This is a genomic window from Paraburkholderia sp. BL25I1N1 (assembly GCF_003002025.1).
Classification (GTDB): domain Bacteria; phylum Pseudomonadota; class Gammaproteobacteria; order Burkholderiales; family Burkholderiaceae; genus Paraburkholderia.
On record NZ_PVZB01000012.1, the window covers coordinates 112,072 to 169,742 of the forward strand.

Consider the following 57,671-nt stretch of genomic DNA (forward strand, 5'->3'; position numbering starts at 1 on the left):
AGCTACTTCAGGAAGGAATGCAGACCCGAGGGCAACTGGAAACCGAATTCGGTGCGGCTCTTGGGCGACTTAAGAGCTGACGGACTTGCTACGACTACCGTTTCTCTTTAGCTCTGTATAAGTTTGATTGACTGAGGTTCCACATCATGAAGACAGTCCGCTTCCATCGCACTGGCGGTCCCGAAGTACTGATTTACGAAGAAGTTTCCGCACCGCAAGCAGGCCAGGGAGAAGTTCAGATCCGTGTCGATGCTGTCGGTGTGAACTTTGCCGATGTGCTCCGGCGCAGGGGCGACGATTACCCCGAGAAATCGCCTCTGCCGTTCACACTCGGGGGTGAAGTCGCTGGAGTCGTAAGCGCTGTGGGCGGTGGCGTCACGAATTTGAAGGAAGGCGATGCGGTTTACGCAACAACACGTGTCGGTGGTTACGCACAATACGTCGTTGCGCCGGCGGCCGCTGTGATTCCACTTCCGCACGGCATCACGGCAGCGCAAGCCACGACCCTGGTCGTTCAGGGGTTGACCGCACTTCTGGCGCTGCGGCACGCTGGACGGCTGGCTAAAGGAGAAAGCGTCCTCGTGGAAGCCGCTGCGGGCGGCGTTGGTGCATTCGCGGTGCAATTAGCGAAGCTTCTTGGCGCTGGTCAAGTGATCGCGGCGGCCAGCACTCCGGAGAAACGAAAATTTGCGGAGTCGCTCGGCGCGGACGAGTCAGTTGACTACACGCGATCCGACTGGGCGAACCAAGTCAGGGAGCTGACCGGTGGGAAGGGCGTCGATATCGTGCTGGAGATGTCCGGCGGCGAGACTGTTGGCCGAGCTCTCGACGCGCTTGCGGCATTCGGGCGGATGGTCGTCTACGGTCAGGCGAGCGGCGAGGTAGCGACTGTTGATCCGCAACGCCTGACTGTGTCAAACCAGTCAATTACCGGGTTCTACATCGGCCAATACTTCCAGCGTGGGGAGTTAATCACGCCCGCACTGCGCGAGATAGTCGACTATGTCGCGTCAGGCGAGCTCACGCTGCATGTTGGTGCTACGTTCCCTCTCTCGGCAGCTGTCGAGGCGCACAGGCTTCTCGAAGGACGTAAAACGACAGGAAAACTGGTGCTTGAACCTTGGGCATAAGGCTGCAAGATCGGGTTCGGGTACAAAGGTGGTTTGATCGGGAAGCGCTGGCGCACGAATACGCGTCCATGATTTTCCAATGGTGACTCGGAGACTCTTTTTGTCACGACGCGTTATGTCGAACAGAAGGCCGCCAACTAAGAATGGACATCGAAGTAGCTCGATCTGCATAAAGGGGAAAGCGTGCGATGTCCCATCTCTTGGGTAACGTCTCTGGCGGGTTTTCCGTCCTGCTGCTCGATTTTCTCGCATGGCGGTTGATGGGGCCGGCATTGGCCAGGCTCCGTTCATTGTTCAGGGCTATTCTATTTCTCGCCCTTACCTTTGTTCTTTTCTCATCGGGAATGAGCCCCCTTTCCCCGCCGGAGGTGACGGAGGGCAAATTGCATCATCTGTTTGCCCAGGGGCTAGAGCTTGTGTGGTGGCTTCAAGGTGCCCAGCTTGTCACTGTCCTGCTCGATTTCGCTATTTTGCCAGCGTGGTGGCGTCGAGAGCGTCTGTTTCGCGATCTTTTGCGAGCGCTTGTGTTTCTTGCCGCGGCCCTTGCGTCGATCGCTTATGTTCTGGAGTTGCCCATTCGCGGATTGCTTGCGACTTCGGGGGCTGTCGCCATCATATTGGGTCTAGCCATACAGAGCACCTTGAACGACGTTTTTTCCGGGCTGGTGCTGAATGCCACCGAGCCCTTCAAGCTAGGTGACTGGATCGCCATAGACGACGTGGAAGGTCAGGTCGCGGAGACGAACTGGCGGGCAACCAGCCTGTTGACAGGGCAAGGCAATCTGGTCGTCGTCCCAAACAGTGTTGCCGCAAAAGCGAAGATCGTGAACCACAACGAACCATCGCAGATACACGGCATCAATGTGACGTTGGAAATCTCTCCGGAGATTCGACCGGCCCGAGTACTGGAAGCGCTGGAGAGAGCTGCCTCGAGTGCTTCCGACATTCTGGCGATACCAAAACCCACGGTGAACGTTCGAAAGGCAAAAACGGATTCAATCGAATACGAGATCGTTTGTTACGTCGATGCACTTGGCAAAAAAGCCACAGCGAGAAATGCGCTTTTTGATCTGTCGCATCGGCATCTCGCTTCCGTCGGCATTGACCTTCGCCCCTTGTCGGTGCGCTATATGGGAGGCGTGATGTCAGACCATCGAGCCCGTCTTCTACGAGGTGTTGCGATGTTTCGCCAACTGGACGACGCTGAGTTTGAAGTTCTTGACCAGGCGCTGGTACGCAAGGAATTCGAGAGCGGCGACGTCATTTATGCATTGCACGAGCAAGATCAGGCATCTGCTCAGGCGCTTTACATTATCGCAAGCGGTGTAGTGCGTGTTACGTCGGTGCAGCAGAAAGCTGAGATCGAACTTCGGCGGCTGGCTCCGGGGGACGCTATCGGCCATTCGGCGATATTGTCCGGTGCCGGGTATCCCAGCGTGGCAACGGCATTGACGGCCGTGGTGGTCTATTGTCTGGACCGCAGCAATTTGACTCCGGTAATACAACGTCGCCCCGAACTGGGTAGGCAGATGTGTCGTTGGCTTGTCGACAACCACCGTACCGACGGCGCGTTTGTTGCTGTTCCGGCGAACCAGCCTTCTACGGAGGCAGGAATGTTCGGATGGTTAAAAGAGGGTATGCATCGTCTGCACGATCTGGTCGTTTGACGAATTACTTCGCTCCATCAGAGCGGCTTTGTCACTGGCTCAACGAGGTCCCCGACATTGCACTGCTGTTGTACGTTTGAGCGCGTACGATTTGCCGGCGGCTAGTCGCAGCGGCGATAGCGTGCTGCGCGAGCGTTGATGCTGCGATAAGTGTCAAGTCGAGCAAGTTGAACTCGAGCGATTCCGTTCTGTTGACCAGTAGTAACACTGGCGTGACTAGCGCGGGTCGGTATAAATGGCGTTCTAAAAATGTGTTCATGACGATTCCTCCAATTATTTTTATCAACCTTACCGGGCGTGCGTTGACTGATAAACCTCCGCATCTTCAATTCACTGGACTCAATTTCAGAACAATCGGGCTTGAGTGTCGAAGAAACGAACCTGGCGTTTTCGGTTTGGAAGGCTAACGAGAGGGCTGTAGATGCTGTGCGGGACCAAACAACGGTTGCGTAATTCGACTTGGATGATCACTTTTGTCAGCTGACTCGATCGGTCCGACGTGTGGGAAAAACCTAGCGCGTTGATTTGTTTGAATAAAGCTTCATTTTGTGAAGCGACTGGCGGATTTTGCTACGATGCCAATTGTCGGTTTGACCTTCGTGTGCGAAGTGTAGGCGCTCTCGCGATAGGCGGGGGTTATCCATAAAACGACCTTGGTTCCCGGCAATTCATCATTCAATTGAAGGACTTTTTCATGAAAACGCTTATTAGAAAGTGCTTGGTTTCGCTTGGACTCGTTAGCGGCTTGCTGGGCGTTGCGTACGCAAGTGCGGCACCCGAGGCGGATCTGCAGGGCAAGAATGTCGTTCTGGTACACGGCGCATTTGCAGATGGTTCGAGTTGGAGCAAGGTCATTCCAATTCTTGAGTCGAAGGGACTGCATGTGGTGGCAGTGCAGAATCCGTTGACTTCGCTTAAGGACGATGCCGGGGCGACTCGTCGGGTCATTGAGCAACAGACGGGGCCGGTCATTCTGGTAGGCCATTCATGGGCTGGTGCTGTCATTACCGAAGCGGGCGATGAGGACAAGGTAAAGGCACTTGTTTACGTAGCCGCGCTAGCGCCAGACCAAGGCCAGTCGCTGAATGACATGATTAAGCCATATCCGGCGCCGGCTTGGACCGCCGAGCTGCGAAAGGACTCAGCGGGTTTCCTGACGCTTTCCGATAAGGCCATCGCGCAAGACTTCGCAACCGACGTATCGCCTGCCGAAGCGAAACTGCTTGCAGCTACGCAGGGGCCCTGGTTTGCGGGTTGCCTCGACGACAAAGTGACCCATGCTGCCTGGCACGACAAAGCATCCTGGATGGTGGTCACCGATCAGGATCGTATGATCGATCCGCGTCTCCAGGCGGCGGTAGGTAAGCAGATCGGCGCCACGATCATCAAAGTCGACTCGAGCCATGTAGCCATGCTTTCGAAACCGGAGCAGGTGGCGGCAGCCATTATCGCTGCAGCCAGAAGCGTGAAGTAGCTGTTGCGGCAGACCGATCTCGTTCGCCGAGGGATAGGTCGCGATTGCTGGTGCGACTGAGTATCACGTATACGAGGTTGGAAATGCGCCGCTTCTACGCGCGAGTCCTTGAACTGGAGATTGTCAACAATGACTGAAAGATACGACGTACGGAGCGCACGCCCTGATAGCTCAACTTTGTCTGCGGAGGACGAACTCAATGACGTCTCGAATGACACGGCGAGTTCGGGGCGGATGGCATCTGCGGTAAAGGCGGATGCCCCTTTCTCTTCTCTTGATGATCGTCATCTCCAGGCGCACCCGCTACTGAGCGATAGCGAAATCGAGCGCATGCGAGCTTTCGGGATCGAGCAGCATTTCCAGGCGGGCGAGCGACTGCTGGAGTCCGGTATGCCGGTACCGGGGATGTTCGTCCTGCTCAGCGGCCGGATTAGCATTACAAGGCGCGATGGACTCGGTCGAGTGAACGAGGTGATGGAGCAACAGCCCGGACGGTTCGTGGCCGAGATCGGTCAGCTATCGGGACGACCGTCACTGGTCGATGGTCATGCAGTGGGCGATGTCACTGTGATCCTGATCCCCCCGGAGCGTCTGCGAGCCCTGCTCGTTGCAGAAGCGGAACTAGGAGAGCGCATCATGCGTTCGCTCATCCTCCGACGCGTCCGATTGATCGAACGCGGAACCGGGCCGATTCTGCTAGGAAAGTCAGACGATGCACGGTTGATACTGTTGCAGGGATTCTTGAGTCGAAATGGACATCCGCATACGGTGATTGACGCCGATACCGATCCGGATGCGATCCTCCTATTGGAGCGTATGGCGAGATCGGACGCCGATCTACCGCTAGTCATCTGTCCGGATGGCACGGTATTGCGCGCCCCCGACGAGAATCAGCTCGCATCGCAATTAGGCTGGCTGCCCGAGTTCGATCCCGCTCATACCTACGATGTCGCAATAGTCGGCGCAGGCCCTGCTGGGTTAGCAACCGCTGTGTATGCGGCATCCGAAGGGCTGTCTGTGGCCGTTTTCGACAGTAGGGCGCCGGGTGGCCAAGCAGGTGCGAGCTCACGCATTGAAAACTATCTTGGCTTTCCGACCGGTATATCGGGCCAGGCGCTTGCCGGCCGCGCGTTTGTGCAGGCCCAGAAGTTCGGCGCGCACATTGCCATTCCCACTCAGATCAAGGCACTGCACTGCGATCGGGTACCCATTGAAATTGAGTTGATGAATGGCCAGCATGTTGCTTCACACACGGTTGTTATCGCTACTGGGGCGGCATATCGCAAACCCGCAATCGCCGGTCTGGAAAGGTTCGAAGGGCACGGGACCTACTACTGGGCTTCACCGGTCGAAGCGAAGTTGTGCAAGGGGTGCGAGGTGGCGTTAGTGGGCGGCGGTAATTCGGCGGGCCAGGCGGTGGTTTATCTTGCGTCGCACGCGTCCCATGTTCATTTGCTGATACGCAGTGAGGGACTGGAAACAAGCATGTCGAGATATTTGATCGATCGTATTGCGGCATTGCCGAACGTAACGCTACACCGGCGGACTTCGATCGAGTCGATGGCTGGCGACGGCGATGCATTGTCCGCCTTGAACTGCACGACGCCGAACGGACCGCTGACGTTGGAGGTTAGGCATCTGTTTCTTTTTACAGGTGCCAACCCGAATACGAGTTGGCTTGACGGATGCAGCGTGAACACAGATCAGGGTGGCTTCGTTCTGACGGGTAGCGCAGTGGCTGGCAGCGTAGCCTACGGGACCAAATCCCTTGAAACCAGTGTGCCTGGCGTATTTGCAATTGGAGACGTCCGATCAGAATCGACCAAACGCGTGGCGGCAGCAGTGGGAGAGGGCGCGGCGGTGGTATCGCAGATTCATGGTGTGCTGGGCGCGCGCCAGGCTTTGGCACAGCGGGCGAATGCAACGCCAGCTTGATGCGCAGACAGACAGTACAGAGGTTTGATGTCTGTATTTCTTCCCCGTCATACCCGGAATCCGATTTACGGCATAATGGCTTCAAAAATGGAAGCTGAAAATTTTTTGATGATGTAAATTGGTCGTTCTGGCCAATGTCCGTAGGTAGCTGATCGAGCATTTGAAGGCAGACATTCGGCGCGCAACAGGGCATTAAGGGAAAAGTATGGATCGGTTTCAGGCAATGAAGATGTTTACGCGGGTAGTCGAAACCAACAGCTTTTCTAAAGCTGCCGACTCGATGGATTTGCCCCATGCATCCGCAACGATGATCATCCAGAAGCTTGAGGCACACCTGCGTGTGCGCCTTCTGCAGCGGACCACTCGGCGTTTGAGCTTGACGCCTGAGGGGGCGGAGTATTACGAGCGTTGTGTGCGCATACTTGCCGAGGTCGATGAAACCGAGGGCTCGTTGAGCGATACTCGAATAGGGCCACGGGGACGCCTGCGCGTGGACATGCCGGGGTCCATCGGCCGCCTGCTGATCATGCCGCACATCGATGATTTTCGGAGCAGCTTCCCCGAGATTGACTTGATGGTCAGTTTCTGCGACCGAAATTTGGACCTCATTCAGGAAGGGGTCGACTGCGCAATTCGGGTTGGCGCACTGCAGGACTCGACGCTAGTTGCGCGACGTCTGGCTTTGCTTCCGACAGTCACTGCCGCGAGTGCTAGCTATGTCGAGCAATATGGAATACCAGAGGATCTGGATGAGTTGGCGCAGCATGTTGCCGTTCACTACTTTTCCAGTGCCACCGGTCGGCTGCATCACATGAATTTCATCGTCGACGGAAAACCCGTTGAGGTGAAGGTCCCGGGCTCGATCGCAGTCAGCGATGCAGAAGCGTATGTGCTGTGTGGTATGAAAGGCGCAGGTTTGATACAACCCGCGCAATTCATTATTCAACCCGCGCTTCAATCGGCAGCGATGCTCAGGGTTTTGCCTCAGTTTGCATCGCCGCCGTTACAGGTGTCGGCGGTGTATCCGCACAACAGCCACCTGGCACCGAAGGTGCGAGTGTTCGTCGAATGGGTAGCCTCGATCTTTAATGCGCGTCTGTCCGTTGTGCCGACCGGCATGGATCAAGCCCCTGCATCAGCTCAAGAAAAGCTGCTAAAGCTCGTGCAGCCCAAACCTGTATCGTCCCGCAATTTCTCTTCAGAATATGTGCGGTAGCTCGATTCTTCGTATTGAGTGAAATCTGTTTCCCGCCATCGACTATTTGTTGGGGTGACAATTTGAACCAGAATGACATTCAACTCAACTAGCGGAGTGGGGTGCGATTGCACCTAGCCAAATAATGTCAAGCGGTGAAACAAGCCTCAACGTTGAAGACGTGGTGATAGAAGGCCACGCACAGACCATATCGGCGAGGACCTACAGACACGTTACCGACGACATCTTGCCGATCGTGTTGCTCTTTCACGGCGGTGGCTTTGTCGGTGGTTCGATCCATGATGTAAATCTCGCCGCGGTGTCGATTGCCTGCTCCACGCGCGCGTGGGTCATCTCGGTGGCGTATTCACTTTCTCCGACCTTTCCATTTCCCGCTGCCTTGGAAGATGGCTATCTCTCGCTCAGATGGGCGGTAGCGCATGCACATGAAAACGGCGCCGATCCTAAGCGTATAGGTGTTGCGGGACACGATGCCGGTGGCAATCTGGCTACATGTTTGGCTGCGATGGCGCGAGACAGGAGCGAATTTCGTTTGTCTGCTCAGGTCTTGCTCGCACCACTCCTCGATCCCAGCATGACGCGCGTGGGAGACCCGTCAAGTCTTGATGAGTCTGACCATGAGGCACATTTGCATGCCAGCAACTATGCTGCTTACTTCAGAAACATTTCGCAACGGCTGCATCCCTATGCCGCCCCGATAGAGTCACGCAGGCTGGCCGGCTTACCTCCCGCTTTGATAGCGATAGCCGGGAATGACGTGCTGCATGTCGAGGCCGAAAAATATTGTTGTGAACTCATCGCCGCGGGTGTGCCGACCGAGGCGGTACGCTACAAGGAAGTCTCACATAACGCGCTGGGATCTGATCGCCGGGCTATAGATCACATGGTGGAGTTTTTGCGGCGGCGGCTCGAGGCGCCTCTTCCTCCTGGTCTCGGATGAACCGGCCGAACCGGCCCGATGGACCATCCCGGCGCAAGGCGGCGTGCTTGGTTGGGGGCGACTAGATTTTCGCGGGTGGGCGCCGTAGAAAAAGCGCAATCAATACGCTTGCGAACCCTGCCGCAGCGGCGATTCTGAAGTTGTCGGCGAGCGCTAGCGTGGTCGCCTGAACCCGAATGGCGCGGTCGATCAAGGCATAGACTGAAAGCGGTGCGCTTAGCATGCTGACGGGTCCAGGCGAGAATAGGCCAGCTTGAGCGAGTACTCTCTCGACCGATTGAGGGTCGAACGTGTTCAGATGCCCGACGAGGTCGTTTGAGTACATTTGCTCGCGAATACGCTGCGCGAGCGCGATTGAAGTTGTGCCGAGCTGACCGCCGAAGAGACGTGTTGTTTGTACTAACGCACCGAACGTCAGTGCGTATTCAGGTGAAAGATGTTTTGCGAGGAAGTACACCGTCGACGTGACAATCATCGTCTGTCCGATTCCCTGAAGCAATTGTGAAGGAATGAAGTTGCCTTCCACCCAGTCGGGAGTGATGTCTGCTCCGAGCAGAAAGGCAACGGTGACAATGGCGAAGCCCGCAATGATGACGCGGCGCGCGTCGACGTAAAGTAGAAGGAATGCGACAAAAGGTGCTGCAAAAATCTGAGGAATTGCAATCCAGTGCAGCGTTTCGCCGATCTGAAGCGGTCTGAGATTGTGTGCAGCACCCAGAAATATTGACGGTATAACGCTTGTATTGAGTAACGCGAATCGAGTGAGGCAGGTGAGTGCCAGAAGCAGGAAGATGTTTGGCTTGACCAGATAGTCAAGCGCAATGCCCGGCGACTTTGCCAAAAACTCCCATACCAGAAATGCCGCGATAAGCAACGCGCCCGCATAGAGGATCGATGTGACGAACCCCGATTGAAACCAGAAGAGCCGCTCACCTTGATCCAGTCCGACGAGCAGGCAGACAAACCCGCTGGCGCCCAGCAACATGCCTGTATGGTCGCCGCGCAACGTTGATGGGGGATAAGGCTCGGTAGGAATGGAGAGTGCCACAAACGCGATGAACGGCAGGGTCAACGCCGCATTTTGCCAATAGAACCAATGCCAGGTGAAATGCTCGCTGTACCAGCCTTCCAGTGTGGCTGAGACGTTCAGTGACATTTCGATGTTCATGGCGTACGCGGCGATCCCGAACGGCAGCCATCTCGGAGGCAGGGTTCTCACGATGACGCCAATTGCAACGGGTACAAATACGCCGGACGATAGCCCCGATACCACCTGGATGAAGATCAGCGTCGAGAAGTTGGGCGAGAAGGGCAGCAGCATCTGCGATATGAAAAATATCACGGCTCCACAGATGAGTAGTCTCCGAACGCCCGTCACAAATGCTGCCCACACGGCAATCGGACCAATGAACATCTGGCCGGCGTTGAATGCGGTGTTTATCCACGCTCCTTGATCGAAGCTGATACCCAGCGCGCCGCGTAGGTCCGCCAATCCCAACGAAGTGAGTCTGGACGTGAACGTCGAAATAATCGTGCCAAGCAGCACCGCGCCGATCGCCGCGTAAGGACGCATGCTTTGCCGCGGAATTGCTGCGGAGACGTGGGGATCGACTCGCTCAGTCTTGGTTTTCATTGCCGGCGTCAGGTCTCGTCTGTACACTTGTGACTTCAAATTTGAAAGCGTAGCATACCCCATGTTTAAAAATACGCAAGGTGAGGAGCGGGCATATCGTGGATGCAATTGACAATGAAGCATCCTCATCGCACAGGCGAAGGGTCGTAGCGATCTTGGGGTTGGTTGCCTTCGCGGTAGTACTCGGGGCGGTACTGGCCTATGCATATGGCTCTGGCGAGCGTGGCACCGACGATGCTTATGTGACCGGTCACGTCCATACAATCGCCGCGAGAGTCAACGGGACGGTTGAGCAGGTGTTGGTGCGGGACAATCAATTCGTTCACGCGGGAGATAAGCTGGTTCGACTCGACACGCGCGACTTCGACGTTCGCGTTGCGTTGGAACGGTCGCGGATCGAGCAGGCACAGGCTGAGCAAGCCAAGGCGCGAGCATTGATAGCGCAGTCGAAGGCCGCTATCGTAGCGGCAGTCGCGGATTCCCGGCGTGGTGACCTCGACTTCGCGCGTGCGCAAGAGCTTACGCGTGAGACGCCACGTGGTCTGTCGCAACAAGAGTACGACGCCGCCGACGCAACGAGAAAATCGGCAGCCGCGCGTGTGCTTCAAGCCCAAGCCCAACTAGCTTTGTCGGAAGCGACGTTGGCATCGTCCATGGCCACGGAAACCCAAGGCAGGGCTAACCTGCGTGACGCCTCGCTACAACTGAACTACACCGATGTCGTATCGCCGGTCGATGGCTTTGTCGGCAAGAAGACGGTTGAGACGGGGCAGCGTATTGTCCCGGGTCAGGCGTTGCTTGCCGTGGTAGAAAAAGACGCGTGGGTCGTGGCGAATTTCCGCGAGACCCAATTGAAGCACGTGCGTGTGGGTGACAGTGTGAGCCTGCGCTTCGACGCATTGCCGGACTTATTGTTAAAGGGGCATGTCGAGAGTTTTGCGCCAGCCACTGGGGCCCAGTTTGCTCTGCTGCCACCAGATAATGCGACCGGTAACTTCACAAAAGTCGTACAGCGTGTTCCAGTGAAGATTCTGATCGACGATCCTGATATTGAACGCCGACACATTGCACTTGGCATGTCGGTGACGGTCAGGTTGAGCGCCCGAGGCGAGAGTTCATGACGCGATTTGGCCTTTGGCTCCTCGGTGCGGCGTGCGTGGCGTCGGGATGCACGTTGCATCCACAGCCACTGCCGGACCTCGCGTTGAGCGGCCAACCGTTTCGACACAACGAAGCAGGATTGGCAACGGAACATGGCAATGAGCCTTTCGATCCCGTCGGCCGGCTGAATTGGGTCAGTCTATTCGCAGACCAACAACTGGCGGGGCTGGTCGATGCTGCACTGAAGGAAAACCTTGAAATCAAAGTAGCAGACGCCCGAATTGCTCGATCGCGTGCATCGCTGGACCTCGACAATTCTTACACACTACCCACCGTGCGGACGAGTCCGAGTTTCAATCGAAACCGTGTTTCCGGCACCGTGGATGACGCATTGCCTAAACGCACACTTCATAACTGGGCCGTGCCGGTCGATGCGAGCTACGAGGTCGATCTATGGGGGCGTCTGAGAGGCGGAGTGGAGTCCGGGCGAGATAGCCTTCTCGCTGCGCAAGCCGATGCCGATGCTGTGAAATTGCGCATCTCGACCGAAGTCGCGAGCGACTATCTGACGCTCAGGTTTGTCGATTTTGACCGGATAGAGTTGTTGCGTTCGATCGAACTTCGGCAGACGGCACTCGACCTCATTAACAGGCGAGTGAAAGCGGGGTCTGCCGGAGATCTCGATGCGCTCCGGGCCACGACGGAATTGAAAACCGCTTCCGCCGAGTTGGAAGAAAGCGATCGGCTTCGCGAAAATCTGGTTGATGCCATCGCGGTGCTGACAGGGAAGTCCGTTACCGATCTCGCTATTGCGAATCGGCGCGAGGAGGTTGTACTTCCCTCGGTTCCAGTGGGTTTGCCATCGGGTATCCTGCGGAATCGTCCTGATGTGTATGCGTCCGAGCGACGGCTGGATGCCGCGTCGTTACAGATCGGTATTGCCAAAACGGCATTCCTGCCGTCATTGACGTTGACTGCAAGCGGTGGATTTGCGAGCGATAGCTTGCGAACCTTTCTCGATCGAAACAGTTCGGTGTGGGGATTGGGTGTGAGTGTGGTTGAAACGTTGTTCGACGGCGGGCGGCGACAGGCAGCGGTGGATTCGGCGAAAGCGGGGTACCTGATTGCGGAGGCGGATTATCGCTCGACGACCCTTCAGGCGTTCCGACAGGTGCAGGATGCGCTCAACGATATTGCGGCACAACGTCTGCAGGCCGAGAATTACGACGCGGCGTCGACCGCGTCTTCGCAGGCCGCCGCGCTATCCCGTCGCCGATACGAGCATGGGTACGTGAGCTATTTTGAGGTCGTCGATTCCGACCGAAGTGCACTTGCGATCAAGCGTCAATTGATCCGGAGCCAGCAGGCGCAGGCGGTCGCGACTGTCTCGCTACTACGCGCTTTGGGTGGGGGATGGAGCGGCGCTCAACCGGTTCAATGAGTTTAGGGCGGCAATACCACGGTATTGCCGCCCTTCGGACCACAATCGGTTTTGCAGCACAACTTGATGTGGCTCGAGCAGCCTGGAGGAGATCCGAACTGGTCAGGCTGCTTTCGATGCCTTCTTGACCGAAGTCACTTTTTTTCTCGCTGGCGTCTTGGCGGCGGTTGCGTCAGCTTCTTTGGCTGCTGGCTTGGCGAGCTTAAGACGTGGCGTACCAGACGTGTCGGTTTTCCTTTTCGGCGCAGGTTTTGCTGCCACTCTCGATTTTCGTGCTGGCGTGTCCGCGCTCTTCAATCGGCTGGCCTTGAACGCCGCAGCCCTTGCTTCCCGTTCCTTTGCAAAGCCATCGCTGATCGTGCTGACTGTGTCGGAGAATGAAAATGGCTTTTTGCTTCGGGGAACCTGCCACAGCGCATCGATCGTCTCGCCCGTTTTTCTGTAAACGAGCCCGACTGCTGGCTCCGCGCCCGGCGGGAACCCGCCCCAACGCAAAGCCCACGCGCGAATGGCGAGCAGCACACCGTCCAACTCTTTGCCCTTCGGGGTTGCGTAGTACTCGAACCGGTTTGAATGCGTACTGTACTGTCGACGCTCGATGATTTCGTCTTCCTCGAGGCGTTTCAGGCGCATGGCCAGCAGGTTCGAAGACATACCCGTCTGAGCCTGGATGTCCTCGAAGCGCCGCACGCCCATGCTGATTTCTCTCATGATCAGGAGCGTCCAACGATCCCCGAACACCGACAGCCCACGCGCGATTTGGCATAGGCTCTCCGACGTTTCATCCCAACTCATGATATTTCCCTTCCCGATGAATCTCGCTGCTCACTTTGCATCTTCGCAAGCTCACCCTGGAGCTGCAAAATCCAGCAATTCTGCACTGTGACGGTGCGTGGCTGCCTAATTTGAAGGCATCGCGAAAATAGCTACTATCCATGCATATTATAGCTTTTCGCCGAGGCGTGCCGCGCCGCGCCGACTCTGTGTACGCGAGCCTTCGGCATAAGGGCTATGAAAGACCTTGACGGCGTGATAGAGAACGGGTCGCCGCGGAGCAGGCACGACAGGATCTGGGAGATCGGGGCTCCCGGATGCGTCTTGTCACGTCGTTCTGTTTTTTTCGGGAAATCGGTGGGCGGGCGCGAAGCGAGGGGCACTGGATGGTACAGCCAGCAAGGCGCCGGCCTTTGCTTTTTGAATCAGATGGGGAAGCAGCGCGATCTTCGCTGACTCGGCCAGACTGCTGGGCGGAGATGCTTCAGGCAGCCATCAGCCTGTCAGATGCCATCGGACGGCCTGCACGTGTCGTGTGAATCGCAAGCGATTCTTGAGTGGGGTAGTCACTCGCCGGGTCATAAGCGAACTCGTCGGTGAGGTAGTCGATAAGTTTTCGCACGCGCATCGGCTCGAGTCGGCGGGGTCGATAAAGCAGATGAACTTCGAGCGGCCTTGACGACCATCCGGGCAGAACCGGTACTAGATGAGCTTTCTGTGCGAAGCGCGATGGCACAAGCGCTACACCCGCACCATGTATAGCCGCGCCAATCAGTGCGTCAGGGTTATTAGCCCGCATTGCCCCATTCCTCGGAGTCAGAAACCGGTTTGAGCTCGAATGTTCGAGTAACTCGAACTCGCCGCACGTTGTCCGGCCGGCAAGCACCATCCAGTCTCCCGGAGCGACGTCGCGTGGGTGCTGAGGGACTCCGACGCGGTCGAGATAGGCTTGGCTTGCGTACAGTCCTGTCGTCAATGGCCTCAGGGGGCGGGCGATCAGGTTTTCAGGTGCGGCACGATCGACCGAGATCGCAAGATCGGCGAGGTCGCTAAGGGCGTCGACGCCGTTATCGTTAGCGTGGAGATCGACGTCAATGTTGGGATTGTCTTTCATGAACATGGCGAGCATACCGCCTAGACGCTGCAGTCCGAACAGCGCGGGTGCGTCGATTCGCACGCTGCCGCACGCGTCCGTCGAGTTCTGCTTTCCCATGAAAGCTAGTTCTTCATAGGAGCCGATCACTGCGGTTGCGCGCTCGAAAAAACACTGCCCGAACGGAGTTAGCGACACTTTTCGGGTGCTGCGCACAAAAAGTCGCGCTCCCAATTCCGTCTCCAGACTTTGCACCACGCGAGTGGCGATTGATCGGGAGACATTCAACGCATCGGCTCCGCGTGAAAATCCTTTGTGCTCGACGATGGCTTTGAAGACCTCAAGTGCCTTTAGGCGATCCATGGCTATTCTCCAAGTGGGCCTGTTTCCAGACCGGATGCGAACGCGGTAACTGCGGGGACGTGCGGCACCGTGCCTGTTTGAGTCCCCTTGTTGCCATGTTCGTGCGGTCGAGAAAGAACGTCGAGTTAAATGGTATTAATGGTTGTTATGGCCGCTATTCAAGGCGTTGCAGCTAGGACAGAAGGCGTAAAAATATACCTGGTGTGTCCAGATGTGTCGTTCAGACAAAGCCAGAATGAGTCGCTGCCCCTTGGAGAACGTGCGTCATCGTTCGCTGAGCGGCAATTCTTTTGTCACAAAAGCGCTCTCGGTTCCGTGCCTCCACGCAGGTAGTATTGCCGTCAACGGATCATGAGAAGCACTGCGGCACACATGCGGCGCTACTTGACTTCACTGAGGACCGGCTTCAATATTTGAAGAAATTAGAAGAAAATGGCGACTTTACTTTAGAGCGCGCGCAGATTTGCGGACTACGTGTCGACTTCTGGATCGCGTGCGACCGCTTCGACGATCTGCTCGCGCAACCATTGATGCGAAGGATCTCGATGCGAGCGCTCGTGCCATACCATGCCCATGGCGTAGCCTGGTACGTCGACCGGTGCCTTGACCTGTTTCAATGCCGGCTCCGCGCGAACGAGTCTTGCCGGCAGCATCGCTACTAGGTCGGTCGTTTTGACCACGGAGATGGCAACCAGGAAGTGCGGCACCGAGAGCACAACCCGACGCGATAGCCCTGCCGCCTCCAGGACTGCATCGGTGACGCCTACGAAGCCGCCACCGGTAGGAGAAATGACCACGTGCTCCATCGAGCAGAACTGCTTGATGGTAGGCCTGCGACCAAGCTGTGGATGTCCGGGGCGGCCAACCAGCACGTAGTTTTCATCGAAGAGTTTTTGCGCTCGCAGTCCCTGCGGAACGGAATCCATGGTTTGCAGGCTGAGATCGATTTCGCCGTCCTCTGCGCGCTTGGCGATTCGCGCAGGCTGGCCTTCTACGACAGCCAGCCGCGTTCCCGGAGCACGCTCCCGAAGGCGTCGTAGTGTTGGAAGCAGAACGGCCAGTTCTCCGTAGTCAGCTGCCGCTACCCGCCATGTATTCGTGGCGGATGCCGGGTCGAACGGATCACTTGCCATAACCGCGCGTTTTATGGTTTCCAGCGCGTTTCGTAAAGGCTCGCGCAATTCGTCGGCGCGAGGGGTCGGCAACATACCTCTAGCTCCCGGCAATAGCAACGGATCATCGAAGGCCTCACGCAACTTGCCGAGCTGAACGCTGACCGACGGTTGCGACAGATTGAGCCGCGCTGCGGCCCGCGTCACGTTTCGTTCGCTGAGCAGCACGTCGAGCGTGACCAGAAGGTTCAGATCGAGTCGATGGAAATTGTGCATAGCTATACCTGATATTAGGCGAATTCATTTCATTTATACCAGTTCAGGTTATACGCTGCCGAGCATAGTCAACTTAATCGGGTTATATATGAACGTCCTTATCGTCTATGCGCACCCCGAGCCGACCTCGCTGAATGGTTCGCTACTGGATTTTATGGTCAAGCGTTTTGACAGTGGCGGCCACACCGTACAGGTATCAGACTTGTACGCCATGAAATGGAAGCCGGTATTGGACGCAGATGACTTCCTCAATCGCGAGCCCGGCGCACCTTTCGACGCGATGCGCGATTCCGGACGCGCCTATGCCGGAGGGCAGCAGACCGCGGACATTACTCGCGAGCAAGAGAAGCTCGTGTGGGCAGACGCGGTAGTCATGCAGTTTCCGCTTTACTGGTATTCGATGCCCGCGATCATGAAGGGGTGGGTCGAGCGCGTCTATGCCTATTCGTTTGCGTACGGCATCGGCGAGCACTCCGATAAGCGCTGGGGTGATCGTTTCGGCGAGGGCAAGATGGTCGGGAAGCGGGCTATGTTGCTTGTGACAGCGGGCGGATGGGCATCTCACTACAGTCAGCGCGGTGTCAACGGGCCTATGGAGGACCTCCTGTTCCCGATTCAGCACGGCATTCTCTACTACCCGGGCTTTGACGTCTTGCCGCCATTCGTTGCGTACAAGATCGGTCAGGGGCGGGTGGATGCCGAGCACTATGCGTCGCTCACAGATTCGCTAGGAAAACGGGTGGACGAGTTCTGGAGCACAGAGCCCATTCCATTTCGGCCGCAGAACGGCGGGGACTACGACATTCCAGCGTTGACGCTACGCTCCGACATCGCACCTGGACAGATCGGATTCGCCGCTCATCGTACCGACATCCAATCCTGAGCGCAGTTATCGGCAAGGCGTTCCGTGCTTTATGGTGGCCCCAAGTTGTCGGCGGCAACTGTTGAAGGGCGTTGTCCTCAAATGGCGTCAGGTGTTCGTATCCGTGACACTTGCGAAACGCAGAATGTGTCTTGGGCGTCGGGCGAAGGCAATTCAATTCTGACCATGCAGGTATAAAAAATGGACGACAAGAGGCTTGACTTAAATCTGCTGCTGGCACTTGAGGCGCTCCTCGCCGAACTTAACGTCACGCGTGCAGCCAAGCGTCTCAACCTCAGCCAGCCCGCGCTGAGCGCTCAGTTGTCGAGACTTCGAGCGATCTTTGGCGACCCGCTTTTGATCCCGACTTCCAGGGGCATGTTACCCACCGCTATGGCCTCCGATCTGGGGGTTCCACTGCGGCTCGCTCTCGATCAGGCGCGCGCCCTCGTGAATCGGGCGCAGACGTTCGATCCGGCGAATGCAAACATGACATTCTCGATAGCCGCCAGTGATTACATGCAGGTCGCCATTCTGCTTCCCTTTCTGTTGCAACTGAGTTGCCGCGCGCCGGGACTCCGGGTCATGGTCAGGTTAGGCGACGTTCGGCTCGTGGGTGCGGAACTGGAGCGTGGCGACGCGGATGTCGCACTCGTAGAGTCAGAGGACGTGGGAGGGCGTGACTTGCGGAGGCTCGACGTACTGAGCGAACGTTATATCGGGATCGCGCGTAGACATACCGTGGAGCGCGGCTTCATGCCCATCGACCGGTTCATGGCGGCAAGTCATATTATCGTGTCGCCGCGCGCCCAAGGCTTCACTGGCCCGACCGACGAAGCATTGGCCGCGGTTGGCCTCACCCGGCAGGTCGCCTTTGCGGTGTCCTCGTTCGTGTTCCTGATCGAGGCGGTATCGAGGAGCGATCTTCTGGCACTCGCCCCGCAACGGCTTGTCGAGCGTTACGCCGATCGTGTCGACATCTTCAAGCCGCCCATTGCCGTACCTGGCTTCAAAATTGCAATGGTTTGGCATGACCGTACTCATGCACACCCTGCGAGAGCGTGGCTTCGCGACCAGATTGCTGAGTTCTGCGCGGCGCATCAAACGATCGCTCCCGACAGTGCACGCACCGCGCCTCGGAAGGAAGAGGCGATTCACGGAGCCGAATAAGCTATCCGATTGTTCATCTTGGATGAATTGTGTTCTGATCTGTAGACATTTATCTCATCATTTCACCAGGCCACAATCCCGTAAGACTCGAAGTGAGTGAAAGCCGGGTGCTGGCGCGAAGTCCGGCGATATGGCTCGCATACGAGCCGTCCGCGAGCCGTTAATCACTCTCCCGATGCAAGGCTAAGGAGAGTCGATCATCGCGTATTGCACGTACTTGCATTGATCCCCCAAACCGGTCAAGAAGTATTAGGCTCGCCGGCGGATGGCGAACTTGCAGTAGGCTTTCTGTCGCGGATAAGCCCATTTGTGCAAGCCGATTCTTGCTGGATCGGGCAATTGTGCCGGCCTCGGCAAACTGAGGCGACGGACGAGGCAACGTGCTCCACGCCTCAACACCGTTCGCGTAGCGGCATCCTGTAGGCAACACCATGACTCGACAATACGCTTTCGCATTTGGTCCATTCAGACTGGATTTCCCGCAACGTACGCTGTCACGCGATGGCGTTGAGATCAAACTGGGTAGCCGCGCTCTGGATATTCTCGTGACGATCGTGGAGGCGCTCGGTGAACTCGTCAGCACGCAGACGCTGGTAACAAAGGTTTGGCCGAATACCATCGTCGACGAAGGTTCGCTTCGCGTGCATATGTCCATTTTACGCAAGGCGCTCGATGATGGCCGCGATGGAGCGCGGCTGATCGTGAATGAAATGGGACGCGGCTACAGACTTGCGGTACCGGTCGAAAAGCAGGTAATTGCGGAGAGTGTGGACAGACCGGCGGCGCAATCAACGGGCCGGTCAGGGCTGCCAATTCTCGTGGGTCGCATCGTCGGCCGGGACGCCGTGATCGACGGCCTTTCCACATCACTTAGTGATCGACGCCTGATGACGATCGCGGGGGCCGGCGGGATTGGCAAAACGACAGTTGCGCTCGGCATTGGGCATCGCTTCGAAGCGATGACGTCGTCCAAGGCATACTTTGTCGACTTCGCGCCGGTCACGAGTCCGTCGCGCGCGGCCAGCACCATTGCGCTTGCAATGGGCGTTCCGGTCTCGACCGACGATCCAATTCCTGAACTGGTTGTCGCCATCGGCGAACAGTCCATCCTCATGGTATTGGACAACTGCGAGCACCTGGTCGATACCGTTACCACGCTGGTCGAGCGACTGTTGCGTGGAACCAGTAACTTGCGGCTGCTCATTACAAGTCGCGAACCACTTCGGGCGGAAGGCGAATGGGTCCATCGGCTGGCATCGCTCGCACTGCCGGACAAAGACTCATCGCTGACCGTGGCCGAGGCGCTTGAATTCGCGGCGGTTGCGCTTTTCGTCGAACGGGCGGTGGCCGCGCATGACTGCTTTCAGCTATCAGAGGCAAACGTCGCGGCGGTTCGTGATATCTGCCGGCAACTTGACGGCATCCCGTTGGCGATCGAAATGGCCGCTGCGCGCATTGCTTCCATGGATGCCCAAACCCTCGCTGCCCGACTCGTGGACCGATTTGCGCTGCTCACGCGCGGGCGCAGGAATGCGCTGCCGCGTCAGCAAACGCTAAGAGCGATGCTGGACTGGAGTTATGCGCTGCTCGAACCCAGTACTCAGACCGTTCTAAACCGGCTGTCGCTGTTTCGCTCAGCGTTCGACATCGATGCGGCCATTGCGGTCGCGAATGACCCGCAAATCGGTGACCTGGTGGTGGTTGACGCCGCGGCTGATCTGGTCGCCAAATCCCTGCTGGTTAGCGATTCGGAGCGGGGATCGACGACGTACCGGTTACTCGAAACCACGCGACATTACGCCTTCGACAAGCTATCGGAAGACAACGCGGTGGGTTGTGTTCAGGAGCGGCATGCGCTGTACCTGTGCTCTCTCTTCGTCGATCCGGGCCCTGCGTGGGAAGGTAGCGCGCAGCGCGAATCGACCGTCATGCATAGTGCGACGATTGACGACGTGCGGGCCGCATTCGATTGGGCGGCATCACCCGACGGTGATCCCAATCTCGCAGTGAGGATCGCGGCAGTGACATCGCCGCTCTGGTTTCAATTGTCCTTGCCTTTCGAGTTCATGAGACTCGCGGAGCGCGGCATCGAAGCCGTGCAGCGCGCGGGTCTGGCCGGCTCGATTGACCACGTGCAATTGTTGATCGCCTATGGCCACGCGATATGGCACACACGCGGCCCTATTCAGGCGATGGCCGATGCATTCGGCGAGGGTCTTGCGCAAGCGAAGGGGATAGGGGACGCCGAGATCGATATGCGTTGCATGTGGGGAATGTGGTCCCAAAAGCTCCAGAGCGGGCAATACGCCCAAAGCCTTGAAATCACCCGGGCCTATCAGCGCCTAGGCGCTGCGTCGTTGCAACTTTCTACGACCCAGACAGCGAAGCACACACTTGCCTTGTCACTTGAGCGGCTCGGTCAACTGGACGAGTCCCTCGCCCTGATCGAAGACGTGCTGTCTGTCGACGGCGCAAATCCTGTCAGAGCCGGACACGCAAACGCGGCGCAAATGGACGGGCGAATTGCCGCCTGGACGCTGGAGATGCGTCTGCTTTGGCTGAAGGGACGGAGCATGCCGGCGCTTGCTTTGGCCAGGAAGGCGGTGGCCGAGTCTGTTGAAGTTGGACACGATCTCTCGATCTGCTTTTGTCTTACGATGGGCGCGTTGCCGGTTGCTCTATGGTGTGGCGACAGGGAATTCGGCCTTGAAGTACTCGACATTCTCCGAAGCCGGACTCGGCAGAACGGCTTGCGGTTTTGGGACACTTGGGCAGACGGTTTCGAGTGCATCATGAATGGCGTGCCCTTGGACGTCCGGTCCGCCACCATCTATCAAATGGAGATTTTCGCCACCTTGGGCGATGAATCGTCCATAGCGGCCCTGAGCGCTCTGCGAAGGTCAGATGAAGCTATCTGGTGCCGCGCTGAGTTGCTGCGGCGAGAGGCGCTACGGGTCTGTAACGTTAGCGAGGACGTTGAGGCACGACTCGCGGCTGCACATGAGGTCGCGATCGCGCAGGGCGCACATGCCTGGACACTGCGGATCGCGACCACCCTCGCGGCAGTGCAACGGGACAAGGCTGAGGTTGCCGCCGCGAGGGCGACGCTCTGCACCGCGCGCAGGGTATTCACTGAGGACGACGATTCGGCTGACGTGCAGGAAGCGGATGCATTACTGCGCCTGTTTTCTTCGTAACAGAGCAGATTGGCGGCCGGCGGGCGCGATGTGCTCCGCATTAACAACCCTTTGCAAAGCTTAACTTACATCTGACGACCGTCTTGACCACAATGAAGGCCTGGTGCGCAATCATTCCACTCAAGATGGTTCTCCGATAGTCATTTGATTTTGCGAGAACGGCCTCCGCGAAAAGGCGGCGGGCATCGTGGGGATGGTTATCGCGGGTCAACGCAAGCTTACGCAAGAATCATCATGAAAACGCACGACGCCAATTCGACTAAGCCATCGGTCAGTACGCAACCTTTACTAACGCCGTATTCGGCTCACCCTGTTCTTGACGTCGACGTGCAGAGTTTCGTTGATGCTCAGGTCAACTCGGGCGATGAGATCTTTTATCTACGGCAGCCTGCCGACGCACGTGAGGCGTTTGCCAGGCTTCAGGGCAAATCGCAGCACGAATCCTCCGTGATTGTCGATGACCTGAACTTGCCCACCGGGCCTACCGGATCGGTGACCGTTCGCATAGCGCGCCCCACCGGTGCGACACGACCTATGCCCATCGTCATGTATTTCCACGGTGGGGGATGGCTCGTCGGCGACCGTCATACACATGACAGGTTGATCCGTGAGATCGCGATTGCCTCCGACGTTGCGGTCGTGTTCGTCGACTATAGCCATTCGCCGGAAGCGGTGTTTCCACGCCAGAACGAAGAAGCCTATGCCGCCATGACTTATGTGGTCGCGCATGCTGCGGCATTGGCACTCGATCCTACGTCGGTGGCGTTGGTCGGTGACGGGGCAGGAGGCAACATGGTGGCTGCAGTTGCCATTCTGGCAAAGAGCCGGCGTGGCCCTGCCATTGCGCTGCAAGTCATGTTCTATCCCGTCATGTCGGCAAGCACGGAGAGCAACTCGTATCAGGAGTTTGAAAACGGTCCGTGGATCACGGGGAAAGCGATGAGGGCACTCATCAGCGCGCAATTTCCGCCGGGCTCCCACGATGACCTCAGCGCGCTGCCGTTGAATGCCAACTTTACCGAGCTTGAAGGTCTTCCTGCTGCGCTGGTGATCACCGCGGAAAACGACGTCGTTCGGGATCAGGGCGAACAGTACGCGAAGAAGCTCATGCAGGCCGGCGTGGAAGTCACCGCCACGCGTTACCTCGGAACCATCCATGATTTCATCAGCCTTGATGATCTTGCGGAGACACCCGCATCGCGAGCTGCGTTAATGCAGGCTTGCGCGGCGTTACGTGCGGTACTGCACTGCTGAGGGCTAGAGCCCGGCTCGCTAGGCGCTAGCACACGAATCCGGGACGATTAACGCATTAAATTACTTTTCGGCGGATCGGTTCGAATTCAGGCCGGTGCACCTTCGCTCATCTTTTGTGCCTTCAAATAAAGAAGTAATCGAGGGTTTTTGTCTGGATCCGCCGCGAGCGTTGCCGCGGTTGATCCTCTTAAATTTATATTCTGGGAAAAGCCATGAAGATTCTTTTTATCATAACCAGTTCGGCCCGTGGCACTTGGCTCGCTGAGGTTACCCGGCCTTATTGGCATCTGACTGAAAGGGGCAGCGAAGTCCATTTCGCCAGCCCTGCCGGCGGCAAGATCACGTGGGACCACCTAAGCGATCCGTTCGCGGAAGGTTCGTTTGAGGCCAACGACCTCGTTAGCAAAGGCTTTTTGTCGGACAAAAATCTAGTCGCCAAACTTGAGACGACGATTTCGCTGAATGCCGTTCGGCCGGAGGAGTACGACGCGGTGCACGTCGCGGGTGGAACTGGGGCTGCGGTTGATCTGTTTCCGAACGATCAGGTGGCAAGAATTCTGGAACATTTTTGGGCAGCCGGTAAGGTCGTGGGGTTGATCTGTCACGGCTCGATCGCGCTTGCCAATAATCCGGACCGAGTTGCAGGGCGGCGCGCAACGGGCTTCACGCTGAAGGAGGACATCGAAGCTGAGGCCTTGTACGGTCCTCAGTTCGTGCCGAATTACCCGCAGCCGGTGATGGAAAAGGCCGGCATTGAGTTCGTCAACGTCGAGCCTCAAGGGGTGAGAGTGGTGGTTGACGGCCAACTCGTCACAGGACAGAACCAGCAGTCAGCGTCGGAGTATTCGATCCAGTTCAATCATCTGTTGTTTGGTAAGAATCCGGTATTGACCGTATAGAAAGTAGGAGCCGTGCCCTCGGGCGGAAGGCGATTCGGGCCGTGCAAGATCGGCTCACTTCGACCTCCTGTTCTGGGTGGTGAACGGCTTCGTGTGGAAAGGCCAGCGGGGTGTGGGTCTTTCATTGCAATAGGTTGAGCGCGCTTGGCGCCGGATGTTCGCGATGTATTGTTTGGACGGAGTTGCGGCGAGCGTCCGGTCTGAGGCGAACAACCGAAATCAGGTTATTGGGTATTTTCAATAATAACTGTCTACTCGAATTTTTCTCATGTCTTCTAACGCACATTGGCTACAGAATCATCCGACATCGAACCGTAGGCATGCCGGCAAGGCAATGCTGTTGCCGATGCCACGGCGAGACGCAATTGACGTAGCTCTTTCCTGCCACCTTGCGCTCGTCGCTTGTCGAAATGGACAAGGAAGCGCCAAGCTTTTGCACGACCTCGCCGGTGCGACGTGTATGACGTTTCTGCTGCAGTTGGAGGGATTTGGCGAGGCTTCAGTTGATCTCTATCGTGACGCGCAATTTGCCCTGGAAGATGCAATGGAGCGGGGGAGGGCAGAGGGAATCTGGTTACTGAAGGAGGATTCAGCGGCCTTGTTCGAGCAACTGGTAACGATGTACGACTGGCAACTCACCATTGCCGCTATGAGGAACATTGAGGAGGCTAATTTCCGTCTCGTGAAACTGGCGAAAGCGGGTTTGATGCCAATTCCTACTAGCGCATGAAACTCAATGAGTCGGTGCTGGTGGTCGCAAATTGCCGCCCCCCAAGTTCCCGCGCCAACCACTGTTTGATAGCCGCTCATTGGCAGATGGGGCGTGTCATACGGCTGAGCTCAGAGGTACGTGTTAGTTAGTGCTGTGAGCTTGTGGCTCCAATTACGCAAAAATTTCCATGAAATCGATTGTCCCGCTTGGGAGCTATCGTCGTGCGCACTTTTTCCACCTCGAAAACCGTATCGGCCTTTGCTCACATCCTGTGCTGCTCCGGGTTGTTAGCTGCTTCCGGAGCGCCAGCTGACGCAGCTTCGGCAGGAAGATTTGACGCGACGAGCCAACCAGCGGTCCGCGCTACGTCGATTCATCGAGTGGTTGGTGACGATCCCGTGTCAGTCAGAAACGCACTGCAGGCGGAAGGAATGGATGCGGGACCGCGCTCACTCAGCGATCGATTCAAGGACATCGCGGCCATCCAATTGCGGCGTGTTCTTCATGACATACCGTCTACACGCCCGGATCTCACCCATGACTTCGTATTTGTCGTCCCCGTGCCGTACGGAATACATTACCGACGGAGCCAACACGAGCTTATTCTGGATGTTTCCCTCTCGGACGATGGTCATCCGGATGGCATCGTGCTTAGAAAGACTGTCACCGGATCCAGTGGGCGAGGGCTCGCGATCGCTCCAGAGGCTCGCGCGAAGGGATACGTGCAAACCTTCGACACCATTGAGATCAAGACCTCTGGGAAACAGAAAACCAATGTGCGAGGACGTCTCAAAGTGTCGCCGGCCGAAATTTCCACCTCGTATGGGAATTGGGCGATAGCCCTGGTATGCACCTTGGAGCCGCCGTACCTCTCAGAACGAAGTGAGCACGAAGACCCCAACGACGACGAGCCTACCGATATCACGACGAGAGTGTCGACCTTCCATGGAGACGTTCGTGCTGTCTGGTTGATCAACCAGAAAACTGGACACATCGTTTCGACCGGTCTGCATCTTGACAGATAGCGTCACCACTGTGCGCCTGACGCGCGAGACTTGCAGCCTTCGAGGACCAGCGAACGATTATTCAATCTGGGTAAATTGTGTTCTGGCTTATTGACATTTATCGCCCCCTTACCTTCCGTAACAATGTGATCAAACACCGTCCAACTTTGGGTCCTACCTCGGCGTAAATGCAGTAATCGGCCTCCCAGTCAGTCATTCCTCGGATCAGCGCTGATTTCTTCGATTGCTGTTCGCTTTAGCTGCAGTTTAGCTCTTCGCATTCTTCACTTGTGGAAGAGGACGCTTCGCGCCGTTTCGAACGAGGCCCGAGCCACGCTGCCGTTGCGACGCCTGTATTGCGGTGCCTGGATGCGCCGCGCTGACTGCAGACCGTATTCTTTGACTTAACAGGGAGTTGTCAATGTCCACTCGAATCACGTGGAAGTTTGCGCCTATTGCCCCCGACATTTGCGAAGTTTAACGATACTTCACTTCTTCGCACTACGACGATGCTGCAGACTTCGGATCAACCTTCCTCATCTCCTATCATCCAAGGAGCTTCGTCATGCTTTCAAACTCGATGCATCTTGATCCGTGGTTGAAAACCGTCCAATTGCTGAATGTGCTTTCCGCTCAGGCGGGCGACGAACAATTTGTGTCTCCATGCGGCAATGACGGCGGCGCGATGGACAGCTGGGTTTCGCGTCGCAGATTGTGTTCGTTCCGTGCGGCAAGTATCAAGATATTGGGGCGCTCGGGTGTGCGTTCGGCTACGATCAGTTGGTGTGATCCTACGATGTGCAACTATCCCGACCAGGTCTGGGAAATGAAGGTTGCCGCCCGTCCAGGGACTTGCGCATTGAGCGGAAGTGCGATCCGCCGAGGCGATTCTGTTTTTCGGCCCCGCTGCAGTCGAGCCAGGCCAGCGAACGCGACCGCGATGATTCACGCTGGCCTTGTTAACAAGGCACTGTCTGACCTCACCGAGGAATAGCTTCGAATGTCTGCAATGAAGACTCTCGGAAGTAATCGGATAACCCCTTCCCAATTCCAATAGCCGGACAAAAAAGAAGTCACGGCCGAAACCGTGCCCGCGACATCCAGGGATGGCAGGAAGAGACCTTGAACCGCGTACCAATTCAATCAATGGAGAGTTCTGTGCGACTTCGTCCAATACCCCCGCTTTCTTTAACACCAGAGCAACGAAATCTTTACTCGTCCATCGAACAGGTGATTACGACCAGCCTTAGAGGCTTCATCGCTAAGCGGGAGGACGACGCGTTAGTCGGTCCGTTCAATCCTATGCTTCACTTTCCACAATTTGGAGCGGCTGCATGGGAATTGACGATGGCGTTGAGCAAGCATACGACCTTGCCGAAAACAATCAAGGAGATTGCAATTCTGGTAGTGGGTGCAAGGTATAAAGCGCCCTACGAAATCTATGCTCACGAAAGGGTCGCTGCGCTTGTCGGATTTTCGGCGCAGAAAATAGCGACAATTGTGGCCGGTCAGCGGCCCGTTGATCTCACCGAGCCTGAGGGCGTTGCTTACGACGTGGCCTCCGCGCTGGCATCCGGCGGACCCTTGCCGGAATCTACCTACAGAACGTCGATCAACGCGTTTGGTAAGGATGGAACGGCCGAACTTGCTTTCCTGATTGCGAACTATTCGTTGGTATCCGTTTTGCTCAACGCCTATGACATACCGATACCGGAGCAGGCGTCGAACGAAGGCTAGCTTTCTTGAGGAACCCGCAAGTCCTGGAACTTGCGGTCCCTCAAATTTCAATAAGCGTAACGCTCGTTGCTACTTGAGAGCGTCTCGTTCCAGCCCATGGCAATCGCAGGCTCAACGCGGGAAGAGGTTTTACTCTCTCTTCCCGCTTCCACAAGCTAGGCGGCTTGATAGCGTTTGGCAGCGTGCGTCTGCTCAAAGTTCGGGAACATGGCCATTCGCGCCGCATTGTATACATCCCACTGGTCAACCTCGGGCAGCGGCGGAATAGTGATGCTTTCTCGCCTGTCGTAGCCCAATAATGCGGCGTCGACTAACTCATCCACTTCCATAACGGCCGGCAGTGCGTTAACGTCAAGGCCGGAGCGCTCCCATATCTCCGTTCTTGTTGCTGCAGGCAGAACTGCTTGCACGTAAATCCCCTTCGGAGCTAGCTCCAGGTGCAGACCTTGCGACAGAAACAGTACGAAGGCTTTGGTCGCACCGTAGACCGTCAGCCCAAACTCAGGCGCGAGTGCCACCACTGACGCGATATTGACGATGGATCCTTTGCCTTGCTTGGCGAAACGCGGCGTGACCGCGTTTGTGAGGCGCGTCAACGCAGTGGTGTTCAAACTAATGATTTGTGCAACGTCTTCGGTGCTCTGTTCGGCGAAGCTGCCCTTTGCGTTGGCACCGGCGTTGTTCACCAGGATCTCGATGCTTGAGTCTTCGCGCAACCGTGCTTCGACTGCTGCAAGTTCAGCGGAGTTGGTCAGATCGGCTTTCAGAACGTCGACGGAAACTCCCGTTTCGCGTCGCAGGCGGTCTGCCAGGATTTCCATTCGACTGCTGTCTCGCGCCACGAGAACGAGGTCGTGGCCGCGCTTGGCGAAACGGTCGGCGTAAACAGCACCGATACCTGTGGACGCGCCAGTGATCAAGGTGGTGGGACGGGTGCTCATGGACTTCTCCGAAGTTGGTTTGATTTATTCATGATGATTGTCATCTAAAAATATGATGATGAGCATCATGTACAATGTCAAGCGATTTCCTGGAGAGCGTCGCTAATGAAAGTGAACCGTGAGCAGTTTGCCGAGAACAGACGGAGGATTCTCGATGCGGCGGGTGCGCTGTTTCGCGCCCATGGGTTCGAATCCGTCACCGTCGCGGACGTGATGAAAGCGGCTGGACTGACGCATGGTGGGTTCTACGGGCATTTCAAATCCAAGGATGATCTGATCGTCCAGGCCTTGTCGCACGTATTCAAGCAAGCCGATACCGCAGAGGCAGACTGGAGCAACTACGTCGCCAGCTACCTGTCTCCGGGGCACCGTGACAATCTCGCGCAGGGATGTCCGGTGGCTGGGCTGGCCGCAGAAGCGATCCGGCAGGCCGCGGAGGCGCGCGCTGTCATGACCGCGGGCATCCGGCACGAGATCGAACTCCGTAGTCGGTCTTCACCTGACTGCACTGATCGAGAAACGCGGGAAGCTGCGATAGGTAGTTGGGCGGCCATGATTGGTGCGGTGATACTCGCCCGGCTCGTAGATGATCCGAAGCTTTCCGATGAAGTGCTGGAGGGTACGCATTCGTGGATCCGTCGCAAAGACGGGAAGTAACCCGCGGGAAGCCGGTGGCCGTTTGCATTGCCGTACCGTCTGTGAAGAAGGGCTTTGTGCTTTCGCACCGTTCATCGAGCAACTCGATGAACGAATACCTCTACCGTGGGTTGCCAGGCGTCGTCACCCTCGTTCTTGCAATCTACGTGAATCGGACTCCCCAGTTGAGTCGGGCCAAAGAGCTCGTTGTGTCCGAGCGGTCTTCAATCCGCCCCACGTTCTGACAATCTCTTTCATCAAGCGTAACGTCTTCGTCGCTATGCACGAAGCGAGCGGATGAATAGCGCCCCCGCGTGCCATCTAGCCGCGTGTTCCGTGAAGACTCCAGCCTCACGCGCATAGCTGCTTGGTCAGAATTCACAACAGCAGTTCCAATCCGACAACCCCCGTAAGCAGGAATATTCATGAAGAAGCTCACCACAGCAGCCGGCGCACCGGTAGTGGACAATCAGAACACGCAAACAGCTGGCGCGCGCGGCCCTGCATTGCTCCAGGACGTCTGGCTTCTCGAAAAGCTAGCGCATTTCGACCGGGAGGTAATACCCGAGCGCCGAATGCACGCGAAGGGCTCCGGGGCATTTGGGTCTTTCACCGTTACCCACGACATCACGAAGTACACACGGGCGAGAATATTCTCCGAGGTTGGGAAGAAGACTGAAATGTTCGTGCGTTTCTCAACCGTTGCGGGAGAGCGCGGGGCGGCTGATGCGGAGCGCGATATCCGTGGTTTCGCAATGAAGTTCTACACGGAGGAGGGCAATTGGGATCTGGTGGGAAACAACACGCCGGTGTTTTTTTTGCGTGACCCTTTGAAATTTCCCGACCTGAATCACGCCGTCAAGCGTGACCCGCGCACCGGTATGCGCAGTGCAGAGAACAATTGGGACTTTTGGACTCAACTGCCCGAGGCGTTGCACCAGGTGACCGTCGTCATGAGCGATCGCGGCATCCCGAAAACGTACCGTCATATGCACGGCTTCGGCAGCCATACGTTCAGCTTCATCAACGCCGATCGCGAACGCTATTGGGTGAAGTTCACGTTCAAGACTGAGCAAGGTATCGAGAATCTCACCGATGCCGAGGCGACCAGTCTGATTGGTGTCGATAGGGAAAGTCACCACCGCGATCTGTACGAAGCGATCGAGCGCGGCGACTTTCCACGTTGGAAGATGTTCGTCCAGGTTATGCCGGAGGATGATGCGGGTTCTTATCGACTGAACCCGTTCGACCTGACCAAGGTTTGGCATCGAGGTGACTATCCGTTGATCGAAGTTGGCTACTTCGAGCTAAACCGTAATCCGGACAATCAGTTCGCGGATGTCGAACAAGCGGCGTTTTCGCCGGCGAATGTCGTACCTGGCATCAGTTTTTCGCCGGACAAAATGCTGCAAGGGCGATTGTTTTCCTATGGCGATGCGCATCGTTATCGTCTGAGTGTGAATCATCATCAGATCCCGGTGAACGCACCGCGCGCAGCGGTGAACGTTCATAGCTACCATCGTGACGGCTTGATGCGTGTCGACGGGAATATGGGCGATGCCACCTCGTACAATCCGAACTCGCGAGGTGAATGGGTAGAGCAGCCGGACTATGCGGAGCCGCCGTTGTCGATTGAGGGCAAAGCCGACCATTGGAACCATCGTGTCGACGACGACTACTTCTCGCAACCCGGGGATCTCTTCAGGCTAATGACGCCCGGCCAGCGCCACGCACTGTTCGAAAATACAGCGCGCTCGATGAGCGGCGTCTCGCAGCCGATTCGTGATCTACACATAGAACATTGCACGAAGGCCGATCCCGCCTACGGCGCCGGCGTTGCCAAGGCCCTTCAGGAAATCAGCCCATTGACTGCAATGGTGGCTGGGTCTAAGTAGATCGGAACGGGTCAGCGCAGCGAAGCAACGCTGGCCCGAATAGTATCGGCGCGATAGAGAAACGTGCGCCGGCCATAGCCAGCGCACGTTTCCACCTTCGGCTCGCGTCAGGAGATCAGTTTAGCGTCAAGCGTGATCTCAGCGTTGCCGGCGAATAACTTCGAAACGGGGCAGCCGTTTTTAGCCGCCGCCGACAGTTTTTCAAACGTGGCCTGATCCGCGCCCGGAATCTTTGCTTCCAGTTCCAGGTGGCATTGTGTAATCGAAAAGCCCTCACCGTCTTTATCGAGAGTGTCCGTTGCTTTCGTTGAAATGCTCTCCGCAGTTAGCCCCGCTTGTGTGAGCATCAGTGAGAATGCCATGGTGAAACATCCAGCGTGAGCAGCGCCGATTAGTTCTTCCGGATTGGTGCCGGGGCCACCCTCGAAGCGAGACGCGAACCCGTAGGGCGCGTCCTTGAGGATGCCGGTCTGTGTCGAGATACTCCCAATGCCGTCCTTGATTCCACCGCTCCACTTTGCTGATGCTGTTCTCTTCATGACCACTCCTGGGTAAATTGAGCTGCCGAATTTAAGAAAGCGCCACGGCAGTGGGTAGACGCTTCCTCTTGAGACTTTTCAGCACGGATCATCGCCACGAGGTTTGATAGACGACATTAGACTTCCATGCGTTGCGTCGCAAAAGACGGCCGCTACGGGGTCGTGCCGTCTAGTCGGCGTCGATGCGTGACTGGCTGAGATCGAGTTCGTTCTCCAGGCGTCGAAGGAGGATGTCGTTGATTTTCCCCTCGTTTCGTAGCGCGATGGCGGTACTGCGTTCAATTCTCAAAATCTCGCGAGAGAGCTCGCGAAAGCGGGCATGGGAAAAAGGTTTCGCGTTGACGTCCGCCTGGGCTCGCAGAAGGATCAGGCGGCTCTGTTGCCGTCTTTTCATTTTCCGGAGTAGCCGGGTCATTTCAGGGTCGTCAGAGTGACGTTTTTCGCGCTCCGTGAGATGGGCAAGTGCGGCAGCTATCATTAGCCGGCGCGCTTCGTGTTCTTCGTGATCGGGTTCGCTCTTCTTGTTGAACCCGAGAAGGCGGATCAAAGGTGGCAAGCTGAAGCCTTGCAGGACGAGCGTGACAAGAATGGTGCTGAAGGTCAAAAAGATAATCAGATCGCGTGCGGCGAACTGCCTGCCGTCGCTCATCAACTCGGGCAGTGACATGGCTGCAGCGAGCGAAACTACCCCGCGCATTCCCGTCCAACCTACAATAAACAGCGCTTTCAGTGAGGGCAGCTGTTCTTGCTGCTTGAACACCCGGCGTCGAATAACGTATGAAAGATAGGCGCCCGGGTAGACCCATATCAGGCGTAGAGCGATGACAAGCGCACTGAATCCTGATGCATAGGCGAATAGGACGCCTGTCCCGTAGTGATGCAAGCCTGCGAGGACCGTTGGTAGTTGCAGTCCAATCAACACGAACGCAAGGCCGTTCAGAACGAAATCGAGAGCCTTCCACACAGCGACTGCCTGCAAGCGCACGCCGTGCGAAAAGAATTCTGAACTGTGCCGGCCGAAATAGAGTCCGCAAGCGACAACAGCGAGCACGCCAGAGGCGCCGACCTCCTCCGCGACAAAGTACGCGACGTAGGGGGTGACGAGGCTTAAGGTTATCTCTATTGGACCGTCATCGAGGAATTTCTCGCATTGCCTGACGACCCATGCGACCGCGACTCCTGTGCCGATGCCCGCCACGGTCAACCAGACGAAGTGCATAGATGCCTGTGCGACCGTCGGCGTATGCCCACCTAAGACGATGGCGAGTCCCAACTCGAGAGCAAGGAGACCTGTGGCATCGTTGACCAGACTTTCACCTTCGAGAACGTGTGTGGCTCGCCCGGATAGTCCGACGCGCCGGGCGATCGAGGTAGCCGCGAGCGCATCGGTCGGCGCCACAATTGCGCCGAGGACAATGCCGGTACGCCACGTGAACAGCGTAAACAGGCTGAGACTGGCCAGTGCAACTCCCAGAACAGTGAAGATGACCAACCCGATCGCCAGCATCAGAATGCTAACGATGTTGTAGTGAAATTCTCGCCATGAAGTTTGCCAGGCCGCATGGAAAAGAAGCGGCGGCAAGAGCATCAAAAAGACAATGTCGGGATTGAGTGTGAACTTTGGCAACCCGGGGATAAAGCTGATCAGAACACCGGCAACGACAAGAACGATCGGATACGCAATCTCGAGCCGACGTGCCAGTGCGCCAAATCCGATGATCAACAGCAACAGCAGGAAGAAGATCGTCTCCGCCTGTCTGACACCCTCGTGTAAAACTAGATCCGACATGTTTCTCCTTCGGCGACCGACAGTGGGTGGCTGATATTCTGCTGTTGTTCGGGGGCGCGGGTCCTAGCCATGCCGTGACGACCTCAATTCCCATTGAACGATGAACTGACGCTAATCCGAGTGCAGCCTGAGCTTCAGGAAGTCGATCATGGCGCGTGTTGGTTTGGACGCTTGAGACGCCGCCGTACTAACGACCCATATCGGCGCAGGCGGCGCCATATACTCGGCGAGCACAGGGACCAGCCGGCCGGCTCCCATCGATTTCTCCGCTAGGTAACGATGGACCATGATCAGTCCCGCACCGGCTTCTGCTGCTGCGACCAAGGCGTCGCAGTCGTCCACGGTTATGGTAGGCCTTGGCGTGATTTGGGCTGCCTGCTCGACGACCCCGTCAAGCACAAATTTCCATTCGAATGTGTCTGTCCCTGCTGCTCCGGCGAAGTCGACGGAGCGATGACGTCGCAGCTCGTCAGGGTGGGACGGCGTGCCGGCGGATGCCAAATATTCGGGTGAGCCGCAGCAAACGAATGCCGCGCTCGACACGCGAATACCTACCAGTCCGGGCTCTACCCGCTCTCCGATCCGTATAGCCAGATCGACGTGTTCGCGATCCAGATCTGCTAGCCGGTCCTCAAGCCTGACCGCGACGTCAACACTGCGGTAGCGTTCACAGTACTCAGCGATGAGCGGAACCACACGCAGGCGCCCGAAGCCCACAGGCGTCGAGATGCGAATCTGCTGTCGCGGATTGCTTTTGCCGCTTGCTGCGTCACGCTCGGCTTGAGCGAGCTGATCGAGGATATCTTTGCACCGGGTATGAAACGTTGCTCCAGCTTCCGTCAATTGGAAGGAGCGAGTCGTACGTGCGATAAGTTGCGCGCCAATGCGTTTCTCGAGTCGCGCGACTGCCTTGCTAACGCCTGACGGTGTCATCCCAAGTACCTCCGCTGCAGCGCGGAATCCACCAATTTCCGCGACGCCGACAAACGCGTTGAGGGCCACAAGGTCAGGTCGCTGATTCATAGATTCTTTAGTTTTCGCCTACTACCAAAGCGACATAGCCCACGCCCACCGGCGCCTTGCGCCTAGGCATCGTGCAAGCGGTCTGCGCGCGCAGCGATCCCATTTTCGACGCTTGGAGCAGCCAGGTCGCTTCACTACCTTCCCGGGGGCGGACCGAATCAGATTGGGATTTCTGCTTAGACGGCTATCACTGGAGTTTCGCCAGCCAACACATGGTTGAGCGCGATGGCATATTCCGAGGCAGAGAACTGGTTTTGACCCGTCACGAGTTTGCCATCGACGACTACACGGAGGCCCCACGGTTCGACGTGAAAGAACTCGATTCCTGCCTTTTCCATAACTGGCTGCGGGAAATTCGGAATGAAGTTGGCGCCGTAAACCTTTTCCACCTCCGCGTCTTCCGCTCGCGAGAAACCTGTCGCCCGCCGTCCGACGACGTGTTTGGGAGTATTCGCCAGTGCAATCGATCCGTGACAGATTGCACCCACTACTTTATTCGCTGACCAAAAATGTTCGAGGATTCTTGCGACATCCTCGTTCGGATAGAGATCCACCGCTGCGCCGCCGCCACCAACAATGTGTATGGCATCGTAATCGTCGGGACGTACCTCTTTGAGCGGGATCGTCGATTCCAGGAGACCAGCGAGGCTTTTGTCAGAGAGAAAGCCTTTGCTGACAAGATCGTTCGCTTCCCACGACCCCTCCGAGTATGGGTCGCTCGTAGGATCGATTTTCACTTTTCCGCCGGCGGGGCTGGCGAAATCGACCTTATGTCCACGTTCCGCCAAATGCCAGTATGGGTGCGTAAGCTCGGCCAGCCAAAAACCAATGTCCGCACTGCTGACTACAAACAGGATGTTCATTATTTGCCTTCGTTCGTGGACTATGAGGTCTTGCCGATAGCGACAACCGGAGCAGAATTGTTCGCCGCCAGAACGCAACCGATTGTGCCGGAGGACACCGATATCCGACGCAGATCGCCGCATAAGCTGCTGACCTGCTACATGAGCCCTCGATCTGGACCTTCCCCGGATGCCGGTATGACTGGCAGCGAACCAATTGTAGCTTTAAATTATGAAGTGTGTGGGTTGGCCGTACGCGTGCCTCGCGATTGCCGGAGGCAAACGACGCGTGTGCTCCTGGCGGAGCCGGCGAAGGTTGCAACTTTCGTGGAAATGGCGATCAGTCTGGGTCGCCACAAAAACAGATCTCTCTGGACGTGGCGACGTCTCTTGGGAGGATGACGCGAGGTGTCGTTCTACTAATGTGATCGGCGAGTTTAATCGCTCTGGAAATCAGTCCGCCGCTCCTCGCGCTCCGCGGCGAAGTCTTCGCTCATGACGCACTCGACGTCGTCGAACGTAAAGTTTTTGCCGCCGTTGGGAGCTTCCCAAAGGTGCTTGATGACCTTTTTGCTCTTCTTATGCACGAGTTTTACGGCGGGTTGGCTATCCTCGCCAAGTTCCCACTTTTGTCCCCATGAGCGCAACGCCATGAGTATCGGGTCCAACTCTTTCCCCTTTTGTGTCTGATGGTATTCGTGCCGCGGCGGACGCTCATTGTAGAGACGTCGCTCGATTACGCCGTCAGCCTCAAGGCGCTTCAGACGCGTGGTCAGGAGGTGAGACGACATACCGGTCTGAGCTTGCAACTCGTCAAACCGATGAACTCCCAACACCAGTTCGCGCATGATCAAGAGAGTCCAGCGATCCCCGACGATCGCTAAAGATCGCGCAACAGGGCAAACACTTTCACATACGGCGTCCCAGCTCATGGTATACCCTCATTTTTCCAGGGTTTAGTATAGCAAAGCGGACGGTCAGTCAAGTCGCGTGCAATCAGCTTGCGAATATCGACGTTGAATCTTGGGTAGGTGCGGATGGGCGGTCAATTTAATTGTTCACAAACACAGAGTACTCAATTCGCGCAATCGCAATTTATTAGCCTGGACGCTGACGGTAAAGTGGGTAGCAGACCCGGGTAGCGAACCCAAACGTACTAGGAGAATCGACGTGCCACTCGTAAGAATCGACGTGTCGTCGAGCTTGACGGCAGCAACCGTGCGGACAGTCGGAGACGTCATTTACAGCGCGATGACCTCCGTCGCGAACGTTCCTGAAAACGACAAATTCCAGATTGTGACGCGGCACGCGGGAGACGAGCTTGTCTACCCGCTCGACGGCTATCTTGGCATAACCTACTCGCCCGACATCGTCTTTATTCAGGTGACGTGGAATGCTGGGCGGAGTACGGACATCAAGAAAGCCTTTTATCGTGCCGTGGCACAAGGCATTCACGACAGGACTGGTATTCGTAAAGAGGATGTCTGGATAAGTTTGGTAGACGTCGACAAAGAGAACTGGTCATTCGGGAACGGAGAGATGCAGTACGGCCCGAAACCCTGATAGCTGTCGAATTGACTGCTGGCGTGCGCCGCGTCGTGGTATGGAAGCAATTATCGGCATTCGTTTTAGACCACTTTCGCAAGTAGTCTAAAACGACAGATCGCTCTGCGTTAGTGGTGGTCCGGGAAGTCCGCTCTTGCTTCAGGCGTCACGCGTACTTTTGCATATTGAAAGGCCGGCAACGCCTTGATTGCGGTTTTCGTCGCGCCTTGGAGAGTCAGCTTTCCGCCAACAAAGTCAAGTTGCTCCACCGGGATTGCGACGTCATGTTGCGATACGCCCAAGAACTGATTGGCCGCAATGATAGCAAACGAGACCGAGCGATCGGGCGCGACGATGATGTCATGAATCACGCCAACTTGCTGATTCTGTTCGTTGAAAACGGGCTTGTTGATGATGGACTTTCTCACGCTCCATCCTTCCAGAATTGCCTGAGACTCCTGAACCGTGATGCCAAGCGTTTGTGTGCCGGCAATTTGTGCGTGCGAAGGCATCGACGCAAGCCCGATGGACGAACTAAGGAGCAGTGCGATAAGTTTGAATTTCATGATTGTGCTTCGGTAAGAGGTTAAGGGTCGAAGGGGCGATCGCAACGCTATTCCGTGCCAACATTTGACGTCACTACTCGATATGACATTCGGAATGGCGGGCGAAAGCTCAACTGCGGACGGATTCTGCCCTGGCAAACTGAAACCTGCAGAAACGAAATGATATTGAAAGAAATGATTGGTATCGCTAAATGAGCGTCACCTCCGATTGTGCTGACCAGCTTGAGAGACGGTCACCGAATTGGTCTCATGCACCCCGTCTGACTTTCGGCGATACTCTCGATGCCGGAGCTCAGTCAGGTGGTCGAGCATCGGCCCGTCGCAGCCGTGTGTTCTTGCGGATCCACCGTCATCGCTTTCCACGAATTGATAGAGCAATAGAGCAATAGAGCAATAGAGCAATAGAGCAATAGAGCAATACGGGCAATACGGGCAACTTTCCCAGGAATGAGGAGAAGCTATGAGAATGCCAGCCGCCTTGGTGGTGGGTGTCGGCGCCGCGCGAGGCCTAGGCGCCGCGCTCTGCAGAAAATTTTCCGAGGAGGGCCACCATGTCTTTGTAGCAGGGCGTACCGCGGAGAAAATCGAGCATGTTGTTGCTGCAATCAAATCTTCGGGAGGGAGCGCGGAAGCTGTATTGACCGACGCTACCAACGAGGACGATGTCGCCAAGCTATTCAAGCACGCGTTTGCTGAGAACCTGAACTACGATAAGCCGGATCTTATCGTTTTCAACGCGGGCAACAATAAGCGCATGGAGTTTCTGGACGTCTCGGCAAAAATTTTCGAGGAATTCTGGCGTGTTGGCTGTTTCGCCGGCTTTCTGGTCGGCAAGGAGGCTGCGCACTACCTCGGACCACTTGGACGTGGCACGGTTATTTTCACTGGAGCATCTGCGAGCTTGCGCGGGAAGGCAGGCTTTGCGCAATTTGCTGCGGCGAAGGCGGGGCTTAGGATGGTCAGTCAAAGTATGGCGCGGGAGTTTGGGCCGCGTGGAATACACGTCGCGCATGTGGTGATCGATGGCGGGATAGACGGCGAGCGTCTTCAACGTGGCAATCCGGAGAGGTTCGCCAGCGCGGGCCGCGACGGTTTGCTAAACACCGACTCGATTGCCCAGACGTACTGGCACATTTACCAGCAGGCTCCGTCCGCGTGGACTCAGGAGGTTGACCTGCGCCCCTTCAAAGAATCTTATTAGCCGCAGGAACGGCGAAAACTCAACGCGTCCCCAGGTTGACCAATTCCTACAGTGACAACCGAAGCGGTATGCCAGATTAGCGGACTAAGCAGAATTTCCCGAGCAGGGGTGCCATGAGCCCGGGAAAATATCCGTATCACAAACGCCAGGCCGTTGGCTCGTCGCGTCGCTAGCCATGATTTTCAGCTCGGTGCGGGGCGGTTAATACCGCACGGAGCTGCGTGGTTTAAAGCGGAAAGCTAGGCAGAGTGATCGCACAGTCAATCAGCGGGCCATAGACTTGTCTGCTCAGGCAAGTCAGACGAAACGCCGAAAACACAAGGCGCGCCAACCAAAGGCGCTAGACTTGTGACATTCCTCCATCCACGGGCAGGTCAATGCCCGCGACGAAGCTGCTTTCATCCGACGCGAGAAACAGCGCAGCCGATGCAACTTCTTCTGCAGTGCCCATTCTGCCCAAAGGTATAGCTGCTGAAAAACTGGCTCTAAGTTGATCGGCGGCCTCCTCGGTCTTTGTCCGAGCCTTGACTAGAGGGGTATCGATTGGCCCTGGACTTAGTGTATTGACGCGAATACCCAGATCCTTCAGTTCCCGGGTCCAGGTGCGTGCATACGAACGAACCGCCGCTTTGGTCGCACTATAGGTACCGTAACCTGGTACCCCTTTGATGGATGTGACCGACGCGACGAGAACAATCGATCCTCCGTTTGTCATCAAGGGTAAGGCTTTTTGTACGGTAAATAAGAGCCCCTTTGCGTTGATATCAAATGTTCTGTCGAAATGCTCCGGGCTCGTGTCTTGAAGTGTGGTCGGTTCCATAATTCCAGAATTCGCGACCAAGATGTCGATTCTTCCCTTGCTCTGCCCAATGATCGCATACAAACGATCGAGGTCATCAAGCTTGGACACATCGCCTTGCACGGCGCAACCGTTCTCTCCGATTTGCGCCACAGCCTTATCGAGCTCGTCCTTGCGACGCCCCGTGATAAAGACATACGCGCCTTCGTCGACGAATCGCAGCGCTGTGGCCAGACCGATTCCACTACTACCGCCAGTTACGACAGCAATCTTGCCTTCGAGTTTTCCCATCTAGTTCTCCAGGGGTTTGTAGGGGGCTGTTTTGACGGGATCACCGCGAACGATAACAGTCAAAGTCGGCCTGCAATGATAGACTTCAATTTTTAAAGCGTATACTGATGTCGATACGATTCAGGAACTGATTTTTCGTCATGCGAAGTTCGACGGGCTTTCGGGGCGCATGTCTCTTGTCGGGTTGGTGGCACACATTGTTGCACTGCCCCGCGGAGGTGCCACGATCGAAATTTTCGAACGTCGCCGCTTTTTCTACCTTTGGAAACACCTATGACAACCACGACCTACGGCACAGATGTTTCGGCGCTGATTCTTGTTGACGTACTCAACGATTTCCTCGCAGCCGACGGAAAAATTAACCCAGGAATTCGGGACCAGATGAAGGAGGTCAATCTAATTGAAAATCTGACTCGCCTAATCGCCGGCGCACGAGCTGCGGGTCTGCAGATCGCCTATGCACCGCATGGGCTTCATGAGCATAGCTTCGATGATGTGAAGTATGTTCCCGTGCGCATGCAGCGCGCAATGGAGCATCACATGTTCTGGATGGGGGAGTACGGCGCCGATTTCTATGAACCATTTCGTCCGCAGGCCGGCGACATCGTCACGGGTCGTCATAGGACGTTCAACGCGTTCATGGGGACTGACCTTGACGCACAGCTCAAGGCGCGTGGAATCGAGAAGGTCATCCTCGCGGGATTGACATCGCAGACATGCGTGGAGGGAACCGGTCGTCATGCGACGGAGGCCGGCTACCATCTGACCTTTCTGACAGACGCAGTCGCGGAATTTACGGCGGAGGCCCACAAGGCAGCGCTTGAAATTTCCTACCCGACGTTTGGTCACGAAGTGCTGACCGTTGACACGTTTTTAGCTGCGATCCGCAAGCCAGGCGAGTAACTGAGTGCGGCAGAAAGACGGCGAGAAACTACCTGAAAAGAGCACATCGGCGGACGTCAACACCTGCCGATGTGCGACGCAAACATCTCGCGTCCAATTCGATTCAGGCTGGCTGCCGGGCAACTGAATCCGACTCGCGCCTAGTGCGTTTGAGTACCATACACGCGACTGTCGCAACCAGGCAGGATGTCCCTTGACCGGACGGCGGCGACCTTGCCGCGTAGCTGTCCAGGCTTAGTCTTCGAACTTGTGCCACTCTTGCGGGCCCGCAACATTGCGCCTGTGTGCCTCACTCTCGCTGATCGGCTGCGGTGGGAATGTATCGGCGCCAAGCATCCAGCGGGAGGTTGTTCTTGCTATTCGCCGGCCGAAACGTTCGGCTGTGAGGCGATCGCCCGGATGGGGTGCCGTCTCAGCGTTCCCATCCGCCACACTTTGAGTCATCAGGCCAAGCCAGGAGCCGTTGACGTTGACATCGGTGGAGCGGCTGTCAGAGAAGTTGCCGCCAGGTTGGTCCCCAACTCCGACCCACACCATGCTCATCTGTGCTGCAAATACTGCCATTTGCTCTATGGCAATGAGCTTGTCGCCGGAGCGCGACGCAGAATTCGTGAAGCCTGCCGCAATCTTGTCTTTCCAGTCCTGAGTGAGCCACGGCGTAAATCCGGTTTCAAGAAAGAGCTTGAACAGGCCGTGAGCAGAGCCCATAAAGGTGGGCGCGCCAAAAACGATCGCATCCGCGGCAGAGAGTGTGCGCATGATGTCGTCGTCCTTCCATCTGCCGTCCAGGGCTATCTGGTTCGACTTGATTTCGATGAGGTCGGCCCGAGTATCGGGGAAACCATTTGCCCCCACCTGTATGTGCTCAGCAACCGTTCGCGTATGTCCGTGGCCGCTTGAATACACGATGGCAATGGTTATCATTTGCTTCCTCCTGGACCGACGTCGTAGATCTGCGCGATAGCCATGTGGCGGAAAATCTGGCGCAATATGCGTGATGTTCTGCACACATTCGAGGCAAGTCTATCACGTAACTTCAAAATACGAAGCGACAAACTTGACCCGTCGTGCTTACGCCGATTTTGGTTAGCGACTTCTTCGGGGACATGCATGTTTCGTTCAACCTGTGTAGCATTCCTGTTAATGCTGATATGAACAGCCAATCGTGGCATCATCGTCCACACCTTCACACCTATATCGGAGCAAGCATCATGTCGACCTATATTGTTTTTACTCGGGAAAGCACGCAGGATCAGGGTGAACTCGATGTCTACCACAGCGAGGTCGGCGTGACCTTCAAAGGTCATCCGGTCAAAATTCTTGCTGGCTATGGCTCTCAGCAGGTGCTTGAGGGCGATGCTCCAGAGGGCGTTGTGATCGTCGAGTTTCCGTCCACGGCGGCTGCGCGTGCTTGGTACGATAGTCCCGCCTATCAGGAGGTCGCGCAACACCGATTCAAGGGGGCGCGCTATCGTGCGGTTCTTGTCGAAGGGGTGTGACGAACTGCGTTTCCGGTCGGGCGCATTTGTCATTGCAGTGCAGTCCTCTTGGCACGCTCGGACTATCGTGATCGCACCAAGCCGATTCGCTTGAATGACGACGTTGCCTATCCACGCCACGACAGGCAGACTTCATGAGATGAAGCTGCGTTGATCGAAATTGCAATCAGGCTTTGACTACGTGCTGGGTTCGGCGTGATGTTTGGAGTTGGGTGTTTATGCAAAATACCCGACGCGCCGACACGAAGAGCCGATGCCTTTGAACATCTTCGCCACACCCTTATCGAATGAGCTCCGCGATGAAACTGTACTACCATCCGCAGTCTGGTCACTCTCACCGAGTGCGTCTGTTTTTGTCCTTGCTTGGTGTTGAGTACGAGCTTGTCGAGGTCGATCTCGGCAAGGGCGCCCATAAGTCGCCTGATTTTCTGAGGCTCAATCGTTTCGGACAAGTGCCGGTCTTGGTCGACGGCGATGTCACGGTCGCCGACTCGAGCGCAATCTTGGTTTACCTCGCTCGGAAGTTGGGTAAAACCGACTGGTTGCCGAATTCGCCGCTCGGTGAGGCAAGGATACAGCGCTGGCTCTCTGTCGCCGCCGGGGAGGTAGCCTACGGACTGGCTGCCGCCCGACAGATTACGGTTTTCGGTGCGACCCGCCAGGCAGAGGAAGTGATTGGCCGCGCGCACGGCATTCTGAAGTTGATCGACGCACAATTGGCGGGTCACGAATTTATTGTGCAATCCAGTCCGACGATCGCAGATATCGCTTTGTATAGTTACATCGCGCGTGCGCCGGAAGGCAACGTCGACCTCTCCGGCTATGCTAACGTCAACGCTTGGCTGTGCCGCATCGAAGCGTTGCCGGGCTTTGTCGAGTTCAGGAAGACGGCGGTGGGGCTGGCGGCGCAATAGTTGGGGAATCGCTCGACCTGATAGGAGCGAATCCGTAGTTCTCGATTGCTTTGCAAGTTCCCGCTTCATCTCGCGAGAATGCTGCGCGTGGAGAAATGCATTCGTTACTGGAAAGGGGTCAAGGCGATTAACCACGTCGCCCGTGACCCATTTTAGGCCCCGCGTGCAGCCACTTCGGGAGATCGAATAGCCGTTGTTCGCGACCGGCGTCAATTCGGCGTTGGCGTCAGCGGTAGAATCATTAGCGAGTCAACAGAGCCCTTCCGCCGAACTCGTTCGGCTCATCGACTATTGCGCCAATATGCATTTGCTTCGGCCGCGCCTGCGCTCAGAAAGCTATCCATTGCGCTCTCATCCGTTTGGCCGTCCGCGCCAGTCACATAGGAGTTCATCAGTTTGTTGAAGACGTCGCTTCCGCTGTTAACGCTGCTGTTGACACCGTCGACAAATTCGGTGAGGGACACGCTACCGTCGCCTGATTGATCGAAGCTCGCGAAGAGCTTGTCCGCATTGGCAACCGTCTCGCCGGCCCGCTTGAGCAAGGATTCGAACTCTGTTTTCGAAAGTGAATCATCTCCGTCTGTATCTCCCTGAACAAACATCTGGGGCGCCCACGCGACAGCCATCGGTGTTTCCGTCATGGATTGATTCTGCGTCGTGCCGTCAGGTAGCGTGACTGCCACCGACACCTGATAACTCTTGTCAGCCAACGAAGTGGCACTGGGTGAATCCGCCGCGCTGGGCGCCTTTCGCGCTGTGGAATTTGAATAGGCTTGGTATGCGGATACCAAACTATTGATAGACGAAATGGTCATGTCGTGCTCCTTTTCTGTTGGAAGTCGTAGAGTTTCCTGGTCTTCATTGTCACGTCCGTCCCAAGTAACCACGAAAATTCTCGCCCGAAGACTAAACGTTGCCTTGCGATCGCCAGCCTTGATGTCTATGAGTAGACGGAGAGAACGGCGACTGCCGGATCGGTTCAGATCGTCGCCCGACGGACCAACTTGATTACGACACACCCTGAGGTAGACTTTAGAAAAAATTCGGTCTACAGATCTTTGAATCTGGCAGTTCGCTATGTGGACGTGACCTTGATATACAGCGCAGCAGTGCTTGAGGAGGTAGTCGACGCTGCTGGTCCTGTCGTCATGATTTATGGCTTCACTATGTAAAGCCATAAATTTACATAGCATTGAAAGGTATTGAATCTTGTCGTGCAACCCATGACACACGAGGACCGGATCACCGGGTGCCATAGATCTCATCGCGCTGAGGAAGGACACGTATAATCGGGTTACCCTCTGGCTCGGCCGAGCACATCGAGAATGGCGCCCACGGTAGGCGTTTCTAAAGATTGCCAGTCGACGTGGCGGCGAAGGATTGTTTGAGCTACGGCGTCCGCGTGGGTAACGAGAGCTAAATGGCTCGCTCCAGGAATGCTGGTGATTCTCGCTCCAAGCTGTTTTGCCTCTGCTTGCTGCAAGGCGGGCGGAATAATCTGGTCTTGGTCACCGTAGACCCACCACGAAGGCTTGGTTTTCCACGCGGCTGTTGTGACCTTATCATCGAGGCAGCGTGCCAGCAGAGGTCCTTGAGCGCTTGCGAGTACCGTCGCGGTGTCTCGAGGAACGTCGGGGCCAAAGCTGTTGAGGAAGGTGTCATTCGACAGCGTGAGATAACCTGCTTCGTCGACGATCAACCCACTCTCCCATGCGGGTTTCGGGAATGGGCTGGTCAGATCGTTGATGGACTGCCCCTCTCCCGGCGAAAATGCCGATACATAAACCAGTGCTGCGACCTTTGGCGAGTTCCCTGCCTCAGTAATTACTGCGCCACCATATGAGTGGCCCACGAGAATCACTGCGCCAGATTGAGCGTTGACAGCTCGGCTCACTACAGCCGCATCATCGCTTAGGGATGTGCGTGGTAACTGAACGGCCACAACTTTCAGGCCCTGCTTTTGAAGAAACGGCGTTACCGACGCCCAGCTGGATCCATCGGCCCATGCACCATGTACCAAAACGACCGTTGCGCTTGTGCTCGCACGAGAGCTCCCGCAGCCTGCGACTCCCCCTAAAATGCTGGCGCCGCAGAAAATTAAAGCGAGTATTTTGTAGAGAGATGTTTTCATTTATTGGGAAAAATATGGAGGCGGTAAGTTCTCTAAACGATTGTGCGTCTGCCGATCTCAGGTCCTACTGAGTGGCGAGCAGGTTGGGCTGAGGTCCGCGCCAAATATGTCGATTGTTGCAGGCATGTTCTGGCTTCAAGCATTGGCTACCAAATTCTCGTTCGCTACCCCAAGGCTGGCGAGATATGGAGAACAATCTCAGACACTGTATAGGCTTATACCACAATACTTCAAAAAATGAAGTTACAGGGTTTCGTAGTGACTGCTGCAATTTTTTGACCATCGGTCGTCGGCCTCCAACTACATCGATCGCATCAACCGAGTAGGGAGGTTTCGGATTGGGAAACACCGTTATTCACTTTTTATGAAGAGTTTTTTATGCTGACAACTTCGGTGGTAGCGGGAACAAGAAAACTTGATCGCGTCAATCCATAGCGCGCCTGAGCACGCTTCGTTATTTGAAGCTACAATGGATCCCGCTGACTGGACAGTTCTGTTCTGGTCCTCTCTGCTTTTCCTTTGACGAATGATGAGGTGATATGGAATACAGGCATCTAGGTGCATCCGGATTCAAGGTTCCAGTGCTTAGCTTCGGAACTGCGACTTTTGGCGGGAAAGGCGAATTCTTTGGAGCATGGGGCGCGACGGACATCGCGGGGGCACGTAGGCTGGTTGACATCTGTCTCGACGCTGGAGTCACGATGTTCGACACTGCGGATGTTTATTCAAGTGGTGCGTCAGAGGCAGTTCTGGGGGAGGCCGTTAAAGGTCGGCGAGACCAAGTCATCTTGTCGACTAAGGCGACCTTTCGCTTTGACGAATCGCCAAATAGTATCGGCTCCTCGCGCTATCATCTGATTCGGGCAGTGGACTCCGCGTTGAAACGGTTGCAGACGGACTACATTGATCTGTTTCAACTGCATGGGTTTGATGCACGGACTCCAGTAGCTGAGGTAATGTCTACGCTTGACGACTTGGTTCGGGCCGGCAAGATCCGATACGTGGGAGCGTCGAATTTCTCCGGCTGGCAGCTGATGAAATCACAGGCCATAGCAGACCGTTACGGCTACTCGCGATATGTTGCGCACCAAGCCTACTACTCACTCATCGGCCGGGACTATGAGAGCGAGTTAATGCCATTGGCCGCTGACCAGGGAATCGGCGCTGTGGTGTGGAGCCCCTTGGGTTGGGGGCGTCTGACTGGGAAACTGAAGCGCGGCCAGCCACTGCCGGAGACCAGCCGTCTCCATAAAACATCTGAACAGGGTCCTCCAGTGCCTGACGAGTATCTCTATCGGGTTCTGGAAGCATTGCAGGCTGTTGCAATTGAAACCGAAAAAAGTATTCCCCAAGTCGCGCTCAATTGGCTTCTGCAGCGGCCGACTGTTGCGACTGTATTGGTTGGTGCACGCACGGAGGAACAGCTCCGTCACAATCTAGGTGCGGTTGGATGGAATCTCACGAAAGAGCAGGTTAAACAACTAGATGCCGCCAGCGCGGTTCGACGCGCATACCCTTACTGGCACCAAGAAGGGTTCGAAGAACGGAATCCTTTCCCGGCTTGATAGTTCTCCAGGCATCCAGGTAGTGAGGGACGGACGAAACATCGATTTGTCTAAGCGGCATCTCACTCCATCCGACCGTGGTAGCTGGACATTCTCCGTCTCGTGTCATGCGGGAGAGCGTAGGACATTTTCCACGCGACTGCCGGCATAGATACCGCGGGATAACTTGACTCACGCGGGAGGAAGAAGGGTCCGAGATCAACTATCCGGTCGTCGGTTTCTACCCAGAAATGTGAGCACTGTTGCTCTCCGAACGCGAAACCTTGAACTCCAGCGCGTCGATTGTCGGTCGAGACAACGAAAGCCAGGAAGTCTCCGCCGACAAGCTCGCTCTGCGTCCCGGCGTCTTTCAGCAACGCACGAATGGCATAAGACGCGTAAGCGCACCGCTCATGGAAATCGAACGGGAACTGCTGGCGCAGCCCCCGTTCGACCGTCACTAGGATGTGCTCAATTTCGATTAGGTCTATCTCGCTTGACATCTTAGAAATTCGATATTATGCAGCAGTGTGCGAGCTAGATGAAGGGATCTGGTTGTTCGATGCTCAGGAGAAAATGTTCGAACTGATCTTTATCGTTGTCGCGCATTTTTTTCATGACAAACTTCGCAAGCGTCGCAACCTCCGAGTAGTCCATGGGCTGGGAACTGCGGTCCACAAATTCTTCCAGGTGTGAAAACTCGTTCGTTAGTCGCTTGACCAGACTATTGGTGTTGGTCCCGTCTCCAAAAAATCGCACAACGCGTTTGTCATTATTTCCAGAAACTGCATTGGGATACTTGAAGAACACGAACGCTTCCAAGAATTTTCTGAGATTATTCCGGTGTTGGGAAGAGCGACATCACGTCGCTGATACATTTGTGGCTGATGGTGGTGATGGCGACCTGTTATTCTGTTTTTATCGCACTGTGCCTACGCACGAGGGGCGGCCTCAAATCTGAAGTGCAACACCGTTTCGTATAAGGTGTTGCGATGCACGAAAGAACCCAGTACCAGCAACTTCAACCTGAAGAGCGCCTGACCATTGCCAGCCTGCATCTGCAGGGTTCGAGTATCCGGGCCCTGGCCCGGATACTCGGGCGCTCGCCGGCCACCGTTAGCCGTGAACTGACGCGAAACAGCTCTCCCGCAGGCTACGCATCGGGACCGGCTGAAGCGCTCAGCGCCGCACGCCGCAGCGCGGGGCGCCGCCCCACAAAGCTTTGCCTGCAAAGCGTCTGCTGGCGTATCGTTCTCACCCTGCTCGAGTGGAAATGGTCACCCCAGCAGATATCGGGCACACTCAAGCGTATGGTGCGATGTGATGTCGCGTAAGGGATTGTTTCGTCTGGCGTTGTTGGCCAGAGAGGAAACCGGCTGTTCCGTCAGCCGTAACCTACCGGTGCATGCGGGATTGGTAACCATCCGGTGTGAAGCCACTGGGACAACGTAACCCGCTCATTGAGCGACGGCAATCTCGCGAGAGAATGTTGTTGTCTGCCAGCGCCGCGGCGGATGGGGTGCAAGGTTGGGCAGTATGGTTAGCGAATGCGAACTGCTGATAAACGTCGTGATGAGTAACAAGCCAAAGGCGCTGTCAGGCTTGAGCCAAAAGGCATACAGTCGGCTGTCCCTCTCATACGTCGGGACACACGGACTAACGACTGTCGGCGAAAAGGTGGAACCTAACCTGCTCTTGTCCTTTATGCGGAACACAGTAAGCCCGATTGTCCGCCAGCGTCGCAGTCCATCGCGGTGTTCGGCAGGCAACCCGTAAGGGAAGCTGTTGGTCGAGCGGGTAAGAGAACGCGGAGAAAGCGAACGGCGGCCTGTAATGGGTCGCATAGGGGTTCGAGCTTTGCCCCGACCTGAAAGGGTGCAGACTTCCGCGTGGTGCAGTTGTCGCAGACCAGCGTTTTAGATTCAACGAGGGGCAGCTTGTGAGTGACCGGTGGGGCTACGGTTCAGCGCCTCTCGCCGCACCAATGGGGCGAATCAACGACGTGACGTTTGCGAAGGTCGTATGAAGGCTGGTATGACCGGCGTCAGTATGACGTTTAATGCTGTGCTCGAGCTGTATGCTGGGAAACTCGCACGTACAGTTCCTCGGGGGCCGCGTTTCCGAGAGGAGACGTGGCTACCCAATTATCCGACCGACCCGACCCAGCAGGTTTCGCACGAAACCATCTACACGGCCATCTACGCGCAGCCGCGCGGCGAACTGCGCCACCAGCTCATTGCCTGCCTGCGCCATGGTCACAGCACGCGCATGCCGCGTACACGCGGCACAGACCGACGCGGACAGATTCCCGACATGGTCAGTATTCATGTGCGGCCGCCCGAAATCGAGGACCGCCTGCTGCCCGGACACTGGGAAGGCGACTTCATCAAGGGCGCGGGCAACCAGTCCTCGGTAGGCGTTCTGGTTGAACGGACCAGCCGCCTGGTGCTGCTCGCCAAGATGGAAGACGCCACCGCAGCTTCGGCGCTGGCGGGCTTCTCCGCCAAACTCAATTCGATAGTCGCGCCACTGCGGCAGAGCTTCACTTATGACCAGGGCAAAGAAATGTCGCGCCACAAAGAGCTCACTGCCGCAACCGGCGTGAACGTGTACTTCTGCGACCCGCACAGTCCCTGGCAACGCGGCACCTGCGAAAACACCAACGGGCTGCTGCGACAGTATCTGCCTAAAGGCACCGACCTTTCGGTCTACAGTCAGGACGAACTCGACGCCATCGCCGACAGTCTGAATAGCCGGCCTCGTGCAACTCACAACTTCCATTCACCATTCGAGGTCTTCGCCGCGACCCTCGCATCAGCAAGTCAACCTCAAAGCTCTAAACATTAATCCCACTGTTGCGCTTCACCCTTGAAACCGCCAGGGTATTGTGCTTCCATGACCACCGGCGTCGCTTTTGCTCGAACTTGCCGTCTTACTTCGTTAGCCACGTTCGGTGGGGACCTGGCTAACCCAAGGTGCGTCCTATAAATGCTCCTGATATCGCGCACTGTCCTCCCACGGCGCACTCCTGATCAAGCAGCCTTATGAGATTGTCAGGCTTCGTGGTACGCAAGTTTAGACCGGCGACTCTGGAGCGTGCGTTCCGGATGGACTATGCGCGTCGCTACGCGGGCCAACGCAGGCTGGCTAGCACCCTCTTCACGCTGGCGTGGATAGGGTTTTCTGTCCGTGATTATTGGTGGAGGACGGACCTGCTCGATCCGGGCAACATTCATCACCTCGGCTACGTGCGACTCGCAGGTGCCGTGGGTATGGCTGTGCCGGTATGGTTGATGTGGGGAGCGCGCGCCTCGACGAACGCTCGGCCGCCAGCTGCCGATCTCCGCGACGGCTTTTTCGACTTCGGCCTGGCGGCGACCTGCAATGAAGACACAGGCACCCTCTTCAACGAACCTTCTGGCAGTCGCGAGGCCAATACCGCTGGTGCCGCCCGTGATGACAGCAATCCTGTTTTTCAATAGTGACATTAAGGTTTCCTTCGCGTTTGAGCGCAGAGCCCGGTGGCTCTTGTGATCCGCTTAAGACAAGTTGACGACAGGGAGGTTGACGCCAGCGACGTTGACGATGGCCTGCCACGCGGCTTCCTGAAAAGCGCCATCGTGCAGGTGTGGGTGGCGCTGCGCCTCAATTGGGCCTGAGAACTTCCCTTCAGCCGAGGCGAAGAATTGCCCTGAGACGTCGGTTCCGAACTTCGAGGCCTGGATATACCGGCCCGCGGCCGTCTCCGGCGTCTGATTCATGCCGGGAATGAGGTTCGCGATTGGGATAAACAGATACTTCACGGCCAGGCTAGCTTGTCGCGAGACCTTAGTAGCGGTCGCCGCACCGGGCGAGACAGCGTACACGGCCATGCCGGAAGATAGCCGACGCGCCAGCGCCGCAGCCCACCAGGCAACGATGAGCTTCGCGTCGGCATACGCATTGTTGGGCACATACTTCACGTTCGGCCCGTTGCGCAGCAGGGCTTCCATAGCAGCGGTCAGGTCGCCTCCGTGGTATTTGGCAGCGAGTGCGTCCACGTCGGTGTACTTGAACATGGGTACGCCCCCTCGGGCAGGTTCCGCGCTGGCAATAACAATCCGAGCGTTGGGGCTCAGCAGGTTGGCGCGGAGCAATCCGACAGTCAATTGATGATGGCCGATGAGCGGGGCCTGAGAAGCCTCAACGCCCGCCGCAGTGATTACCCGCTGCTTACCTGGGACCATCCCGGCATTGAGCAGCAGGAAATCAATCGACTGCCCTCGCTTGACAAGCGTGGCGAGGGCGGACTGAACACTGGCGGGCGTGTTCAGATCCAGCTCCAGCGGTGTGAAGATCTGTCTTTTGGTCTCCGCCGCAAGCTGTGCGGCCGTTTCCCGGGTTCGAGCCAGGCTGCGTCCGGTGATGATGATTTCACGCCAGCCCTCTCCGGCAAGAAGGCGGGCTGCAGCATGACCGAGCCCGGAGGTGGTGCCGGTTACGAGAGCGATCGAATGTTCCAAGGGCGTCTCCGTGGTAAAGGGTTAAGGTCGAGTCGTTTGGTCCCGCGAGGCTGGGGCCAACTTGCCAATTTAGAACTATTCGGTTATATATTGATGCAAGAACAGGTGTCAAGGAGTTTTAAACTAAATGGTTCATAATCCACCCGCGCCGCGTGGACGGCCCCGCAGCTTCGATGAGATAGACGCGCTGGAAAAGGCAACTCAGGTGTTCTGGTCGAAGGGCTATGATGGCGTCACGATCGACGACCTTGTCGCAGGGATGGGCGTGGGACGGCCGAGCCTGTATGCCGTCTTCGGCGACAAGCGGGCGATATTCCTGCGCGTCCTTAAGGCGTATGCAGAGCGGAAGGGCGCAAAAGCCGCGAAGGCGCTCCTCTCGCCACAGAGTCTTTGCGACTCGATCGCGGGCTTTTTGAGGTTCGCCGTCGAGAGTGCGACTGAGAAAGGGTCCGCCCGGGGTTGCCTTGTGATATGCGTCGCGCCGCTTGTGAACGACGCTGAGGTTCAACGGTTTCTGCAGAGCGCCGTTGCGGGTGGCACGGCGCTCGTGGAGCGCCGTTTCCGGGACGGGATCAGCGCGGGAGAAATCCCATCTGACTTTCCCGTAGTCGCGCGCGCAACGCAAGTCACGGATTTAGCGCGTGGGCTAACCATGCGTGCGCGCTTAGGCACGCCGCGCAAGACGCTCCTCAAAGATGCTGACGAAGCGGCCGATCTGGTGCTCTTGCCGCGGCGTGGAAACGCGGGGCCAGAAGGTTGACGCCGACGTTAGGGGGGCGTCGCGGGGCAGTAGGCTTTGATAGTTGCCGCTTCGCGCGACCCTCAACCCCCCGATCAATCGTTTCCCGTTTCGGATAGGCGGGATCACCTTGATCTGGAAGTCGAAGCTCGTAAGCCAGTTAGCCCCAAGCGCGGCTCTCGGGTGGCGATTCGCGGCAGCATGAGTTGACCAAGCTCTCTCGAAATCGTTGCGCGCAATCACGGCAACTGAAAACCCTGCGGCATCGCACGGCTTATCTGTGACAACTCCGCATCACCTCAAGATGCTGTAGGTCGTACTGCAGAACGACTGCCGCGTCGTACACCTCCATCTGCCGCACTACGGTCTTCTTCGGGCTGACCTCGAAGTACCAGTCGGAAGCTCCCTGCCAGGCAAATTCGTCACCTCGATCTTCGTCCAACGTCCGTTGTAGTGGCGCATGCTCGTGTCCGATGAGACTTCCAGGGTTCTGTGCAGGCGACTCCGAAGCGGCCCTTCACAACGGGCCGTTGTTGGCCGGGTTGAGGCAGTACCACCGGCAATTCGCCCGCCGGAAAGCGCAGCGTTACCGGTCAGGGGTCAAGGTGCCGACGCCGGCACCGCTTGCGGGGCCGCGTGCTTCGCCTTACGTTCAGCGCTTTGTATGTCAGCGGGATAGTTCGGATGTCCCTCGCCAGGCTGGTACCCCTGTTGCTCGAGCTGCTTCAGCTCGGCATTCTTTTTCGTGCGCGCGGCTTTCCTTTGCGCTTTCCTGATCTGCCCGGGTGTCGAGGCCGCCGTGTCCTGTGGTTGAGCGACGGTGAGCGCCGGGAGGCAGAGCACCGCGGCGCATACCGCTAGCGATGCGACGGATGTGGTGAAAGACGTCATGACTGGTTTCCTGTCGAGAGTGGTTTAACTTGAGAAATCGTGTCAGCCGATGCAAGTGGCAAGCCCCTCTCATGACGGCCCTCAGGGCTTTCCGGTGTGCGCAGTACCGACGGCCACCGCGCTGCCGGAGACGGGGCTCAGGTTGTCCGACAGTTCAGTCTCTACACCAGCCTGGTGGTACAGCGCATCCCGCATTTTCGCTGGATCGAATGCGTTTTCCCATTTGGCGATGACGACGGCGGCGACTGCGTTGCCAATGATGGATGTGACGGAGCGCGCCTCGCCCATGAAGCGGTCAATGCCAACGAGGAGGGCGATTGCACTGAGCGGCAGAACGTGGACGCTCGACAGGGTCGCAGCCAGGGCGACGAAGCCCCCGCCTGGTACGCCGCTCATGCCCTTCGACGTAAAAAGTCCCATAGCAAGCACCACGAGTTCCTGACCAAGCGTCAGATGCGTGTTCGTAGCCTGAGCAATAAAGACGACGGACATGGTCAGATAGATGCAGACGCCATCGAGATTGAATGCATATCCCGTGGGAACAACCAGCCCGACCACTGGTTTACTGCAGCCCATTCGTTCAAGTTTTTCAAGGAGCCGGGGCAGCGCGGGCTCGGCACTCGAGGTCCCGAGGGTAATGAGGATTTCGGTCTTGAGGTATGCCAGAAAGCGGAAAACGTTGATCCCGCAAAGCCGGAGAACTGTGCCGAGCACAACGAGGACGAAAATCAGGCAGGTGACATAAAACGAAAGCATCAGGTTGCCCAGTGCAAGAAGGCTGCCAAGTCCATACTTGCCGACGGTGAACGCGATCGCGCCGAAAGCGCCGATCGGTGCGAATTTCATCATGAAACCAACTACACCAAACAGCGTGTGCAGGAATTCATCGACGATAGTGACGAGCGTCGACGCGCGCTCGCCCGCATGCGCGAGCGCCAGGCCGAAAAGCACGGCGATAAAGACAACAGGAAGGATTTCTCCGTGGACGAAGGCCCCCACAAAACTTTCCGGAATAATATGCATGAAGAAGTCTTTGACCGACTGATCTTCTGCGACCTTCGCATATCCCGCCACCGACGAAAGATTCAGGGTCTTCGGATCGACGTTCATGCCACCACCCGGGTTCATCAGGTGGGCAACCGCAAGCCCGATCGCAAGCGCTGCGGTCGTAACCACCTCGAAGTAAATGAGTGACTTGAGGCCAACGCGACCGACCGCTTTGATGTCGCCCATCTTCGCGATGCCCGTCACGACCGTAGCAAAAACCACTGGCGCAACTATCATTTTGACGAGCTTGATGAAGGCGTCGCCGAGCGCCTTCATTTCCACGCCAAGCTTCGGCTCGATCGCGCCGAAGGCTATGCCGAGGGCTACCCCGATTAGCACTTGAACGTACAGCGGCTTCACCATTTTGCGAATCGGGTAACTCACGACAGTCTCCTTCGGCGTCTGCTGCGCCAGCATGTGATACGGCGCATCGCGCCGGTGGACCATATGTCTATCTGTCTATCGGACGATGAGCGATTTCAACCGCTTGACCGCGCTATCGGGCGTGGTGAGGACTGTCCGGCCGGATGCGCCCTGTGCCGCCAAGGCAGCGCCTGTCATCGAAAACTGGGCGAAACAGATCACATCGCAATCGGAAAGGTTGCTGCACGCAGCCGCGACCAGTTCGTCGTGCGCGCGTGCGTCTCCCTCCTGCAAGGCCGCCAACGCATCTTTTACAAATACTGGATGCAGTTCTACCGGCCGGGCGGTCGATTTCGCCAATGCCGAAAATTCAGCCGCAATCGGTGCCAGCGCGGGCTGGAAGGTGGCCACGATGCAAATTCTGGTTCCAAGGTCCAGCGCTTCCGAGACCATTGCTTCGTTCGGTTTCAGTACCGGTACCGACTGGCCGATAGCTGCAGCCTCGATCGCCGGTCCGAACGCGGAGCATGTGAAAAGCACGCCTTGCGCACCAGTGTCAACCGCATAGCGCGTCAAGGCGTCGATGCGCGCAGCCATGGACGTAACGTCACCGTCAACAGCGTTGAGGTCCGCTGTCAGCGAGTCCTCGAGGAGGCTATAGACCTTTGCGTCAGGCCACAAACGTCGGAAACTCTCCGTGATCGGCGCAATGGCAAGCGGCGTTGCGTGGATCAACGAGATTCGGGGCGAGCTGGACATTGTCGATCACCAGTGATGGTTTGTATTTGATCGCAATATAGTACATTTACTCCGTGCGTGACCTCGGGGAAGACCCGAGGCTTTCATGTCGGAAAGAAAGTTCCGGTAGACTGATCTCATGAATCTCTTGCGCTGGGGCCGATTCTGTGGCATTTACCGGTGAACACTTAATTGTCCTTCTATGAAAACTGAGACAAACGGCGCGCTTGCCGATCAGGTCGCGGCCAAAATCATCGATATTGCGAGGACCCGCTCCTTGCGAGCCGGGGAACATCTGCGCGAGGAGGCGCTAGCGAGCGAACTGGGGTTATCCAGGTCGCCCGTTCGACGAGGACTCGCGCTTCTCGTTCAGCACGGCATCGTCACCAAAGAGCCCAATCGCGGAATATTCCTTGCGATGGACGCGCATGGTATCGATATCGCCAGGCTGCCGTTCGGGGTCGATCCGCTCGAAGATTTCTATCTTCGGGTCGCCGACGATTGCCTCACTGGCGAAATCCCCGAGGAATTCTACGAAGCCGGGCTGCTCAGGAAATACGACGTGCCACGCGGGCAGCTATTGAAGGTGCTATCGAGACTCGCCAACGAGGGCATGATCTCGCGCAAGCCGGGACAAGGGTGGCGAATCAATCCCTTCCTGCACGATACCGATGCGCACATTCAAAGCTACCGGTTCCGGATGGCGATCGAGCCGGCTGCGCTGCTGGAGCCGACGTTTCGTATCGATCAGGCCGCTTTTGCGAAAGCACGTGCCGTGCAGCTTGACATGCTTAACGGTGACATTTTCAAGCTGTCGCGGCCGATGCTGTTCAAGAATGGCTCCGAATTTCACGAAATGCTGGTCCGCTGCTCAGGTAACCGGTTTTTTATCGAAGCGATTGAACGACAGAATCAGCTCCGACGCTTTATGGAATACAAGGCCGCGACGGATCGTCAGCGGCTTGTCAGGCAGTGCAAGGAGCATCTCGAACTGCTTGATCTGATCGAGAGTGGCGGCCGCGAACATGCAGCGGCTTTTATGCGCAGGCATCTCGATGTGGTGAGCAAAATCAAGGCTAAGGCTGAAGCCAGAGAGGAGCAGGACGCTCTCCAGCGCACCATCCCTGAAGCTCATTTCTAAGCAGCATTTGCTGTTTGCGGAATTGAGCAATTGAGATAGAGCACGCGCGCCTTGGCCAGGCGCCTCTCGATTGCGGTACGGCCCTCCCGCGCCTCCCTGTCGAGCTTTCGGCCTTCGCAGAAAAGCCTTCCCTAACGCGCCTGCACGCGCCGGGCCTTTGTCCTCATCCTCCGCAATTTCCCTTTTCCCGTCGATCCGGGTCTCGGGTTAACGAGACTGCCATTCAGCTCACTCGTCGCTTACATTGTATCCTGTCGTTACAAGGTACATAGTTAGGGCGCTGGGCCGGACATCCATAGGGCAAAGGCGATTTTTCGGGGAGCCCGGCACTTCGGAGGCGGTCGGAAAGATTTAGGCGCATACATAATTGTACTATCGGTCAACGACATACAAAACATGCGGCGATGCATCACCGCCGATATAAGCGTAGTTGGCTACAGGACAGAGGAGACAGGAGATGCGGAAATTATTGATGACGGTGGGCGCCACCGCCAGTTGCGTTATGGCGACGGGCGTGTACGCGCAGAGCAGTGTCACGCTTTACGGGATTATTGACGTGGGGGTTATGCATGTGAGCAACGCCGGCGGCCATTCGCAGACCCTGGAGCAAAGCGGCATGTTCAACGGTAACCGTTTCGGTTTTCGTGGTGACGAGGACCTCGGTGGCAACTGGCACGCACTGTTCCAGCTGGAAGACGGCTTCAACGCCAATAACGGGACGTTCGGACAGGGCACGAATGCGTCCGGCACGACCTCCGCAGTTACGCGGCTGTTCGGTCGTATGGCATGGGTCGGGCTCAAGTCGCCATGGGCAACGGTAAGTCTCGGGCGCCAGTACGACTTCATGTATGACTTTGCGGCCATCGCTGTTTCGAATTACGTCGGTTCGTACATGCATCGGCCGGGCACCGGAAACACGATCCTTGGAAACAACGGCAGCACGACTGACTTTGACCGGATCGGGGGCGCCCGTGTTGACAACTCCGCGAAGATCACCAGCACGCCGCTCGGCGGCTTTACGCTCGGCGCACTCTACGGTTTCGGTGGACAGGCGGGCGCATTTTCCAACGGCAGCACGCAGAGTTTCGGCCTGAAGTACGCAAATGGTGGCTTGTTGGCGGACGCCGTGTGGACAAACCTCAAGGAAGCCAACTCCCTGAGCAGTTATCGCGTCTATGGCGCCGGTGCACGATATCAGTTCGGGCCTCTTCGCTTTTCCGGGCTCTATACGAACGCCGAATGGACGGCGACGGGCGATCGAGTCGACACGGTCGAGTTCGGAACGCAGTACCGTTTCACGCCGGCGTTCTCCGTCGCTGTCGCGTATTTCTATTCGAAGCCCAATAACGAAAAGAAGAACGTGATCATGCAAGGTACGCGAAACCAGGTCGGCGTCATGGCCGACTACGCATTCTCCAAGGCGACGGATGTCTATGCGACGTTGGACTATCAGCGTGCGAAAAACGGGTACGCCGCACAGATTTACAACCTCTCTCCGACCGATGCGAAAACCAACCATCAAACGATGGTTGGTGTCGGCCTGCAACATTTCTTCTAATTGCCCGCGATAGACGGGCGACAGGACATATCGATGCAACGAAGCAGGCAACGAAAATTGTGGCCACACTCGGGCCGTCAAGCTCATCCGAAGCCATGATAGAAGCATTGGCACGTGCAGGTGCCGACGTGTTTCGCCTGAACTTCAGCCATGGAACGCATGCTGAACACGCAGTGCGGCACGCGGCCATTCGGGAGGTCGAGCAGCGATTGGGGCGACCAATTGGCATCCTGATCGATCTTCAGGGCCCGAAGCTGCGCGTTGGCACGTTTGCTACAGGAAAGGAAGTGCTGGAGGCTGGCCAGCGGTTCTGCTTCGATGCATCGGCGTCGCCTGGGACTGCAGAGCGCGTCTATCTTCCGCATCCCGAGATCTTCGCCGCGCTGCAACCGGGGCATCACCTGCTGGTCGATGATGGGCGTCTGCGTTTCAAGGTGCTCACGGTGTCGAACGATTGCATCGCGACCGAGGTCGTCGTCAGCGGCACGATCTCGGATCGCAAAGGCGTGAGCGTTCCAGAGGCAAGCCTTTCCATTCCGGCATTATCGCCAAAGGATCGAGCCGATCTGGAGTTCGGCCTTTCGCTCGGTGTGGACTGGGTTGCGCTCTCGTTCGTCCAGCGTGCCCAGGACGTGATCGAGGCG

49 protein-coding genes and 3 pseudogenes (2 of these 52 only partly in view) are annotated in these 57,671 nt (G+C 56.8%); 32 read left to right on the forward strand and 20 right to left on the reverse strand.

What is annotated here, in order from left to right:
- From B0G73_RS19140 to B0G73_RS19175, 7 genes are all read left to right on the forward strand, one after another.
- Positions 1-80: the 3' end of an enoyl-CoA hydratase/isomerase family protein gene (locus tag B0G73_RS19140; protein WP_106282877.1), read on the forward strand. Its footprint begins 754 nt before the window's first position; only the last 80 of its 834 coding nucleotides appear in the window; the start codon falls outside the window, past its left edge; its stop codon occupies positions 78-80.
- A gap of 66 nt (positions 81-146) precedes the next feature.
- Positions 147-1,130 carry an NADPH:quinone oxidoreductase family protein gene (locus tag B0G73_RS19145; RefSeq protein WP_106282878.1) on the forward strand — a complete coding sequence of 328 codons (984 nt, stop codon included), beginning with the start codon at positions 147-149 and terminating at the stop codon, positions 1,128-1,130.
- A 188-nt stretch (positions 1,131-1,318) separates the two neighbouring features.
- Positions 1,319-2,797: a mechanosensitive ion channel family protein gene (locus tag B0G73_RS19150; RefSeq protein ID WP_106282879.1), complete on the forward strand. Its 1,479-nt coding sequence runs from the start codon at positions 1,319-1,321 to the stop codon at positions 2,795-2,797.
- Positions 2,798-3,491: 694 nt separating this feature from the next.
- On the forward strand, positions 3,492-4,271 hold the full coding sequence (locus B0G73_RS19160; protein ID WP_106282881.1) for an alpha/beta fold hydrolase: 780 nt from the start codon (positions 3,492-3,494) through the stop codon (positions 4,269-4,271).
- Positions 4,272-4,505: 234 nt separating this feature from the next.
- The gene (locus B0G73_RS19165) at positions 4,506-6,206 is read left to right on the forward strand and encodes an FAD-dependent oxidoreductase (protein ID WP_106283005.1); all 1,701 of its coding nucleotides are present in this window, start codon (positions 4,506-4,508) and stop codon (positions 6,204-6,206) included.
- A gap of 205 nt (positions 6,207-6,411) precedes the next feature.
- A complete protein-coding gene (locus tag B0G73_RS19170) occupies positions 6,412-7,422 on the forward strand; it encodes a LysR family transcriptional regulator (RefSeq protein WP_106282882.1) in 1,011 nt (336 codons plus the stop codon).
- Between the two features lie 124 nt (positions 7,423-7,546).
- The gene (locus tag B0G73_RS19175) at positions 7,547-8,362 is read left to right on the forward strand and encodes an alpha/beta hydrolase (RefSeq protein ID WP_106282883.1); all 816 of its coding nucleotides are present in this window, start codon (positions 7,547-7,549) and stop codon (positions 8,360-8,362) included.
- Positions 8,363-8,423: 61 nt separating this feature from the next.
- On the opposite strand, the gene B0G73_RS19180 is transcribed toward B0G73_RS19175, so the two are convergent.
- Entirely contained in the window at positions 8,424-9,995 is a 1,572-nt protein-coding gene (locus B0G73_RS19180; protein WP_106282884.1) for an MFS transporter, read from the reverse strand.
- A 98-nt stretch (positions 9,996-10,093) separates the two neighbouring features.
- Between B0G73_RS19180 and B0G73_RS19185 the strand changes: the two genes are divergently transcribed.
- Together B0G73_RS19185 and B0G73_RS19190 are read left to right on the forward strand one after the other, a co-directional pair.
- Positions 10,094-11,116 carry an HlyD family secretion protein gene (locus B0G73_RS19185; protein ID WP_258193367.1) on the forward strand — a complete coding sequence of 341 codons (1,023 nt, stop codon included), beginning with the start codon at positions 10,094-10,096 and terminating at the stop codon, positions 11,114-11,116.
- On the forward strand, positions 11,113-12,537 hold the full coding sequence (locus B0G73_RS19190; protein ID WP_106282885.1) for an efflux transporter outer membrane subunit: 1,425 nt from the start codon (positions 11,113-11,115) through the stop codon (positions 12,535-12,537). Before B0G73_RS19185 ends, B0G73_RS19190 begins: the two co-directional genes overlap by 4 nt.
- 102 nt (positions 12,538-12,639) lie before the next feature.
- Here the strand turns inward: B0G73_RS19190 and B0G73_RS19195 are convergent, their stop codons facing one another.
- The 3 genes from B0G73_RS19195 to B0G73_RS19210 all read right to left on the reverse strand — a co-directional run bounded on the left by B0G73_RS19195 (position 12,640) and on the right by B0G73_RS19210 (position 16,155).
- Entirely contained in the window at positions 12,640-13,332 is a 693-nt protein-coding gene (locus B0G73_RS19195; RefSeq protein WP_106282886.1) for a helix-turn-helix domain-containing protein, read from the reverse strand.
- Positions 13,333-13,795: 463 nt separating this feature from the next.
- Entirely contained in the window at positions 13,796-14,767 is a 972-nt protein-coding gene (locus B0G73_RS19205; protein ID WP_106282888.1) for a LysR family transcriptional regulator, read from the reverse strand.
- A gap of 470 nt (positions 14,768-15,237) precedes the next feature.
- On the reverse strand, positions 15,238-16,155 hold the full coding sequence (locus B0G73_RS19210) for a LysR family transcriptional regulator (protein ID WP_106282889.1): 918 nt from the start codon (positions 16,153-16,155) through the stop codon (positions 15,238-15,240).
- An 88-nt stretch (positions 16,156-16,243) separates the two neighbouring features.
- Here B0G73_RS19210 and B0G73_RS19215 point away from each other — a divergent pair, with 88 nt between their 5' ends.
- From B0G73_RS19215 to B0G73_RS19255, 9 genes are all read left to right on the forward strand, one after another.
- Positions 16,244-17,038, forward strand: a complete 795-nt coding sequence (locus B0G73_RS19215; protein WP_106282890.1) for an NAD(P)H-dependent oxidoreductase — start codon at positions 16,244-16,246, stop codon at positions 17,036-17,038.
- A 180-nt stretch (positions 17,039-17,218) separates the two neighbouring features.
- Positions 17,219-18,187 (forward strand): LysR family transcriptional regulator, encoded by a 969-nt coding sequence (locus tag B0G73_RS19220; RefSeq protein WP_106282891.1) that lies wholly within the window; start codon positions 17,219-17,221, stop codon positions 18,185-18,187.
- Positions 18,188-18,618: 431 nt separating this feature from the next.
- Entirely contained in the window at positions 18,619-21,384 is a 2,766-nt protein-coding gene (locus tag B0G73_RS19225; protein WP_106282892.1) for a winged helix-turn-helix domain-containing protein, read from the forward strand.
- 234 nt (positions 21,385-21,618) lie between these two features.
- Entirely contained in the window at positions 21,619-22,638 is a 1,020-nt protein-coding gene (locus tag B0G73_RS19230; protein WP_106282893.1) for an alpha/beta hydrolase, read from the forward strand.
- A gap of 212 nt (positions 22,639-22,850) precedes the next feature.
- Positions 22,851-23,537, forward strand: a complete 687-nt coding sequence (locus B0G73_RS19235; protein WP_106282894.1) for a type 1 glutamine amidotransferase domain-containing protein — start codon at positions 22,851-22,853, stop codon at positions 23,535-23,537.
- Between the two features lie 460 nt (positions 23,538-23,997).
- Complete coding sequence (locus B0G73_RS19240; protein WP_146144203.1) at positions 23,998-24,267, forward strand: hypothetical protein; 270 nt, start codon at positions 23,998-24,000, stop codon at positions 24,265-24,267.
- A 203-nt stretch (positions 24,268-24,470) separates the two neighbouring features.
- Complete coding sequence (locus B0G73_RS19245; RefSeq protein WP_146144204.1) at positions 24,471-25,274, forward strand: hypothetical protein; 804 nt, start codon at positions 24,471-24,473, stop codon at positions 25,272-25,274.
- 544 nt (positions 25,275-25,818) lie between these two features.
- Complete coding sequence (locus B0G73_RS19250) at positions 25,819-26,247, forward strand: DUF3331 domain-containing protein (RefSeq protein WP_106282897.1); 429 nt, start codon at positions 25,819-25,821, stop codon at positions 26,245-26,247.
- Positions 26,248-26,375: 128 nt separating this feature from the next.
- Positions 26,376-26,990 (forward strand): carboxymuconolactone decarboxylase family protein, encoded by a 615-nt coding sequence (locus B0G73_RS19255; protein ID WP_258193368.1) that lies wholly within the window; start codon positions 26,376-26,378, stop codon positions 26,988-26,990.
- A 155-nt stretch (positions 26,991-27,145) separates the two neighbouring features.
- Here the strand turns inward: B0G73_RS19255 and B0G73_RS19260 are convergent, their stop codons facing one another.
- Positions 27,146-27,931 (reverse strand): SDR family oxidoreductase, encoded by a 786-nt coding sequence (locus tag B0G73_RS19260; protein ID WP_106282898.1) that lies wholly within the window; start codon positions 27,929-27,931, stop codon positions 27,146-27,148.
- Positions 27,932-28,036: 105 nt separating this feature from the next.
- Between B0G73_RS19260 and B0G73_RS19265 the strand changes: the two genes are divergently transcribed.
- Together B0G73_RS19265 and B0G73_RS19270 are read left to right on the forward strand one after the other, a co-directional pair.
- On the forward strand, positions 28,037-28,588 hold the full coding sequence (locus B0G73_RS19265) for a TetR/AcrR family transcriptional regulator (RefSeq protein WP_106282899.1): 552 nt from the start codon (positions 28,037-28,039) through the stop codon (positions 28,586-28,588).
- Between the two features lie 404 nt (positions 28,589-28,992).
- Positions 28,993-30,462: a catalase gene (locus tag B0G73_RS19270; protein ID WP_106282900.1), complete on the forward strand. Its 1,470-nt coding sequence runs from the start codon at positions 28,993-28,995 to the stop codon at positions 30,460-30,462.
- A 107-nt stretch (positions 30,463-30,569) separates the two neighbouring features.
- Here B0G73_RS19270 and B0G73_RS19275 read toward each other — a convergent pair whose 3' ends face one another.
- The 5 genes from B0G73_RS19275 to B0G73_RS19295 all read right to left on the reverse strand — a co-directional run bounded on the left by B0G73_RS19275 (position 30,570) and on the right by B0G73_RS19295 (position 35,587).
- Positions 30,570-31,001 carry an OsmC family protein gene (locus tag B0G73_RS19275; protein ID WP_106282901.1) on the reverse strand — a complete coding sequence of 144 codons (432 nt, stop codon included), beginning with the start codon at positions 30,999-31,001 and terminating at the stop codon, positions 30,570-30,572.
- Between the two features lie 169 nt (positions 31,002-31,170).
- The gene (locus B0G73_RS19280) at positions 31,171-32,790 is read right to left on the reverse strand and encodes a Na+/H+ antiporter (protein WP_106282902.1); all 1,620 of its coding nucleotides are present in this window, start codon (positions 32,788-32,790) and stop codon (positions 31,171-31,173) included.
- Positions 32,791-32,901: 111 nt separating this feature from the next.
- Positions 32,902-33,813: a LysR family transcriptional regulator gene (locus B0G73_RS19285; protein ID WP_106282903.1), complete on the reverse strand. Its 912-nt coding sequence runs from the start codon at positions 33,811-33,813 to the stop codon at positions 32,902-32,904.
- A 176-nt stretch (positions 33,814-33,989) separates the two neighbouring features.
- Positions 33,990-34,676: a type 1 glutamine amidotransferase domain-containing protein gene (locus B0G73_RS19290; protein WP_181196589.1), complete on the reverse strand. Its 687-nt coding sequence runs from the start codon at positions 34,674-34,676 to the stop codon at positions 33,990-33,992.
- A gap of 416 nt (positions 34,677-35,092) precedes the next feature.
- On the reverse strand, positions 35,093-35,587 hold the full coding sequence (locus tag B0G73_RS19295) for a helix-turn-helix domain-containing protein (RefSeq protein WP_106282905.1): 495 nt from the start codon (positions 35,585-35,587) through the stop codon (positions 35,093-35,095).
- Between the two features lie 238 nt (positions 35,588-35,825).
- On the opposite strand from B0G73_RS19295, the gene B0G73_RS19300 reads away from it, so the two are divergent.
- On the forward strand, positions 35,826-36,218 hold the full coding sequence (locus B0G73_RS19300) for a tautomerase family protein (RefSeq protein WP_106282906.1): 393 nt from the start codon (positions 35,826-35,828) through the stop codon (positions 36,216-36,218).
- 110 nt (positions 36,219-36,328) lie between these two features.
- Here the strand turns inward: B0G73_RS19300 and B0G73_RS19305 are convergent, their stop codons facing one another.
- Complete coding sequence (locus tag B0G73_RS19305; RefSeq protein WP_106282907.1) at positions 36,329-36,766, reverse strand: PRC-barrel domain-containing protein; 438 nt, start codon at positions 36,764-36,766, stop codon at positions 36,329-36,331.
- A gap of 460 nt (positions 36,767-37,226) precedes the next feature.
- On the opposite strand from B0G73_RS19305, the gene B0G73_RS19310 reads away from it, so the two are divergent.
- Positions 37,227-37,967 carry an SDR family NAD(P)-dependent oxidoreductase gene (locus tag B0G73_RS19310; protein ID WP_106282908.1) on the forward strand — a complete coding sequence of 247 codons (741 nt, stop codon included), beginning with the start codon at positions 37,227-37,229 and terminating at the stop codon, positions 37,965-37,967.
- Between the two features lie 340 nt (positions 37,968-38,307).
- Here the strand turns inward: B0G73_RS19310 and B0G73_RS19315 are convergent, their stop codons facing one another.
- Positions 38,308-39,057, reverse strand: coding sequence for an SDR family NAD(P)-dependent oxidoreductase (locus tag B0G73_RS19315; protein WP_106282909.1), 750 nt, complete (start codon positions 39,055-39,057; stop codon positions 38,308-38,310).
- Between the two features lie 273 nt (positions 39,058-39,330).
- On the opposite strand from B0G73_RS19315, the gene B0G73_RS19320 reads away from it, so the two are divergent.
- Entirely contained in the window at positions 39,331-39,960 is a 630-nt protein-coding gene (locus B0G73_RS19320) for an isochorismatase family cysteine hydrolase (RefSeq protein WP_106282910.1), read from the forward strand.
- A gap of 234 nt (positions 39,961-40,194) precedes the next feature.
- Here B0G73_RS19320 and B0G73_RS19325 read toward each other — a convergent pair whose 3' ends face one another.
- Positions 40,195-40,884: a flavodoxin family protein gene (locus B0G73_RS19325; protein WP_106282911.1), complete on the reverse strand. Its 690-nt coding sequence runs from the start codon at positions 40,882-40,884 to the stop codon at positions 40,195-40,197.
- Between the two features lie 287 nt (positions 40,885-41,171).
- Here B0G73_RS19325 and B0G73_RS19330 point away from each other — a divergent pair, with 287 nt between their 5' ends.
- Both B0G73_RS19330 and B0G73_RS19335 read left to right on the forward strand, forming a co-directional pair.
- Positions 41,172-41,459, forward strand: a complete 288-nt coding sequence (locus B0G73_RS19330) for a DUF1330 domain-containing protein (protein WP_106282912.1) — start codon at positions 41,172-41,174, stop codon at positions 41,457-41,459.
- A 299-nt stretch (positions 41,460-41,758) separates the two neighbouring features.
- On the forward strand, positions 41,759-42,373 hold the full coding sequence (locus B0G73_RS19335; protein WP_106282913.1) for a glutathione S-transferase family protein: 615 nt from the start codon (positions 41,759-41,761) through the stop codon (positions 42,371-42,373).
- A gap of 281 nt (positions 42,374-42,654) precedes the next feature.
- On the opposite strand, the gene B0G73_RS40550 is transcribed toward B0G73_RS19335, so the two are convergent.
- Complete coding sequence (locus B0G73_RS40550; RefSeq protein ID WP_181196590.1) at positions 42,655-43,188, reverse strand: EF-hand domain-containing protein; 534 nt, start codon at positions 43,186-43,188, stop codon at positions 42,655-42,657.
- A gap of 479 nt (positions 43,189-43,667) precedes the next feature.
- Positions 43,668-44,504, reverse strand: coding sequence for an alpha/beta fold hydrolase (locus B0G73_RS19345; protein WP_106282915.1), 837 nt, complete (start codon positions 44,502-44,504; stop codon positions 43,668-43,670).
- A 539-nt stretch (positions 44,505-45,043) separates the two neighbouring features.
- Between B0G73_RS19345 and B0G73_RS19350 the strand changes: the two genes are divergently transcribed.
- The gene (locus B0G73_RS19350) at positions 45,044-46,069 is read left to right on the forward strand and encodes an aldo/keto reductase (RefSeq protein WP_106282916.1); all 1,026 of its coding nucleotides are present in this window, start codon (positions 45,044-45,046) and stop codon (positions 46,067-46,069) included.
- Positions 46,070-46,585: 516 nt separating this feature from the next.
- Here the strand turns inward: B0G73_RS19350 and B0G73_RS40075 are convergent.
- Positions 46,586-46,879 (reverse strand): annotated as a pseudogene (locus tag B0G73_RS40075) (hypothetical protein); the annotation flags it as partial.
- A 161-nt stretch (positions 46,880-47,040) separates the two neighbouring features.
- On the opposite strand from B0G73_RS40075, the gene B0G73_RS19360 reads away from it, so the two are divergent.
- Positions 47,041-47,382 (forward strand): helix-turn-helix domain-containing protein, encoded by a 342-nt coding sequence (locus tag B0G73_RS19360; RefSeq protein WP_258193369.1) that lies wholly within the window; start codon positions 47,041-47,043, stop codon positions 47,380-47,382.
- Between the two features lie 808 nt (positions 47,383-48,190).
- A pseudogene (locus B0G73_RS19370) lies at positions 48,191-48,895 on the forward strand (IS30 family transposase); the annotation flags it as partial.
- A gap of 488 nt (positions 48,896-49,383) precedes the next feature.
- Here the strand turns inward: B0G73_RS19370 and B0G73_RS41270 are convergent.
- Positions 49,384-49,536 (reverse strand): annotated as a pseudogene (locus B0G73_RS41270) (SDR family NAD(P)-dependent oxidoreductase); the annotation flags it as partial.
- Between the two features lie 51 nt (positions 49,537-49,587).
- On the reverse strand, positions 49,588-50,550 hold the full coding sequence (locus tag B0G73_RS19380; RefSeq protein WP_106282920.1) for an SDR family NAD(P)-dependent oxidoreductase: 963 nt from the start codon (positions 50,548-50,550) through the stop codon (positions 49,588-49,590).
- Between the two features lie 127 nt (positions 50,551-50,677).
- On the opposite strand from B0G73_RS19380, the gene B0G73_RS19385 reads away from it, so the two are divergent.
- Positions 50,678-51,310 (forward strand): TetR/AcrR family transcriptional regulator, encoded by a 633-nt coding sequence (locus B0G73_RS19385; protein WP_106282921.1) that lies wholly within the window; start codon positions 50,678-50,680, stop codon positions 51,308-51,310.
- A gap of 951 nt (positions 51,311-52,261) precedes the next feature.
- Here the strand turns inward: B0G73_RS19385 and dctA are convergent.
- Complete coding sequence (dctA, locus tag B0G73_RS19395) at positions 52,262-53,644, reverse strand: C4-dicarboxylate transporter DctA (protein WP_374957021.1); 1,383 nt, start codon at positions 53,642-53,644, stop codon at positions 52,262-52,264.
- A gap of 42 nt (positions 53,645-53,686) precedes the next feature.
- Complete coding sequence (locus tag B0G73_RS19400; protein ID WP_106282923.1) at positions 53,687-54,349, reverse strand: aspartate/glutamate racemase family protein; 663 nt, start codon at positions 54,347-54,349, stop codon at positions 53,687-53,689.
- Between the two features lie 181 nt (positions 54,350-54,530).
- Here B0G73_RS19400 and B0G73_RS19405 point away from each other — a divergent pair, with 181 nt between their 5' ends.
- The 3 genes from B0G73_RS19405 to pyk all read left to right on the forward strand — a co-directional run.
- Positions 54,531-55,469: a GntR family transcriptional regulator gene (locus B0G73_RS19405; RefSeq protein WP_106282924.1), complete on the forward strand. Its 939-nt coding sequence runs from the start codon at positions 54,531-54,533 to the stop codon at positions 55,467-55,469.
- Between the two features lie 457 nt (positions 55,470-55,926).
- The gene (locus B0G73_RS19410) at positions 55,927-57,027 is read left to right on the forward strand and encodes a porin (protein ID WP_106282925.1); all 1,101 of its coding nucleotides are present in this window, start codon (positions 55,927-55,929) and stop codon (positions 57,025-57,027) included.
- A gap of 95 nt (positions 57,028-57,122) precedes the next feature.
- On the forward strand, positions 57,123-57,671 hold the start of the coding sequence (gene pyk / locus B0G73_RS19415) for a pyruvate kinase (protein WP_374957018.1). 849 nt of this gene lie beyond the right edge of the window; 549 of the gene's 1,398 nt are visible here — the first part of the coding sequence; it begins with the start codon at positions 57,123-57,125; its stop codon lies beyond the right edge, outside the window.

What these genes read in the sequence shown, in the direction of transcription:
- B0G73_RS19145 (WP_106282878.1), top strand. Translation starts at nt 147, where the DNA reads ATGAAGACAGTCCGCTTCCATCGCACTGGCGGTCCCGAAGTACTGATT.
- B0G73_RS19150 (WP_106282879.1), top strand. Translation starts at nt 1,319, where the DNA reads ATGTCCCATCTCTTGGGTAACGTCTCTGGCGGGTTTTCCGTCCTGCTG.
- B0G73_RS19160 (WP_106282881.1), top strand. Translation starts at nt 3,492, where the DNA reads ATGAAAACGCTTATTAGAAAGTGCTTGGTTTCGCTTGGACTCGTTAGC.
- B0G73_RS19165 (WP_106283005.1), top strand. Translation starts at nt 4,506, where the DNA reads ATGGCATCTGCGGTAAAGGCGGATGCCCCTTTCTCTTCTCTTGATGAT.
- B0G73_RS19170 (WP_106282882.1), top strand. Translation starts at nt 6,412, where the DNA reads ATGGATCGGTTTCAGGCAATGAAGATGTTTACGCGGGTAGTCGAAACC.
- B0G73_RS19175 (WP_106282883.1), top strand. Translation starts at nt 7,547, where the DNA reads ATGTCAAGCGGTGAAACAAGCCTCAACGTTGAAGACGTGGTGATAGAA.
- B0G73_RS19180 (WP_106282884.1), bottom strand. Translation starts at nt 9,995, where the DNA reads ATGAAAACCAAGACTGAGCGAGTCGATCCCCACGTCTCCGCAGCAATT.
- B0G73_RS19190 (WP_106282885.1), top strand. Translation starts at nt 11,113, where the DNA reads ATGACGCGATTTGGCCTTTGGCTCCTCGGTGCGGCGTGCGTGGCGTCG.
- B0G73_RS19195 (WP_106282886.1), bottom strand. Translation starts at nt 13,332, where the DNA reads ATGAGTTGGGATGAAACGTCGGAGAGCCTATGCCAAATCGCGCGTGGG.
- B0G73_RS19205 (WP_106282888.1), bottom strand. Translation starts at nt 14,767, where the DNA reads ATGGATCGCCTAAAGGCACTTGAGGTCTTCAAAGCCATCGTCGAGCAC.
- B0G73_RS19210 (WP_106282889.1), bottom strand. Translation starts at nt 16,155, where the DNA reads ATGCACAATTTCCATCGACTCGATCTGAACCTTCTGGTCACGCTCGAC.
- B0G73_RS19215 (WP_106282890.1), top strand. Translation starts at nt 16,244, where the DNA reads ATGAACGTCCTTATCGTCTATGCGCACCCCGAGCCGACCTCGCTGAAT.
- B0G73_RS19220 (WP_106282891.1), top strand. Translation starts at nt 17,219, where the DNA reads ATGGACGACAAGAGGCTTGACTTAAATCTGCTGCTGGCACTTGAGGCG.
- B0G73_RS19225 (WP_106282892.1), top strand. Translation starts at nt 18,619, where the DNA reads ATGACTCGACAATACGCTTTCGCATTTGGTCCATTCAGACTGGATTTC.
- B0G73_RS19230 (WP_106282893.1), top strand. Translation starts at nt 21,619, where the DNA reads ATGAAAACGCACGACGCCAATTCGACTAAGCCATCGGTCAGTACGCAA.
- B0G73_RS19235 (WP_106282894.1), top strand. Translation starts at nt 22,851, where the DNA reads ATGAAGATTCTTTTTATCATAACCAGTTCGGCCCGTGGCACTTGGCTC.
- B0G73_RS19240 (WP_146144203.1), top strand. Translation starts at nt 23,998, where the DNA reads ATGACGTTTCTGCTGCAGTTGGAGGGATTTGGCGAGGCTTCAGTTGAT.
- B0G73_RS19250 (WP_106282897.1), top strand. Translation starts at nt 25,819, where the DNA reads ATGCTTTCAAACTCGATGCATCTTGATCCGTGGTTGAAAACCGTCCAA.
- B0G73_RS19260 (WP_106282898.1), bottom strand. Translation starts at nt 27,931, where the DNA reads ATGAGCACCCGTCCCACCACCTTGATCACTGGCGCGTCCACAGGTATC.
- B0G73_RS19265 (WP_106282899.1), top strand. Translation starts at nt 28,037, where the DNA reads ATGAAAGTGAACCGTGAGCAGTTTGCCGAGAACAGACGGAGGATTCTC.
- B0G73_RS19270 (WP_106282900.1), top strand. Translation starts at nt 28,993, where the DNA reads ATGAAGAAGCTCACCACAGCAGCCGGCGCACCGGTAGTGGACAATCAG.
- B0G73_RS19275 (WP_106282901.1), bottom strand. Translation starts at nt 31,001, where the DNA reads ATGAAGAGAACAGCATCAGCAAAGTGGAGCGGTGGAATCAAGGACGGC.
- B0G73_RS19280 (WP_106282902.1), bottom strand. Translation starts at nt 32,790, where the DNA reads ATGTCGGATCTAGTTTTACACGAGGGTGTCAGACAGGCGGAGACGATC.
- B0G73_RS19285 (WP_106282903.1), bottom strand. Translation starts at nt 33,813, where the DNA reads ATGAATCAGCGACCTGACCTTGTGGCCCTCAACGCGTTTGTCGGCGTC.
- B0G73_RS19290 (WP_181196589.1), bottom strand. Translation starts at nt 34,676, where the DNA reads ATGAACATCCTGTTTGTAGTCAGCAGTGCGGACATTGGTTTTTGGCTG.
- B0G73_RS19295 (WP_106282905.1), bottom strand. Translation starts at nt 35,587, where the DNA reads ATGAGCTGGGACGCCGTATGTGAAAGTGTTTGCCCTGTTGCGCGATCT.
- B0G73_RS19305 (WP_106282907.1), bottom strand. Translation starts at nt 36,766, where the DNA reads ATGAAATTCAAACTTATCGCACTGCTCCTTAGTTCGTCCATCGGGCTT.
- B0G73_RS19310 (WP_106282908.1), top strand. Translation starts at nt 37,227, where the DNA reads ATGAGAATGCCAGCCGCCTTGGTGGTGGGTGTCGGCGCCGCGCGAGGC.
- B0G73_RS19315 (WP_106282909.1), bottom strand. Translation starts at nt 39,057, where the DNA reads ATGGGAAAACTCGAAGGCAAGATTGCTGTCGTAACTGGCGGTAGTAGT.
- B0G73_RS19320 (WP_106282910.1), top strand. Translation starts at nt 39,331, where the DNA reads ATGACAACCACGACCTACGGCACAGATGTTTCGGCGCTGATTCTTGTT.
- B0G73_RS19325 (WP_106282911.1), bottom strand. Translation starts at nt 40,884, where the DNA reads ATGATAACCATTGCCATCGTGTATTCAAGCGGCCACGGACATACGCGA.
- B0G73_RS19330 (WP_106282912.1), top strand. Translation starts at nt 41,172, where the DNA reads ATGTCGACCTATATTGTTTTTACTCGGGAAAGCACGCAGGATCAGGGT.
- B0G73_RS19335 (WP_106282913.1), top strand. Translation starts at nt 41,759, where the DNA reads ATGAAACTGTACTACCATCCGCAGTCTGGTCACTCTCACCGAGTGCGT.
- B0G73_RS40550 (WP_181196590.1), bottom strand. Translation starts at nt 43,188, where the DNA reads ATGACCATTTCGTCTATCAATAGTTTGGTATCCGCATACCAAGCCTAT.
- B0G73_RS19345 (WP_106282915.1), bottom strand. Translation starts at nt 44,504, where the DNA reads ATGAAAACATCTCTCTACAAAATACTCGCTTTAATTTTCTGCGGCGCC.
- B0G73_RS19350 (WP_106282916.1), top strand. Translation starts at nt 45,044, where the DNA reads ATGGAATACAGGCATCTAGGTGCATCCGGATTCAAGGTTCCAGTGCTT.
- B0G73_RS19360 (WP_258193369.1), top strand. Translation starts at nt 47,041, where the DNA reads ATGCACGAAAGAACCCAGTACCAGCAACTTCAACCTGAAGAGCGCCTG.
- B0G73_RS19385 (WP_106282921.1), top strand. Translation starts at nt 50,678, where the DNA reads ATGGTTCATAATCCACCCGCGCCGCGTGGACGGCCCCGCAGCTTCGAT.
- dctA (WP_374957021.1), bottom strand. Translation starts at nt 53,644, where the DNA reads ATGCTGGCGCAGCAGACGCCGAAGGAGACTGTCGTGAGTTACCCGATT.
- B0G73_RS19400 (WP_106282923.1), bottom strand. Translation starts at nt 54,349, where the DNA reads ATGTCCAGCTCGCCCCGAATCTCGTTGATCCACGCAACGCCGCTTGCC.
- B0G73_RS19405 (WP_106282924.1), top strand. Translation starts at nt 54,531, where the DNA reads ATGAAAACTGAGACAAACGGCGCGCTTGCCGATCAGGTCGCGGCCAAA.
- B0G73_RS19410 (WP_106282925.1), top strand. Translation starts at nt 55,927, where the DNA reads ATGCGGAAATTATTGATGACGGTGGGCGCCACCGCCAGTTGCGTTATG.